Below are 57,530 nucleotides of genomic sequence, written 5' to 3'. Positions count from 1 at the left end.
GTCCGCCTCCCGGCCCTCGTTGGGCACGATGTCCAGGTCACAGGCCGGGTCCGGGACCTGATAGTTGATAGTGGCGGGGACAAACCCATCCTTCAGGGCCAACACACACAGGGCAGCCTCCACCGCGCCGCTGGCTCCCAGCAGGTGGCCGGTCATGGACTTAGTGGAGCTGACCATCAGCCGGTCCGCGTGGGCGCCGAACACCCGGCGGATGGCGGCGGTCTCCCCGCTGTCGTTGAGGGGGGTGGAGGTTCCGTGGGCGTTGATGTAGTCCACCGCCTCCGGGGCCAGGCCGGCATCGGCCAGGGCCTGCTCCATGCAGGCGGCGCTCCAGGCGCCCTCCGGGTCGGGGGCGGTGATGTGGTAGGCGTCGCAGGTGGCGCCGTAGCCGGTGATCTCGCCCAGGATCTGGGCCCCTCGGGCCCTGGCGTGCTCCAGCTCCTCCAGGATCAGCACCGCGGCCCCCTCGCCCATGACGAAGCCGCTGCGCTCCTTGTCAAAGGGGATGGAGGCACGGCTGGGATCGGAGGCGTCGGTCAGGGCGCTCATGGAGGTGAATCCGCCCATGGCCAGGGGCGTGATGGAGGCCTCGGCTCCGCCGGCCACCATCACCTCGGCGTAGCCGTCCCGGATGTGGCGGAAAGCGTCACCCACCGCATTGGCGCCGCCGGCGCAGGCCGCCACCGGGCAGATGCACATGCCGTGCAGTCCGAAGCGGATGGCGATATGGCCGGCCGCCAGGTTGGTGATCACCATGGGGATGAAGAAGGGGGAGACCCGGTCAAAGCCCCGGCTCTGCCCAGTCTCGCAGGAGGTCTGGAGGGTGCCGATGCCGCCGATGCCGCTGGACAGGGCGACGCCGATCCGGGCCCTGTCCTCCCGCTCCAGGTCCAGGCCGCTGTGGGCCATGGCCTCCGCGGCCGCCGTCACGGCAAACTGGGCGAAGCGGTCCATCCGCCGGATCTCCTTCTTCTCCAGCACGCCGGAGGGGTCGAACTCCTTCACCTCGCCGGCCAGGGACACCTTCTGGGCGGAGTGGTCATAGAGGGTGATGGGGGCGATACCGCACACACCCGCTTTGGCCGCCTCCCAGGTTTCCCGGGCGGTATGGCCCAGGGGGGTGACCGCGCCCAGGCCGGTGATAACTACTCGTCTTTTTTCCATAGCAGTTTCCTTTCTGCGGCTCAAACCGCCATTCCTCCGTCCACGCACAGCACCTGGCCCGTGACATAGCCGGCGCCCTCGCCAGCAAAGAAGGCCACCGCCCGGGCCACGTCCTCCGCCGCGCCCAGCCGCTTCATGGGGATAGTGGACAGCAGGGCCTCCCGCGCCCCCTCCGGCAGGGCATCGGTCATATCGGTGGTGATAAAGCCAGGGGCCACCACGTTGACGGTGACGTTCCGGGTGGCCAGCTCCTTGGCCAGGGACTTGGACAGACCAATGAGACCCGCCTTGCTGGCGGAGTAGTTGGTCTGGCCGGCGTTGCCCCGCAGGCCCACTACGCTGCTGATGTTGACTACCCGGCCGCTCTTCTGGCGCATCATGGTCTTATAGGCGGCCCGCATACAGTGGAAGGCCCCCTTTAGGTTGGTGTCCAGCACCGCGTCCCAGTCTGCCTCGGGCATCCGCAGCATCAGGCCGTCCCGGGTGATGCCTGCGTTGTTCACCAGGATGTCCAGCCGGCCCAGCTGCTCCAGCACCTGAGCCACCATTGCGTCGCAGGCCGCAGCGTCAGCCACATCGGCCCGGAGGACCACTGCCCGCACGCCCAGCTCCCGGCACGCCTGGGCCGTCTCCTGGGCCGCAGCCTCGTTCCCGGCGTAGTTCACCGCCACGTCCGCCCCCTGGCGGGCCAGCTCCAGACAGACCGCCCGGCCGATCCCCCGGCTCCCGCCGGTGACCAGGGCCACTTTTCCCTTCAAGCTCATGCCTGCTCTCCTTTCAGCGCCTCACACAGCTTCTCGATGTCCTCCACCGTCTCCACCGCGTAGGTCTTGATGCCCTTTTCCGTCTTTTTCACAAATGCGGACAGAGCCTTGCCCGGCCCGATCTCCACGATGGTGTCCACGCCCATCCCCGCCATGGCGCGGATGGTGTCCTCCAGATAGACGCTGCTCTGAACCTGGCGCACCAGCAGCTCCGGGATGGTCTCTCCCGCCTCCATGGGACCGCCCTTGCAGTTGAACAGCACCGGGAAGCTCATCTCCCCAAAGGCGACGCTGCGGAACTTTTCCGCCAAAGCCTCCCCCGCGGGCGCCATCAGGGAGGTGTGGAAGGGGCCGCTCACCTTCAGCGGCACCACCCGCTTGGCCCCCGCCTGGAGGGCCAGCTCACCCGCCTTCTCCACGGCGGCGGCGTCCCCGGCGATGACCAGCTGGGTGGGGCAGTTGTAGTTGGCGATCTCCACCACACCGGCCTCCCCGGCCTGACGGCAGCACTCCGCCAGCTGCTCCCGGCCCAGCATCAGCACCGCGGCCATGCCGCAGGGCCGGTCCTGCACCGCCTGGGCCATGGCTTTCCCTCGGAAGGCAACCAGCTCCACCGCCGTCTTGGAGTCGAACACCCCGGCGGCCTGGAGGGCGGAGTACTCGCCCAGGCTCAGGCCGGCGGCCACCTCCGGGATGATCCCCTTCTCCCGCAGCACCGCCGTCACCCCGGCGGCAAAGGCCACCATGCAGGGCTGGGTGTACTGGGTCTGGGACAGTTTCTCCTCCGGTCCCTCGAAGCACAGCTCTTTCAGGTCAAAGTCCAGCTGGGCGCTGTCCAGCACCTGCCGGAAGGCGGGATAAGTCTCGTACAGGTCCTGCCCCATTCCCGGGTGCTGGGTGCCCTGCCCCGCATATAAAAAGGCCAATTTCATGCCAATGCCCTCCATTCTCTTGTCAGCTCCTCCATCAGCTCCCGGACGGAGCACATCCGGTCAAGCAGGCCCACGCTGGCCCCGCTGAAAAACAGCCCCTCCTCCCGGTTGCCCTTCACCGCCTGGATCAGCGCGTGGGTAATACAGAAGGGGATCTCCGAGGGCCGGCAGCCCTGCATACACTGGGCGCACCACTGGGGCACCAGCCGTTCCCCCGCCTCCAGCCGGCGGATCAGCGGGGTGCGCACCGCGCGCCCCGGCATCCCCACCGGGCTGTGGATGATGGCCAGGTCCTCCTCCCGGGCCTCCAGCAGCACGTCCTTATAGCCCTGGGAGGCGTCGCACTCCCAGGTGGCGATGAAGCGGGTGGCCAGCTGGACCCCCGCCGCCCCCAGCCGGGTGAGCCGGGCCATGTCCGCCCCGCTCCAGATCCCGCCTGCGGGAAAGACCGGGATGGGGTGCCCGTATTTTTCCGCGTAGGGGGCCGTCTCCGCCAGCACACCGGGGAGCAGGTCCTCCAAGGAGGGACAAGTCCCCTCCTTCAGTGCCTCCTCCCCAAAGCCCAGGTGCCCCCCCGCCCTGCTCCCCTCCAGCACCAGGAAGTCGGCGGTGGTCTGGTACTTTCTGTCCCAGGTCTTAAGGAGCAGCCGGGCTGCCCGGGGGCTGGACACGATGGGGGCGATGGCTGTCTTCCCCTGGGTCAGCGCGGGCAGCTCCAGGGGCAGGCCCGCACCGCAGACTACCGCGTCCACCCCGGCGGCCACTGCGGTGCGGACCGCATCGGCAAACTGCCGGGTGGCCACCATGGCATTGACCGCCACCATCCCAGCCCCCCGGGCCAGCTCCTTCGCTCTGCCGATCTCCCGGCGCAGGGCCCGCAGGTTGGCACCGGCGGGGTCGGTGGGGAAGTCCGGCTCCTGATAGCCCGCGTCCGCGGTGCTGATGGTGCCCATGCCGCCGCAGGCGGCCACCGCGCCCGCCAGGCCGCCCAGGGAGACGCCCACCCCCATGCCGCCCTGGAGAACGGGAATGGAGAGGTGATGTCCTCGTATTTCCATTCTTATCCTCTCAACTCCGCCAGGCGGCGGTCGCAGCCCGCGGAGAGCTCCTCGAAGATCTGCCGCAGGGGCTTGATCTCGTGGAGCATCCCGGCCACCTGTCCGGCCATCAGGCTTCCCGTTTTGGTGTCCCCGTCAAAGACAGCCCGGCGCAGGCTGCCCAGGGTGTACTGCTCGAGCTCCATCATGGTGGCGCCGGCCCGCTCTTTGGAGACATAGGTGCGGGCCATCTGATTCTTCAGGATGCGTACCGGGGTGCCGGCGATCCGGCCGGTGACGATGGTGCCGCTGTCCTTGGCCTTCAGGATGGCCTGCTTATAGTTTTCATGAATGGGGCACTCCTGGCTGACCAGCAGGCAGGTGCCCACTTGGGCGCCGCAGGCCCCCAGGGCATAGGCGGCCAGCAGCTGCCGGCCGTCGGCGATGCCGCCGGCGGCCACTACGGGCAGATCCACGGCGTCGCACACCTGGGGAACCAAGGCCATGGTGGTCAGCTCACCCACGTGTCCGCCGGACTCGGTGCCCTCGGCGATGACCGCGTCTGCGCCGGCCCGCTCTGCCACCTTAGCCACCGCCACCGCGGGGACCACGGGGAGCACTTTGGCGCCGTACTCCTTCCAGACAGGGATATAGGCGCCGGGGTTGCCCGCGCCGGTGGTGACCACCATCACCCGCTCCTCCGCCACCACCCGGACCATCTCTTCCACCTGGGGGTGCATCAGCATCACATTGACGCCGAAGGGCCTGTCGGTCAGTTCTCGGCACCGGCGGATGTTCTCCCGCAGGCTGTCCGGTGTCATGCCGCCCGCGCCGATCAGGCCCAGGGCCCCAGCGTTGGAGACGGCGGCGGCAAATTCACCGGTGGCAATGTTGGCCATGCCGCCCTGGATAAAGGGGAACTCCGTCCCCAAAAGCTCATTCAATTTCATGGTTTCCTCCCGCATCCGCCCCTCGAGGCAGTTTGTTTGTCATCCCCACGTCCCCAGCGGAAAGAGCGCCCGGCGCTCCTCACCACCGGAACATTGCTCCGCCCCAGGTCAGCCCGGCGCCGAAGCCCAGGCACATGATCCACTGTCCCGGCCGCAGCAGCTCCTGCTCCGCCATCTCGTCCAGCGCAATGGGGATGGTGGCGGCCGAGGTGTTGCCGTACCGGCCGATGTTCTCATAGAACCGCTCCATGGGGACCTTCATCCGCTTAGCCACCCCCTCCAGGATGCGGTGGTTGGCCTGGTGGAGCACATACCAGTCGATCTGGTCCCTGTCCATCCCGGCCTTGTCCAGCAGGGACCGGGCCAGCTCCGGGACAGTCTTGAGGGCAAATTGAAAGACTTCCTGGCCGTTCATGTGGAGGTAGGCCGGGTGGTTGCCCGGGCCCGCCGCCCACAGGGCCTCCCGGTTGCCCCGGGTGCCCAGCAGGGCGTGCCAGGGGGCCCCCTCCGTGCTTTTGACCACTGCGGCACCCGCTCCGTCTCCGAAGAGGATGCAGGTGGAGCGGTCATCCATATCGGTAATGCGGCTGAGCAGCTCGCCGCCCACCAGCAGAGCGCAGGGCCGGGCCATCCGGGGCAGCATGGCCGCCGCGGTCTCCATGGCGTAGAGGAAGCCGGTGCAGCCGGCGCTCAGGTCAAAAGCGGGACAGTCCTCCGGCAGGCCCAGCTCCTGGTGGAGCAGGCACGCCTGGGAGGGGGTGATCCAGTCCGGCGTGACAGTGGCCATCAGGCACAGACCGATGTCCTGGGGGCCGACCCCCGCCCGCTCCATGGCCCGCCGGGCGGCGGCTACGGCCAGTTGGGTCAGGGTCTCCCCCTGGGCGAAGCGCCGCTCCCGGATGCCGGTGCGGCTGACGATCCAGTCGTTGCTGGTCTCCACCCGCCGGGCCAGGTCGTCGTTGGTCACGATATGGTCGGGCAGGCAGCGGCCAGTGCCCAAAATGCTCAGTCCGTTCATGGATTCTCCTTCCAGGGGGCGGCGCTCCCCATTCTGCGAAATTTCTCCTGCCGGCGGGCGGCAAAGCTGCCCTCTTTGACCACCCGGGCCAGGGCGGCGGACAGGCTGCGGTCCACCGCCTCAAACACCTCCTGGGGGTCACTGTGGGCCCCGCCCTCCGGCTCGGGGATCACCTCATCCGCCACCCCCAGCTCCAGCAGGTCGGCGGCAGTCATGCGCATCAGTTCCGCCGCCTCCCCGCTGCGGCCGGCGTCCTTCCACAGGATGGAGGCGAACCCCTCGGGGGAGAGGATGGAGTACACCGCGTTCTCCAGCATCAGCACCCGGTTGGCCACGGCCAGCGCCAGCGCGCCGCCGCTGCCCCCCTCGCCGATGACCACAGTGACCACCGGGACGGTGAGGCAGCTCATCCGGGCGATGGTGGAGGCGATGGCCTCGCCCTGCCCCCGGGCCTCGGCCTCCAGCCCCGGATAAGCCCCCGGCGTGTCCACAAAGGTGATGACCGGGCGCTTGAATTTCTCCGCCTGGTCCATCAGCCTCTGGGCCTTGCGGTATCCCTCCGGCCCCGGCATACCGAAGTTGTAGGCCACATTTTCCTCCAGAGTCTTGCCCTTCCGGTGTCCGATCACCGTCACAGGGTGCCCCTTGTAGAGGGCGATGCCCCCCAGGATGCTGGGGTCCTCCCGGTTCTGCCGGTCCCCTTTCTGCTCAAAAAAGTCGGTAAACAGGGCAGCAATAAAGTCCGCCGTCCCGGGCCGGGCAATATGCCGGGCCAGCACCACCCGCTGGGCTGCGGTCAGGATCTCAGCCACGGAACGTCCCTCCTTTCTCGTGCAGGCGCAGCAGTTTGGAGATGGTGGCCCGCATCTCGCCCCGGGGGACGATCCGGTCTACAAAGCCGTGCTCCTCCAGGTACTCCGAGCGCTGGAACCCCTCCGGCAGAGTCTGTCCGATGGTCTGCTCGATGACCCGAGGGCCGGCAAAGCCGATGAGGGCCCCCGGCTCCGCCAGGGTGATGTCCCCCAGGGAGGCGAAGGAAGCGGTGACCCCGCCGGTGGTGGGGTGGGTCAGAAAGGAGATGTACAGCCCGCCCGCCTCCCGGAAGCGCTGGATGGCGGCGGAGGTCTTGGCCATCTGCATCAGGGAGAGGATCCCCTCCTGCATCCGGGCCCCGCCGCTGGCGGAGAAAATGATGAGGGGCAGCCTGTTCCGCTGGGCATATTCCACGCAGCGTGTCACCTTCTCCCCCACGGCCGCTCCCATGCTGCCCATAAAGAAGCGGCTGTCCAGGGCGGCGGCGGCCACGCTGCGGCCCTCCACCCGGCCCCGGGCGGTGACCACCGCCTCCATCAGGCCAGTCTTATCCCGCTGGCGCTCCAGCTTCTCCTCATATCCGGGGAAACCCAGCACATTGGGGGCCACCAGGTCCTGGTCCAGCTCCCGGAAGCTCTTGGAGTCCAGCAGCATGGCCAGCCGCAGGTAGGCCCCGATGGTGTGGTGGTATCCGCACTTCGTACAGACATACAGGCTGTGGGACAGTTCCGTCTTGGGCACCACCGCCCCGCAGCTGGGGCACTTATCGAACACAGGCCGGGCCGCCAGCCTTTTGGGCTCGCCGTCCTCCCCCTTCCGCCGGGCCCGCAGCTCCATCAGCCGGGCCTTCCGGCGGGCAAAGATCTCTTCCATAGCGCTCCTTCCATCGCACAGGCCGGAGCGGAGGGACCTCTCCCTCCGCTCCGCGCCGTTCAACCGGGTCCTCCGGCTGAAAAGGTTCCTATCTCACCATCCGGCGGGGACGGGACTCACCCCTCCGTCCCGCAGTCCCAGGCCATCAGGGTCTCCAGATTTTCTTCCAAGAATCCCGTGTGGTACTGCCCCTTTACAAAGTCGGGCTGATAGAGGATCAGATGGCACAGTTCTGCGGTGGTCACCATCCCCTGGATCATCAGCTCCTCCAGCGCCCGGCGCATCCGGCGCACCGCCTCCAGCCGGGTGGGGGCCCACACCACCACCTTGGCGCACAGGGAGTCATAGTAGGGCGGCATCTGGTAGCCGCTGAACAGGGCGGTGTCCACCCGCACCCCGGGCCCGCCGGGGAGATGAAGAAATTCCACCCGTCCCGGGCTGGGCCGAAAGCCCTCCCTGGGGTCCTCCGCGTTGATGCGGCACTCCATGGCACAGCCGGACAGCCGGACCTCCTCCTGCCCCACGCTCAGGGGCAGGCCCGCCGCGATGCGCAGCTGTTCCCGCACCAGGTCCAGCCCCGTGACGAACTCGGTCACCGGGTGCTCCACCTGGATGCGGGTGTTCATCTCAATAAAGTAGAACCGCCCGTCCTCATCCAGCACGAATTCGATGGTACCCGCGCTCTCGTAATGGGCGGCCCGGGCCGCCCGGACGGCGGCCTGGCCCATCTCCTCCCGCAGCTGGGGGGTGAGGGCCCGGGAGGGGGACTCCTCGATCAGCTTCTGATTCTTCCGCTGGATGGAGCAGTCCCGCTCCCCCAGATGGATCACATTGCCCTGGGAGTCGGCCAGGATCTGAAACTCGATGTGGCGGGGGTGGAGGATCAGCTTCTCCACATACAGCTCCCCGTTGCCGAAGCAGGCCACTGCCTCAGACTGGGCGGCCTGGAACAGGGCCGGCAGGTCCTCCGGCCGGTCCACCCGGCGCATCCCGCGGCCTCCGCCGCCGGCAGAGGCCTTCACCAGCACGGGGTAGCCCACCTCGTCCGCCACCCGGCGGGCCTCCTCCAGGTCCACAGCCCCCTCGGAGCCCGGGACCACGGGCACGCCGGAGCGGCGCATCAGCGCCTTGGCCGCCGCCTTGCTCCCCATCTGCCGGATCACGTCGCCGGAGGGACCGATAAACTTCAGCCCGCACTTGGCGCACAGGTCGGCAAAGTCCGGATTTTCAGAGAGGAAGCCGTATCCGGGATGGACAGCGTCACAGCCTGTCTCTACCGCCGCCGTCAGGATGGCGGCCTGGTTCAGATAGCTTTCCGCTGCCCGGGCCGGACCGATGCACACCGCCCGGGTGGCCAGCTGGACATGGAGGGCGTCCCGGTCGGCGGCGGAGTACACCGCCACTGTCTCGATCTCCAGCTCCCGGCAGGCCCGGATGATCCGCACCGCGATCTCGCCCCGGTTGGCGATCAAAACCCGCCGGAACATTTCAGACCTCCCGGATGCGGAACATGGGGGCGTCAAAGCCCACCAGCTCTCCGTCCTTCACCAGCACTTCCTCAATGATGCAGTCCACCGGAGCGGGGACCTCGCTCATCATCTTCATGGCTTCCAGCACACAGACGGTCTGTCCCTTCCGCACCTGGTCGCCCGCTTTGACAAAGGGGGCCTCCCCCGGGGCGGGGGCGGCGTAGAAGGTGCCCACCAGGGGGGCGTTCAGGGTCTGCCCCTCCTCCACCGGAGCGGGCTGGGGCGCAGCCGCTCCAGGGGCCGCCGGGGCGGCCTGGATTTCCGGGGCAGCCGAAACGGGGGCGGTCCCCTTCTCCAGGCGCAGGCGCAGGTTGCCCTCCTCCAGCTCCAGCACGGTACAGGCGGAGGTGTCGAACCGGTCCATCAGAGCCTTGATCTCATTCAGATCCATGGCTTACTGATGCTCCTCCAGCAGACGGACGATATCGCCCACAGTGACGATGCTCTTCAGCTCCTCGTCGGTGAGGGAGAAGCCCAGCACGTCGTTCAGCGCCAGATTCAGCTCCACGGCGTCCAGAGAATCGGCCTCCAGGTCGTCCACCAGGCTGGCTTCCATGGTAATCTGCTCGGGCTCACAGCTCAGGGTATCCAGAATGACCTCTTTGACCTTCTCAAACATAATAAAAACACTCCTTGTCGAATTTTAGTTCAAATTATTTAATTAAAATAATTTAGTGATATTCTAACAAGCCTTGGAAAAAAGTCAATTGTGAGTTTTCACAATTGTGTCCTCTCCGCCCGCTTTTCTTCTTTTTTAATTTTCATTTTCCTCTCCCTTTTTCCTGCAAAGGCAGAAAAAACCGCCCGGGATACAGCTCCCGGGCGGTCTCAAATATCATATACACCGGTCCAGCCCCGGTTGTGCCTCCCCCTGCTCCGGGGACGCCCGGCCGGTCCCGCCTTCTGCTTTGGCGGGGCGGTCACCTCTTCCTGCCGCTCCCGGGCCCGCTCCGCTCCTTCGCCGCGGCCCGCTCCAGCGCCTCCTTCACCGGCCGGGAACGCTCCCCCCGGTTGTGCCGGGCCAGGATGGCGGAGATCTCCCCCTCCGCCTCCTCCACCTCCCGGAGGAAGGAGGCAGCTGGAAGGCGCAGGGCCCCGTGGCCCAGGATGATGAGCTGCTCCGCCCCGTCGGAGGTGACCACCCGCACCCGGTGCTCCCGGGCGATCTCATAGGTGGTCTTCTCGATATAGGCGTCCGCTGTCTCTGCCTCCTTGGTGTACACCACGTAGATCCCGTTCCGCCGCTCCACCGAGCCCGGGTTCCCCTTTACCTTGTAGGCGTCAAAGACCAGGATGACCACGCACCTGCGGAAGCCCTGATAGTTGGAGAGGATATCCTCCAGGGCCCCCCGGGCGGCGGCCACATCCTGGCGGGCCAGCCGCTCCAGCTCCTCCCATGCAAAGATCACATTGTATCCATCCACCAGAAGGTACTCCGGCCCCTGCTTCTGTGTCCGGATGCTGTACTTCTCCCCATCCAGGCTGGTGCGGGCGGGCTTCTTCTGGGGCTGGAAGGCCCTCTGCTCCACCTTGCCGTAGGTGCGCTCGAAGATGGCCATCAGCTCCTTATCCTGCTCCAGTGAGCCCGCCGGCCCCCGTTCCGCCGGACGGACAGGCGTCTCTGGAGGAGGCGCCTCCTCCCCGCCCAGGCGCAGGCCGCTGTCCACATGCATGTGGGCGCGCACCTGGTCCCACTTCACTGTAACGCCGGCGCCGTGGGAACAGAACACCGAGTCCGCAGGGTTGTCCGTGTCCCGCTCCGGGTCATAGCCCAGGGCGGATACCACGCCCGCCTGATCTCCGCAGGGTCGGTAGCCCCCAGGGGTGCAGAACAGCCGGCCCTGGCCCCTGGTATAGGCGGCCACCTGAGTCCCGTAGTCCCGCAGCCCCTCCACCGGGGCCCCGCCGGTGAGCACTGCCTCCTCCCCCTGGCTCTCTGGGGCCGCCGCCTCGCCCCCCATCCGCTGGATGTCGGACAGGGCCCGCCCCAGGCAGGAGGCGGGCAGCTCCAGCCGGAAGTCGTACCAAGGCTCCAGCAGGATGCTCTCCGCCTGCATCAGCCCCTGCCGCACCGCCCGGTAGGTGGCCTGGCGGAAGTCGCCCCCCTCGGTATGCTTCTCGTGGGCCCGGCCGGCCACCAGTGTGATCCTCAGATCTGTGATGGGGGAGCCAGTGAGCACCCCCAGGTGCTCACGCTCCAGCAGGTGGGTGAGGATCAACCGCTGCCAGTTCAGGTCCAGCTGGTCGGTGGAGCAGGCGGTCCCTACCCGCAGGCCGCTGCCACGCTCCCCGGGCTCCAGCAGCAGGTGGACCTCGGCGTAGTGGCGCAGGGGCTCAAAGTGGCCCACTCCCTCCACCGGCGCGGCGATGGTCTCCCGGTAGACGATGCTCCCCGCGCCGAAGGAGACCTCCACGCCGAACCGCTGGGCGATGACCTGGCGGAGGATCTCCAGCTGCACCTCCCCCATGAGCTGGATATGGATCTCCCGCAGGCGCTCGTCCCACAGGATGTGGAGCTGGGGGTCCTCCTCCTCCAGCTCCCGCAGCTGCCGGAGAGCCGCGTGGGGATCGCACCCCTCCGGCAGCTCCAGCCGGTAGGTGAGCACCGGCTCCAGCACCGGGGGCTGTCCCGCCGCCTCAAAGCCCAGCCCCTCTCCCGGCCTGGTGCGGCTCAGCCCTGTTACAGCGCAGACGGTCCCCGCCTCCGCCTCCTCCACGGCCCGGTATTTGGCCCCGGAGTAGATCCGGATCTGGTCCGCTTTTTCTTCCCAGCGCATCTCCCCCTCCCCGCCGGTCAGGGGCGTTTTCACCCGCAGGCTGCCCCCGGTGATCTTCAGGTAGGTCAGCCGGACCCCTTGGGCGTCCCGGGCGACCTTGTACACCCGGGCCCCGAACTGCGGGGGACAGCACTTCCGGGGGGCATACTGCTCCACCCCCTCCAGGAACTCCGCCACCCCCTCCAGCTTCAGGGCGGAGCCGAACCAGCAGGGAAACAGCCTGCGCCCCTCCACCAGGGCCCGGATCTCCTCCGGCTCCACCTGCCCCCGCTCCAGATATCGCTCCAGCGTTCCCTCGTCGCACATGGCCACGCTCTCCTGGAGCCCGGGTCCCTCCTGGCCGAAGTCCACGCAGCCGCTGTCCAGCCTCTGGAGCTCTGCCATCAGAACCGCCCGGTCCGCCCCCGCCAGGTCCATCTTGTTGACAAAGAGGAGGGTGGGGATGTGATAGCGCTCCAGCAGCCGCCACAGGGTCCGGGTGTGCCCCTGCACCCCGTCCGTCCCGCTGATGACCAGGATGGCACAGTCCAGCACCTGGAGGGTACGCTCCATCTCGCTGGAGAAGTCCACATGGCCCGGGGTGTCCAGCAGGGTGACCTCTACACTGGGCAGCGGCAGCACCGCCTGCTTGGAAAAAATGGTGATGCCCCGCTCCCGCTCCAGCGCCTCCGTGTCCAGAAAGGCGTCCTGGTGGTCCACCCGCCCCAGCCGCTTCAGTGTGCCGCAGGTGTACAGCATCCCCTCGGATAAGGTGGTCTTCCCCGCATCCACATGGGCTAAAATTCCAATGACCAGCTTTCTCATGGTTCCCCTTCCGGTCCCAAAAACAGCGGGGCGTCACTGCCCCGCCGGACCGCTGTGTTCTGTATATTCCCATTTTAGAGGATTCAGCCCCTCAAATCAAGGCCAAAAACCGATGCGGCCTTCGCTTTCCCTCATTTCATCCGGATTGTGCCTGAACGCACCTCCTCAGACCTCCCCGCTTTCAGGTCTGTTTGGCCAAAGCGCGCCTGATTTTCAGCAGATGCTCCAAAAATGGTTTTATATTTTCATTTCTTTTTCTATATTGAAAATATATTTTCATTTTGTTATAATGCAGTTACTGAATCTGAAAACGGAGGGATCCCTATGCGCCCTGACCCTGATCTCCGCCCTGACTCCCTGATGCAGAAGATCCGCAGCGTCAGACAGTCTGACGCCTCCTTCCGCCGGGCGCACCGCACCGTACAGATCATCATGGCCTCCTGGGCGGTCATCGTAGTGCTGGACCGCCTGATCGGGCTGGTCTCCCACTCCTATACAGGGAGCTCCCTCCCCTTTGCGCTGGCCGGCGGGGCCGTCCTGGTGGGCATCGCCTTTTTGGGCGCCCGTGGACACATCCAGGGTGCCCTGATGGTCATGCAGATCAACATGGCCGTCTTTCTGGTCCAGTTTGCCGCCACCTGTTTTCTGTACAGGGAGCACACCGCCCTCTGGTCCACCCTGTTCTACGGGGTGTCCGCCGGTGTGCTGATCGCCGGCTCCCTGATGCTCTTTCTCCGCCGGGATCTGGAAGACTACCGCGCCGCAGTGCGCCGCTTCAAGGGGAAGCAGGACCGCGCTCCCCGTTTCTGCCGCACCAACAGCCGGCTCATCCGCATCAAAAAATAAGATTGCCTATCTGAGTACCAAAATGTTGAAAAACAGTTTCCTTTCTGGCGGTTTCCTCCTATAATGGTTCTGTCGGGGCTGTGCTTTTCCGCCCCAAGTCCGCCATTTTATGATCGTAAAGAGGGAAACTGTACTATGGAACAGACAAAAGATGTTGTCACCCAGATCCGCACCCACTACGATTCTTTTTCCAAAAGCCACCGGAGGCTGGCTGATTTTATTCTGGAAAATCTCCACGAGGTGGCCTTTCTCTCCATCAATGAGCTCAGCCAGCGGACCGGGATCAGTCCGGCCACCATCACCCGCTTTGCCCGCAGGCTGGATTTTCAGGGCTATCCGGACCTTCAGCGCGGGCTCTATGAGCACCAGAAGCAGTGGGCCCCCTTCGGCCAGCTGAAATCCCTGCTCCGCCGGGAGACCCCTGCCGAGGACGCCGGACCGGATTCCCTTCAGTGGACCATCCAGAACAACATCGGCCTGCTGGAGGCCCTGTACACCCCCCAGCTGCGGGATTCCTTTGCCCGCGCCCAGGAGATCCTGCATCAGGCCCGGACCATCTATATCGCCGGGATGCGTTCCTCCTATGCCACGGCCTACTATCTGGCCTTCATGCTCCAGCAGATGTGTGACAACGTCCATCTGCTCACCACCTCCACCAGCGACCTGCCCACTGCGCTCAGTGATGTCCGTCCGGAGGACTGCCTGCTGGTCATCTCCTATGCCCGGTACACCAGCTCCTCCTATGACATCGTATCCCACTTCCACCGGGCGGGCTGCAAGATCGTCGCTTTGACCGACTCGCTCACCTCCCCCATCGCGCTGAAAGCCACCGAGGTGCTGATCGCCCCCAACGGCGGGAACTTCTCCCCCGTGGGAGCCATCACCCTGTGCAACTGCTTTATCACCTCCCTGGGCCGTCTGAACGCCCAGCAGACCCTGGAGCGGATGGAGCTGCAGGACAAAATTGCCCTGGAGCACCACATCTACCTCTGACCATCTGATTCCGCTCCTTTTTCTTCCGGTATTTTTGCGCCCTCCGGCAGAAGCCGGCCTCCGGAAGGTGCAGGAATATAATATGCCTGTCCCAACGGAAACCGCGAATGAAAAAAAGGAGATGGAAACTATGATCTTTGGGCTGCATCCCCTCTTCGGCTTCCTGCCCTTGCTGCTCTACATCGTTTTGATGATGATGGGCAAGGACATGAACGTCTCTGTCCTTCTGTGCGTGATTCTGGGCGCGATCCTCACCGGAGAATCCATTACCGGCTTCGCCGACACGCTCTACGCCTCCCTGGGCTCCTTCTGTGCCCTCATCGGCTTCATCATCGTCCTGGGCTCTGGTCTGGCGGAAGTCCTGTCCCAGACAAAAGTGGCACATAACCTGGTGTACATGGTGGTCAACCGCTTCAAGCTGAAAAGCAAGAAGATGGCCATTCTGATCTCCATGATCACCTCCACCCTGCTGGTCTCCCTGCTGGGCACCCTGGCCGGCTCCAACGCCATCATCGCCCCTATCCTGATCCCCATTGTGGCCAGCGTGGGGCTCACCCCCTCCACCCTGGGCGTCATTCTCCACGGCGCCGGGGCCACCGGCCTGTATGTAGGCCCCTTCGTCCCCCCGGTGGTCACCATCACCGGCCTGACTGGGCTCTCTTACGGACAGTACCTCATCACCGCCGGCATCCCTCTGGCCGTCATCGTCTGGGGCTCCACCTTCTTCATGGCCTGCCGCACCCAGCGGAAGACCGAGGCGCTGGAGGCCTATGAGGAGTCGGGGGACGACGCTTCCGCCTTTGTCCCGGATGCCCGCTGCAAGCGCGCCACCCTGGCCTTCCTGCTGGTGATGGCCGTTATGCTGGGCTACGGCCTGGTGGTGGGCGCCGGCGCCAGCTACGCCATCCTGGTCATGATGACGGCCTCTATCGTGGTAGGCCTGGTGGGCGGCCTGTCCTTCCAGTCCTCCCTCACGGCTATGATCCAGGGCGGCTCCAAAATGTTCTGGATGTTCTTCATGTTCGTCCTGTTCGAGCCCTTCCTCAACTATGTCAGCGCCTCCGGCGCCTTCGATGCGGTCTGCCAGCTCATGCAGCCCCTGATCGATGTGGGCGGCGAGGTCGCCTTCCTCATGCTCAGCGCCGCAGTGGGCATCTTTGGCATCTCCGGCACCGGCGTGGCTCAGGCGCAGATCATCCACGAGCTGTTCCTCCCCATGGTACAGTCCCTCAATATCGCCATGCCTATCTGGGGCATGGTGGTCCTGGTGGGCTGCCAGGTCACCTTCTTCGTCACCCCCACCGTTGATATGGTGGGACAGATGGGCCTGGCCCGCTCCAAGAACATCAAGGCCATGCTGGCCAACGGCTGGGTCATCACTGTCATCACCTTCGCCTATGTCCTCATCCGCGCCATTTTGTACACCATGTGAACGGCATTTGATCAGATTGGAGATGTTTGTATGACGAACTTTGCACTGCTTCAGACCAACATCGCGTTCTGCGATCCCGAGGCCAATTTCAAGCGGGTCCGGGAGCTGTTTGCCCAGGCTATGGCCAAGGACCCCCGTCCCGACGTGGTCGTCCTGCCTGAGGACTGGTCCGCCGGTTTCTCTGATGAGATGTTCCACCACATGGAGGACTTCGTGGAGCCGGAAAACGGTCCCTCTGTCACGGTGCTGCGGGAGCTGGCCCGGCAGTACCAGGTCTGGGTGGTGGGCGGCTCCATCGCCACCCTCCACGCCGACGGCAAGATGCGCAACACCACCTTCCTCATCGACCGGCGGGGGGAGATCGTGGGTGATTACAGCAAAATGCATCTGTACAGCGACATGGACGAGCATGTCCCCTTCGCCAACGGCGACAAGACCGAGGTCTATGACACCGAGCTGGGCCGCCTGGGCATGATGATCTGTTATGACATCCGCTTCTGCGAACTGGCCCGCACCTACGCCCTGAAAAAGGCGGATGTGCTGGTGGTCACCTCCGACTTTCCCAATCCCAGGGTGAACCACTGGCGCACCCTTCTGACCGCCCGCGCCATCGAGAACCAGATGTTCGTGGTGGCCTGCAACCGGGTGGGCCCCAGCCCTATGGGGACCTACTGCGGCCACTCCATCATCATCGACCCCTGGGGCGACATCATCGCGGAGGGCGGCGGTGAGGAGGAGATCATCACCGGCTCCATCGACTACACCAAGACCCGGGAGGTCCGGGACCTGATCCATATGTTCCGGGACCGGCAGCCCACTCTCTACGGGGACACGCTGCTCCGCCCCGTGGACTGAGCCTCCCAAAAGGGGCCTGCCCCAGCATCTTTTTCAGGAAGAAGGTTGTGTATGAAAGCTGATCCTTCCCGCTATCTGGAGTTCCGCCGGGATATCCACCGGCATCCGGAGCTGAGCAACCAGGAGGTGGAGACCACCCGCCGCATCCGGGAATTTCTGGCCCGGGACGGACTGGAGCTGTGCCCCATCGGCGCGCTGAACGGCGGCTTTGTCCGCATCAACGCAGGAAAAGCCAGGACCCTGTGCATGCGGGCGGATATCGACGCCCTGCCGCTGACCGAGCATACCGGCGCTCCGTTCTCCTCCGTCCACGAGGGAGTCATGCACGCCTGCGGCCACGATATGCACACCGCCATCGCCGCTGGGATCGCCTGTGAGCTGAACCGGGTGAAGGATCGGCTGAACTGCAACATTCTGGTCCTGTTTCAGCCCGCCGAGGAGGCAAACCCGGTGGGCGGCGCCCGCCCTGTCACTGAGGCCGGTTTTCTCACCGACCAGCACATCGACGAGATGTACGGTCTGCATATGTGGCCCTCTCTGCCGGTGGGGGACATCGAGCTGCGGCCCGGCCCCATTATGGCGGCCTCCGACCGCTTCCGCATCGAGGTGCTGGGCACTGCCGCCCATGCGGCGGAGCCCCACCTGGGGGTGGACGCCATTGTCATCGGCTCCGAGATCGACTGTGCCCTGGTCCAGAAGCTCCGGCGGGAGGTCAATCCCTTCGAGCCCGTCTCCGTCTCTATCGGCTCCTTCCAGACCTTTGGGCGCTACAATGTGGTCTGTGACCGGGCCGTCCTGGACGGAACGGTCCGGACCACCAGTGAGGAGAGCCGAAACTACCTCCACCGCCGCATTCGGGAGATCCCCCAGCAGATCGCCTCCCTGTACGGCGGGCAGGCCAAGGTGGACATCCAGGCTGGATACGGCGTCCTCCGCAACTCACCGGAGCTGTTCCAGCGCTTTTCCACCCATGCGGCCCGGCTCTTGGGACAGGAACACGTCCACACGGACATCCACCCCAGCCTGATCGGAGAGGATTTCTACTACTTCAGCCATCAGGTCCCCTCTCTGTATTTCCACATTGGCTGCCAGGCCGAGCACCCTTTGCACAACGACGCTTTTCTTCCCCGGGAGGAGGTGCTGGGCGTGGCCATTGATCTGATGACCGACTACTTCCTCGCCCAGGCCTGATCTTTTTCTGAAAATCTGTCTTATGCCGCGCCCGGAAGTGACCCCGGGCGCGGCATTTCTAGTGCGATCTCCTCTCTCATTTATTTATTTGCTTCTTTCCCTTCCATTTTCTCACTTTTGACGTTCATAACAAAATTGTTGTTCAGTTTCTGTTAAAATCGTACACCTTCTCGGTGCAAATCACTGGACTTTCTTTTTTGTTTGTGGTAGTATCCATACGCTGACGGAGACGGTTGCTCTTTCTTTGATCCCAGCGGCCGGACGTCTGGGGGCATTGATGTCTTCTCTTAATTCCCCATAGGGCGTCCGCCGCAGCCGCCACAGTTACGCATCATTTCGTCTGCAAGAAGGTAATCTGCCATGGAATCATATCATTTTATTTTTGATGTGGCCCTGATCCTGCTGGTCACAAAGTGCTTTGCCATGCTTACCAAACGGGTGGATATGCCCCAGGTGGTAGGCTCTCTGCTGGCCGGCCTGCTGCTGGGGCCCAGCATCCTCAACCTGGTCCAGCCCAGTGACTTCCTCGCTATGCTCTCCGAGCTGGGCGTGGTGGTGCTCATGTTCGGCGCCGGACTCCAGACCGACATCCAGGAGCTGAAAAAATCCGGCAAAGCCGCCTTTTTCATCGCCCTGATCGGCGTGCTGGTCCCCCTGGCGGGCGGCTATGTCCTGGCTGAGGTCTTCAACCACGGGGGTTCCTTCCTGGAGAACATGTTCGTGGGCACCGTATTCACCGCCACCTCCGTCTCCATCAGTGTAGAGACCCTGAAGGAGATGGGCAAGCTGTCCACCCGTTCCGGCAACGCCATCTTGGGTGCCGCCCTGATCGATGATATTCTGGGGCTGATCCTGCTGACCCTGATCACCAGTGCCTCTGACAGCAGCATCAGCCTTGGCATCGTGATGATCAAGATCGTGGCTTTCTTTGTTGTCACCGGCGTAGCTGGCTACTTCCTCCACGGGCTGATCCAGCGGTGGATGAACTCTGCCTCCTGGAACCGGAAGCGCTTCGCCGTCATCTCCCTGGCTTTCTGCTTCTTCTATGCCTATGTGGCGGAGGAGGTCTTCGGCGTGGCGGATATCATCGGCGCCTTCTTCGCCGGCCTGATGATCGCCAACACCACCCGGGCCGTCTATGTCAACTCCCAGTGTGAGACCCTCTCCTACATGCTCCTCTCCCCCGTCTTTTTTGCCAGCGTGGGCCTGAAAGTCACCCTCTCCTCCATGGATGGGACCGTCATCCTGCTCACCGTCATCGCCATCGCGCTGGCCATCGTCACCAAGGTCATCGGCTGCGGCCTGGGGGCCAAGCTGTTCGGCTACACCAACGCCGAGTCCCTGCGCATCGGTGTTGGCATGGTATCCCGGGGCGAGGTAGCCCTGATCGTTACCAACAAGGGGATCGCCACTGGAATGATGAACCCCATCTTCCTGGCCCCCATGGTCATCATGGTGGCTGCCACCACCATCGTCACCCCCATCATGCTCCGCGCCGTCTACCCAAAGAAGAAGGCCGAAGAGGATTACAGCGACCTGGTACAGAGCGACTTGGTGGACAACTACGAGGAGGTCAGCGACTTCGATTTGGCCGCCCAGACCATGCTGGACATGCACAACCAGCTCCAGGGCAAGGGCCGGGACGGCCGCTCCAAGGGCAGTGGGAAGCCTCCCCGCACCCCTGAGCAGGGCTGACCGTATCTCATTTTCAACAGCGGGCCTCCGGAATCGTTCCGGAGGCCCGCTGTTTCTCCTTTAACTCCCGCTTGCTTTCTCCAGTCCCTGTGATACAATATCACCGATCTCTTGTCTTGCAGTCCCCTGCCGGTCTGCCGTCCCCGAAAGGAGGGGTCCCCTTGTCTGAATCGATCTCCGCCTTCCAGGCCTTTCCCCAACTCCTGGGCACCTGGCTGACAGAGCACGCCCAAGCCGTCTGGTGGTACACCGCCCTGGTCCGCTTCCTCTTCCCCATCCTCGCCCTGCTGGTGCTGGTGCGGGCCATCCGCGGCCTGCTGCGGGTCCCCCACACCCCGGAGCAGTGGGGACAGCTCAGCCTGCCCGGCGGCGGCTCCCTCCCCATCGACCACTGGGAAAATATCCTGGGCCGCTCCTCCTCCGCAGATATCCGCCTCAATTTTTCCACCGTCTCCCGCCAGCACGCCGCCCTTCTCCGGGACGAGTCCGGTTCCTGGTGGGTCACGGACCTGGGCTCTAAGGGCGGCACCCAGGTCAACGGCGTCCAGGTCTCCCAGCGCACCCCCATCCGGGTGGGGGACACCCTCACCGTGGGGGGCGTGGACCTGCTCTTCCTCCCCCTGTCCCGGGAGGAGGGGGAACAGCTCTCCCGCCGGCGGCAGGAGGAGGCCCCTCTGCCCATGTGGCCCTCCCTGCTGTGGCTGACTTTGTTCCAGCTGCTGGCTGCCCTCCAGCTGGCCGTCAGTGCGGGGGCGTCGGTCTCCCCCAGCCTGTTTCTCCTCTTCCCCGGCCTCCCCACCGTCATGTGGACCTACTATCTGGCTTTGCGCCGCTGCGGCGCCCGGGGGTTCGAGATGGAGACCATCGCCTTCTTTCTCTCCACCCTCTCCCTGGCCGTCACCGCCTCCTCCGCCCCCGGCTCTGTGCTGAAGCAGTTCATCGCCATCCTGCTGGGGCTGACCGCCCTTGTGGTGCTGGGGGTGTGGCTGCGGGACACCAGCCGCACCCAGCGGCTGCGCTGGCTGATGGCTGCGGCTGCCATCGCCCTGCTGTCCGTCACCTTGGTGCTGGGACAGACCCGCTTTGGGGCGGCCAACTGGATCATCCTGGGCCCCCTCTCCTTTCAGCCCTCTGAGGTGGCCAAGATCTTCTACATCTTTGCCGGCTCCGCCACTCTGGAGCGGCTGTTCCACAGGCGCAACCTGGGGCTGTTCATGGTGCTCACCGGGGTATGTCTGCTCTGTCTGGCGCTGATGAGCGACTTCGGCACCGCCCTCATCTTCTTCGCCACCTTCCTGGTGATCGCCTACCTCCGCTCCGGCGACTTCGCCACCCTGTCCCTGATCTGCGGCGGGGCCCTGTTTGCCGGCCTGCTGGTCCTCAACTTCAAGCCCTACATCTTCCGCCGCTTCGCCTCCTGGGGCCACGCCTGGGAGTTCGCCTCCACCACCGGCTATCAGCAGACCCGGGCCATGTCGGCCGCTGCCTCCGGCGGCCTGGTGGGGGTGGGGGCCGGAGAGGGCTGGCTGCACACCGTGCCGGCGGCGGACACCGACCTTGTATTCGGCATGCTGTGCGAGGAGTGGGGCCTGCTCATCGCCCTGCTGGCGGTGGTCTCTATCGTCACCCTGGCCCTCTTTGCCGCCCGGGCCTGCCGGGTGGGCCGCTCCGCTTTCTATACCATCGCCGCCTGCGCCGCGGGCTCACTCATGGTGGTGCAGACCGCCCTGAACATCTTCGGGGCCATGGACCTGCTCCCCCTCACCGGCGTCACCCTCCCCTTTGTCTCCAACGGCGGCTCCGCCATGCTGGCCTCCTGGGGCCTGCTGGCCTTCCTGAAGGCCTCTGACACCCGGGAAAAGTCCAGCTTTGCCATCCGCTCTCCCGCCGGAAAGGAGGTACCTGTCCCGTGAAAAAGATCGAACGCCGGGCCGTGCTCTGCCTGGTGCTGGCCGGCCTGCTGCTGGCCGGCCTGGCCCTCTTCCTCTTCCGCTTCTTCTCCGACGGGGGGCACTGGGCCTCCTCCCCCTTCAACCGCCACCTGTACAACAGCGCCGGACAGCTCATCAGCGGCACCCTGCTGGACCGGGACGGTGAAGTGCTCTCTGCCGTGGACCAGTCGGGCAGCCGCACCTATCCCGATGGGGAGACCCGCCGCAAGTCCATCCTTCACGTGGTAGGCGACCCCTACGGCAGCATCGGCACCGGGGCCCTCACCGCTTTTGCCGACCGCCTCACCGGCTTTGACCTGCTCAACGGCGCCTTCGGGGCCCAGCGGGGCAATCAGGTATACCTCACCATCGATGCGGACCTGAATGAGACCGCCTACCGGGCCCTCAACGGCCGGAAGGGCACAGTGGCCGTCTACAACTACCAGACGGGGGAGATCCTGTGCCTGGTGTCCTCCCCCTCCTTCGATCCCCGGAACATCCCCTCCGGCTTGGAGACCGATCCCAGCTATGATGGTGTCTATCTCAACCGCTTTCTCTCCTCCACCTTCCCGCCCGGCTCCATCTTCAAGACGGTGACCCTGGCGGCAGCGCTGGAGGAGCTGCCCGGCCTGGAGGAGCGCACATGGGTCTGTGAGGGCTCGGCCCAGATCGGGGACGGGACGGTCACCTGCACCGCCGCCCACGGGGAGCAGGACATCCGAGAGGCCCTGGCCAACTCCTGCAATGTGGTGTTCGGCCAGCTGGCGGTGGAGCTGGGCGGCTCCACCCTGGAGCGCTATGCCGGGAAGGCGGGCCTGACCAGCCGCTACTCTGTCAACGGCATCCCCACTGCCGCCGGCAGCTTTTCCCTCACCGGAATTTCGGACAACGACCTGGCCTGGGCAGGCGTGGGCCAGTACCACGACGCGGTGAACCCCTGCTCCATGCTGGTCTACATGGGGGCCATCGCCAATGGTGGAAGGGCCGCCGTCCCCTGCCTGCTCCTTCAGGTGGACACGCCGGGCCTGCCCGATCTGCCCCAGTTCACCCGCCGCACCGGCCGCCTCATTGCCCGGGACACCGCCGAGACCCTGGCCGACATGATGGCCTACAACGTCACCGCCGCCTACGGGACCAGCCGCTTTCCCAATATGGACCTGTGCGCCAAGTCGGGGACAGCGGAGGTGGGGGGCGGCCAGGCCCCCCACGCCTGGTTCACCGGATTCCTCCGGGATGAGGACCACCCCTACGCCTTTCTCGTGCTGGTGGAGAACGGCGGGAGCGGCTCCTCCGCGGCCGGAGATGTGGCCTCCCGGGTGCTCAACGCTCTGGTGTCCCCCTGATTTCCCCCGTCCGGCAGAGGCCCTTCCCTGCCGGGCGGATTTTCTTCCCCCTTCCCGTTGCATTTGTTATGCCGATATGGTACAGTTGACTTATGTAACAGCCGCGGTGTAGAAAGGCAGGTGAGCGGCTTGGCGCCCAGCAAGGAAAAGCTCCTCCGTCTGGCCCATGTGGCCCGGCGCTACTATCTGGAGGACTGGAAGCAGATCGACATTGCCCGGGAACTGGGGGTGTCCCGTCCCCTGGTGAGCCGGATGCTGGGGGAGGCCCGGGAGCTGGGCGTGGTGCAGATCACCGTCTACGAACCAGGGGAAGAGAGCGCTGTCCTGCTGGACCGGCTGCGGCTGTCCACCTCCCTCCAGGGAGGCGTGCTGGTGGAGGACGGCCGGGACGACGACGCCACCAATCAGCTGCTCTCCCAGGGGGCCGTGGACCTGCTGCGGCAGATCGGCGCCCGCCGCCTGGGGGTAGGCTGGGGCCACCTGATCGGCCAGCTGGTGACCTGGCTGGAGGAAAATCCCCAGCCCAGCAGCACCGTCACTGATATCTTCCCCCTGGTGGGAAATGCCAGCATCCCTGCCCGCAACTACCAGTCCAACGAAAACGTCCGCCTCATGGCCCAGCAGCTGGGCGCCGCCCCCCACTTCCTCTATCTCCCCGCCCTGCCGGAGAGCCTGGAGGAGAAGCAGCTGCTGTGCTCCACCGAGGTCTACCGCCAGATCCAGGACCAGTGGGTTCAGATGGACACCGCCCTGGTCAACATCGGCAACTACCCCTCCAGCCCCGACTTTGCCTCCCTGGTCCGGTACGGCAGCCTGCTCCAGCAGCAGCACACCTGTGGACGGCTGCTGGTCTACTACTTCAACGAGGCAGGCACGGTGATCCAGTCGGATCAGGACTTCGCCATCCAGATCCCTCTGGAGCTGCTGAAGCAGTGCCCTCATATCGTGGGCGTCTGCTCCGCCAACACCAGTGAGAAAGCCCTGCGGGGCGCCCTGCGGTCCGGGATCTTCACCCACATCGCAGCCCGGGCGGAGCTGGTCAAGTCCCTGCTGGGCCAATAAGTAACATATGTAACTCCCTGCGGAGGATCGTCCCTCCACAGGGAGTTCTATTTTTGTCTGTTTTGCATAAATTTCAATATATCATTACGTAAATGACAGAGAAAAAAAGATCTATCTATTGATTTTTGTTACCTTTTATAGTAGTATCTACGCACAGAAGTAACACAGCCCAGCAGGAGCTTTCCTAAGTTTTGTCCAGGAGGGAGGTGACACCATATGACCAAGCAGGAATTTGCATCCCGGCTTCAGAACGCCTGTGCGGCAGTGACCGCCGCAGAGCAGGAGCTGACGGAGATCGACTCCCGGTTCGGCGACGCCGACCACGGCCTGACCATGAGCAAGATAGCCAAAGCCATCTCCGCCGCAGCAGGGGAGTCAGAGGGCGGCATCCAAGCCATGCTGGACGATGCGGCCATGGCTGTCATGGTCCTGAACGGCGGCAGTGCCGTCCCCCTGTGGAACACCTGGCTGGATGGTCTCCAGGAGGAGGCCCCCGAGGGGAATGAGATCGATACGGCGGGCATCCAGGCCATCTTCGCCAAAGCGCTGAAGGCCCTCAGCGACATGTCCGGCGCCAAGGTGGGGGACAAGACCATGATGGACGCCCTGATCCCCGCCAGTCAGGCCATCGCTGCCTACTCCGGCAGCGATGAGGCCGGGCTGTTCGACGCCGCCGCCCAGGCCGCGCTCCAGGGGGCCGAGGCCAGCAAGCAGTTCGTCTCCAAGTTCGGCCGTGCCAAGAGCTACGGCGAGCAGACCATCGGGACCCCGGATGCCGGGGCCGCCTCCATGGCCTATTTCTTCCAGGGGCTGGCACGGCCCTGAGCGCATCTCCATTGATTTTGAACGGGAGGTACTCCATATATGAAAATGAAGAAGTTTATCAACTCCCCCGAGACCATCACCGACGAGGAGCTGGTGGGTCTTGGCCTGGCCTACCCCGACATTCTGGAGGTGGACGGCCATCTAGTCATCAGCAAGGACCTGGCCGACGCAGACCGGGTGACCATCGTCACCTACGGCGGCTCCGGCCACGAGCCCGCCCAGGCGGGTTTTGTGGGCAAGGGAATGCTGGACGTGCAGGCGGTGGGCGATATCTTCGCCGCCCCCAACGGCAAGCTGGTCTTTGACGCCATGAAGCTGGCCGACAAGGGCCACGGCGTTCTGCTGCTCACTCTGAACTACGCCGGCGACCAGCTGGCGGGCAAGCAGGCCATCAAGCTGGCCCAGAAGGCTGGGCTGAACTTCCGCCAGGTGGTCACCGGCGAGGAGATCCAGTACGACCCCAGCGGGGAGGACAACAAGCGGGGCCTGGCCGGTGCGGTGGCCCTGTATCACATTGCGGCCGCCGCCGCCCGGGAGGGCAAGAGCCTGGACGAGGTGGCCGAGATCGCCCAGCGGTACGCCGACAGCATGGCCTCTGTCACCGTCAAGTCCACCGACGCCACCCACCCCCAGAACGGCATGTCTTTCGGCGACCTGGGTGAGACCGACCTGATGGAGATCGGTGCCGGCCAGCACGGCGAGGGCGGCGGCGTCCGGGTGCCCATGATGTCCTCCAAGGATACCGTGGCCACTGTGGCCGAGGCCCTGTCCAAGAAGCTGGAGCTGAAGGCGGGCGACAAGGCCTTCGTGATGATCAACGGCTGCGGCGCCACCACCATGATGGAGATGCTGGTGCTGTTCAAGGACACCGTGGAGTTCCTGAAAGCCAAGGGCGTGGAAGTGGTGGCCAGCATGGTGGGAGAGATCCTCACCGTACAGGAGGCCGCCGGCTTCCAGATGAACATCGCCAAGTGGGACGACGAGTTCATCCGCCTGTGGAACACCCCCTGCCACACCCCTGCGTACAGCAAGGAGTAAGACATGGCTGACAACATCGGAAACAAGGCCGCCCACGACTATCACCTGGACATCGCCCCGGTCCAGGAGGGCTTCTATGTGAAGGGGGCCGCCCACTGCGACTGGGGCATGAAAAACCGTCTGTCCCGCCTCTTTGATCCCAAGTCGGGCAACACGGTGATGCTGGCCTTTGACCACGGCTACATCATGGGCCCCACTGCCGGGCTGGAGCGCATCGACGTGGTGATCCCTCCCCTGATCCCCTATGTGAACGTGCTCATGGGCACCAAGGGCATCCTCCGCTCCTGCATTTCCCCCGCCGCCCCGGTGGCCAAGTGCGTCCGGGTGACCTATGACACCACCGTCCTCTTCGATGAGATGTCCAACGGCGGCGGCTTCGCCTGCGACATCGAGAACGCGGTCCGGATGAACGCGGACTGTATGGCCGTCCAGACCTTCATCGGCGCCCCCGGCGAGTCCCGCTCCCTGGAGCTGCTGTGCCGCACCGCCGATGCCGGCGCCCGGTACGGTATCCCCACTCTGGGTGTAGTGGCGGTGGGCAAACAGATGGAGCGCACCGAAAAGTTCTTCCAGCTGGCCACCCGTGTGCTGGCGGAGAACGGGGCCAACGTGGTCAAGAGCTATTACTGCGACGGCTTCGAGCGGGTGGCCGCCGCCTGCCCGGTGCCCATCGTCATCGCCGGCGGCAAGAAGCTGCCTGAGCTGGAGGCCCTGGAGATGGCCTACCGGGCCATCGCGGAGGGGGCCCGCGGGGTGGACATGGGCCGGAACATCTTCCAGTCCGACTGCCCCGCCGGCATGGCCCAGGCCATCGGCAAGGTGGTCCACGGGGGCTACACCGCCCAGCAGGCCTTTGAGGTCTACCAGGAAATCAAAAACGCTTGATCAGGAGGGAACTTTCATGTCCGCTGAGTATATGCACATTGGTATCCCCATCACCAACAAGAAGCCCGGCATGACCTACAACGAGGGGGCCAAGTTCTGGGTGAGCAACGTGGACGACTACGACTACAAGATCGAGTATCTGAAATTTGAGGAGGGCACCCCCTTCCCCGAGGTGCTTCACCGCTGCCCCCACGTGGCCTACAAGGTGGACAGCCTGGAGAAGTACATTGCCGACGCGGACAGCGTCATCTGCGGCCCCATGCAGGCCAACGACCAGGGCGATCAGCTGGCCTTCGTGTGGAAGGACGGGGCCATCCTGGAGCTGTATCAGCCCAAGTAGAACCATACTCTCACCCACACGCCAAGAGCGGGGCGCTCCCGAAGGAGCGCCCCGCTCTGCTGTCTGCCCCTCCGGGGAACTTCGCCAGCCGTCCCCGTCCGGCTTGCTGAGGATGGCTCCCGCCCCCTGACAGGGCAGATATTTCAGAAAGCGGCGCACCGCCATGCGGGCGCTCTTCCGGCTCCGGAAGGCCCGGGCACTGTCCGCCCAGCCTTTCGGGGCGGGGTCGGGCACTTCTTTACAAATTGGGGATAGAATTCCCAAAAAATCGTGGTAAAATGGAGCTTATCTGTAAAACCGGCGAGAGCCGGCACAAGGAGGAGCTCCCTATGGATATCGCTCAGCTGGCAGACCGCCTGACTGCGGAAACCGCCAAGATCATCTACGGCAAGGAGACGCAGATCCGCCTGATCGTCATGGCACTGCTCTCCCAGGGCCACGTGCTTCTGGAGGACCTGCCCGGCGTAGGCAAGACCACCCTGATCAAGACCCTGGCCGCCGTGTCCGGCTGCCGATCCAAGCGCATCCAGTTCGTCCCCGACCTGCTGCCCGCCGACATCCTGGGCATGAACATCTATGACCGGAACCGGGGGGAGTTCCGCCGCCTGCCCGGCCCCGTGTTCACCAATCTGCTGCTGGCCGACGAGATCAACCGGGCGGTCCCCCGCACTCAGTCCGCCCTGCTGGAGGCCATGGAAGAGCGGCAGGTCACCATCGACGGCGAGGCCCTTCCCCTCCCCACCCCCTTTGTGGTGATGGCCACCCAGAACCCGGTAGAGTCGGAGAGCACCTTCCGCCTCCCCGTCGCCCAGATGGACCGCTTTCTCATCCGCCTCTCCATGGGCTACCCCGCCCCTGAGGAGGAGCGGCGGATGCTCTTCTCCCTGGGAGACAGCATCCCGCTGGACGGTCTGGAGACTGTCACCTCCCCGGAGGAGCTGGTGGCCGCCCAGGACTCCCTCTCCCAGATCCGGGTATCCCCGGAGGTGGCCGGCTACTTGGTTTCCTTGGTGGGGGCCACCCGCAGCCACCCCATGGTCCGGATGGGGGCCAGCCCCCGGGCCTCCCGGGCCCTGTTCCGGGCCGCCCGGGCCTGGGCCGCCATGGCGGGCCGCTCCTTCGTTACCCCGGACGACATCCAGGCCCTGATCCACCCCGTGCTGGCCCACCGGCTGCTGCTCACCAACGAGGCCCGGCTCTCCGGTGTCACCGCTGACGGGGTGCTGGACCAGATCGCCGCCCAGCTCCCCGTCCCCCCGGCGGCGGGAGATGAGTTCCATGGAGCGTAAGGCCCTGTTCGGCCGGGGCTCCAGCCTGCTGATCTCCTCCCCCGCCCTGGTGCTGTTCGGGGCCGGGGTCCTGCTGGCCCTGCGCCTGGGCAGCGGCGGGGTGGCGGGGGTATGCCTGTTCTTCCTCCTGCTGGGGCTGGCCGCCCGGTGGTGGGGGAGCAGAGCCATACGCGGCGTCTCCATCCAGGTGGAGTGCCCCCGCCCCCGGCTCTTTCCCGGGCAGCAGACCCAGCTCATCTACCATCTGGAGAACGGGAAGGCTCTGCCGCTGATCTGGCTGGAGCTGTCCCAAAACGCCCCGGAGGAGGGGTGCCTCACCCCGGACGATGCCTTTGAGTCCTATCTGCAGCCCGCCCCGGATCAGGAAGGGGGGGCCCCGGTCCCCGCCCTGCGCCAGTCCTTCTCCTTTGTGGGGAGCTGGCAGACCATCCAGGTTGAGAGCACCTGGACTGCCCAGCGGCGGGGACTGTACCGGGTCCACCGACTGGTGGCCCGCTCCGGGGACGGCTTCGGGCTGGTCCAGGGGGAACAGCCCCTCCCCGCCGGGCAGATCCCGGCCATCGCCGTCTATCCCCGGCCGGTGGAGGTGGACCTCTCCCTCTTTCTCCGCCCCCAGTGGGACTGCGCCGCCGGCCGTCAGGGGTGGATGGAGGACAACACCGTGCTCCGGGGCTGCCGGGAGTACCAGCCCGGAGACAGCTGGAAGCATATCAACTGGCGCATGGCCGCCCGGGAGCAGGGCACGCCGGTGAACCTGTACCAGACCATCCAGCCCAGAGGGCTGCGCTTTCTGCTGGATGGGGAGTCCTTCTGCGGTCTCTCCCAGGACTGGAGGGAGCTGGAGGGGGCCCTGGAGGTACTGGCCTCCGTCCTTTCCGGCCTGTCTGGCGCAGGGGTGGACTGCTCCCTCTCCCTCCCCCACTCCCGCCTCTTCGGTCCCATGACCGTCTCCTCCGGGGAGGGCGGCGGGGACGACCTGCTCTTCTATCTGGCGGGCTACCGCTGCCTGGCCCAGCGGGTCCCAGAGGAGAGTCGCTCCCCCCAGGGGCCGGCCTTTCTCCCCTCCCGCTTCGCCGCCGACGCGGCCCCCCAGTCCGGCACCGCCTATCTGATCACCTGCTCCGGCAGCCGCCTCCCCGCCGCCCTGATGGAGCGGCTGGACCCAGGGCAGCTGTGGGTGCTGTGCGCCCAGGACTGGGAGGTCCCCGCCCGGGCCGGGTTCCGGTCCCTCTCCTTGGACTCCCTGCGGAAAGGGGGGAGCCACCCGTGAACCAGAGCCGTTCCTGCCTTGTCGATTTGGCCGGCCTGCTGTCCAATGTGACTGCCCTGCACACCCTGTTCTCCATCTTCGCCTTCCGTCAGACCGGCCGGTCTGATCCGGCCGGCCTGCTCATCTGGTGCGTCTGCCTCTCCCTGACCTGTGGGGGTCTGGCCCTGTTTCTCCGGCGCCCCCGGACCCAGCGCTCCATCCTGCTTCTGGCGCTGGCCGCTCTGGCCCTCCAGGGGGCCGTCGTCTGGCTGTGGGGGGTGCGCTATCCCTCCCTGCTGTCCTGGCTGTGCCTGCTTGCCATGTGGGGCTTCTCCTACTTCCGCTGCTATGAGCTGCTGATCCGCCCCACGCCCGCGGAGCAGCTGATGGTCTCCTTCGAGACCGCCTCCCTGGTCCTGCTGGCCGCCGCCCTGTGCACCGCCGCCGGGGTCCTCCCTCTGGACACAGCCCTGGCCCCCGCCGCCGGCACTCTGCTGGCCCTGGCAGCCCTGGCCGGACAGAGAGCCTCCAACAGCCGTCCCGGCGGACAGACCGCCGGCTCCCTCCGGGGGCGTCTGCTCCTTCTCCTTCTGCTGGCCGCCCTGGGCGGGGGCACAGCCCTGTGCGTGCTGCTGTTCACCGGCACCGCCGCCCAGGCCCTCACCGCCCTCACCGGCTGGCTGCGTGAGCTGGCCTCTGGGGCGCTGGCCCTTCTGGACCGGTTCTTCCGCTGGCTCTTCTCCCTCTTCCCTGCCCCGGAGACCGGCTCCCTAAACCTGCCCGATCCCATCTCCGCCGCAGGCGGCCCGGCCGGCGAGGCCGTCCAGAGCAGCGATGCGGTCCTCTATGTGCTGGCCGGCCTGGTCCTGCTGGCCGGCGTCGGCGCGATCCTTTGGGCCCTCCGCCGGGGCGGAAGCCGCACCCGGTCCCACCCTCCGGTCCGCAGGGGCCGCGTCGTGGACCGCCGCAGCCCACGGGACACCCTGGCAATGCTGTGGTCCCGGCTGGCGGACCGCGTCCGCTTCCAGCTCACCTACCTGGCCCGGCGGAATACCCCCGCCGGCGTGCTGGTGTGGCTGGACCGCCGCCTGAAGCGCCGCCGCAGGGGCCGCCGGCCGGGGGAGACCTGCCGCGCCTTCCTGGACCGGGCGGCGGCGGAGCTGCCCGGCTGTGCCCAAGAGCTGGGGGAGCTGGCCCGCTGTCTGGACCAGCTCTACTTCGGCGGCGGAGCCCCCGCCTTCTCCCCAGCCCGAGCCTCAGAGCTCCGCCGAGCCCTGCGCCTGGCCTCCCGTCCGCCGGAGAGGCCCGCACGGCACTGACTCCCCCTCCGCGCCCCGAGATCTCCCAGTGGAGAGTCCTGGGGCGCTTTTTCTCCCTTTCCGCTGTCCTGTTGGTCAAAAAAACAGCTGTAAACGAAAAAATGCCCCCAATTTTCCGGAAAATACTCTATCCTTTTCCTCCTGTTTGTGATAAGATAGTAACCTCAGTGTGCAGAGGACCGCACGGCGTTTCGGGGCGGGCAGACCGCGGGCGTGCCGCCCTTTGTGCACTGAGCGGACGCAAACTGTTTTTACCATGGAGTGTAAGGAGCGAGACGACTATGATCACCGTCACCGATCTGGGGCTGCAGTACGGCGGACAGCCCCTGTTTTCTCACGTGGACCTGCAATTCACCCGGGGCAACTGCTACGGCATCATCGGCGCCAACGGGGCTGGCAAGTCCACCTTTTTGAAGATCCTGTCCGGGGACCTGGAATCCACCAGCGGCACCGTGTCCATCCTGCCCAACGTGCGCATGTCGGTACTGAAGCAGGACCAGAACGCCTATGATGCCTACAACGTCATGGACACCGTCATCATGGGCAACCAGCGCCTGTATGAGGTGGGCAGGGAGAAAGAGGCCATCTACGCCAAGGAGGAGATGACCGACGAGGACGGAATGCGGGCCTGTGAGCTGGAGGAGGAGTACGCCGAACTGGGCGGCTGGGAGGCGGAGAGTGACGCCAGCCGCATTCTCCAGGGGCTGGGCATCGGCACGGAGTATCACACCAGCGACATGGCCACCCTGGATGCCCGTCTGAAGGTGAAAGTGCTGCTGGCCCAGGCCCTGTTCGGCAATCCGGACATTCTGATGATGGACGAGCCCACCAACAACCTGGACATCGACGCCATCAACTGGCTGGAGGACTTCCTGCTGGACTTTGAGGGCACCGTCATCGTGGTCAGCCACGACCGCCATTTCCTCAATACCATCTGCACCCACATCGTGGATATCGACTACAACAAGATCAAGATGTACGTGGGCAATTACGACTTCTGGTATGAGTCCTCTCAGCTGGTGCAGCAGCTCATCAAGAATCAGAACAAGAAGAACGAGGAGAAGATCAAGGAGCTCCAGGACTTCATCTCCCGTTTCTCCGCCAACAAGTCCAAGAGCAAGCAGGCCACTGCCCGGCGCAAGCTGCTGGACAAGCTCACCGTGGAGGAGATGCCTGCCTCCTCCCGCCGCTACCCCTGGGTGGGCTTTTCCCCCGACCGGGAGGTGGGCAAGGACATCCTCTTTGTCACCGATGTATCCAAGACCATCGACGGGGTGAAGGTGCTGGACAAGGTCTCCTTCATTGTGGAGCACGGGGACAAGATCGCCTTTGTGGGCGACAATGAGAACGCTCACACCGCCCTGTTCAAGATCCTCGCCGGCGAGATGGAGCCCGACGAGGGCACTGTGAAGTGGGGGCAGACCGCCACCTTCTCCTACTTCCCCAAGGACAACACCGAATATTTCAAGGACTGCGACGACAATCTGGTACAGTGGCTGCGCCAGTTCTCCCCTGATCCCCAGGAGCAGTATCTCCGTGGCTTCCTGGGCCGGATGCTCTTCTCCGGCGACGAGGTGTATAAGCCCGTGAAGGTCCTCTCCGGCGGTGAGAAGGTGCGGTGCATGCTCTCCCGGATGATGCTGTCCGGGGCCAACGTGCTCATGCTGGACCAGCCCACCAACCACCTGGATCTGGAGTCCATCGCCGCCCTGAACAACGGCCTGGAGGCGGTCAAGTGCAATGTGCTGGTCTCCTCCCACGATCACCAGCTCATCCAGACGGTGTGCAACCGGGTCTTCGACTTCACTGAGGACGGCAGGCTCATCGACCGGAAGCTGACCTATGACGAGTATTTGGAGCGGCAGAAGGAGCAGCAGGGCTGAGCGCCGCCTGCCCCCCCATCCCACTGACTCAGGAGTGAAGCTCATGTCTCAATATGAATCTGAAATCAAGCGCAGAAGGACCTTTGCCATCATCTCCCATCCCGATGCGGGCAAGACCACACTGACGGAGAAGTTCCTGCTCTACGGCGGGGCCATCGCCCAGGCCGGCCAGGTGAAGGGCAAGAAGAACACCCGGGCGGCCACCTCCGACTGGATGGAGATCGAGAAGCAGCGCGGCATCTCGGTGACCTCCTCGGTGATGCAGTTCCAGTATGAAGGCTTCTGCATCAACATCCTGGACACCCCGGGACACCAGGACTTTTCTGAGGACACCTACCGCACCCTGATGGCCGCCGACTCCGCCGTCATGGTCATCGACGCGGCCAAGGGCGTGGAGGCCCAGACCCGGAAGCTGTTCAGGGTGTGCGCCATGCGGGACATCCCCATCTTCACCTTCATCAATAAGATGGACCGGGAGGCCCGGGACCCCTTTGAGCTGTGCGAGGAGCTGGAAAAGGAGCTGGGCATCGACACCTACGCCATGAACTGGCCCATCGGCTGCGGCAAGGAGTTCCAGGGCGTCTACGACCGCCAGAACCGCCAGATCATCCATTTCACCTCCAACACCAACGCCAGGGCCGCCACTGCCACCCAGATCGAGCTGGACGACCCGGCTCTGGCCGGGCTCATCGGCCAGGCCAAAAAGGACCAGCTCACCGACGAGATCGAGCTGCTGGACGGGGCCTCCTGCGACTTCGACATGGACCGGGTGCGCCACGGGAAGCTGTCTCCGGTGTTCTTCGGCTCCGCCCTCACCAACTTCGGCGTGGAGCCCTTTCTGGAGGAATTTCTCCGCATGACCACGCCTCCCCTGCCCCGGAAGGCGGGAGAGGATATCATCGACTCCTTTGATGACGATTTCTCCGCCTTTGTCTTCAAGATCCAGGCCAACATGAACAAGGCCCACCGGGACCGCATCGCCTTTATGCGGGTGGTGTCCGGCCGTTTTGATGCGGATAAGGAGGTCTACCACCTCCAGGGCGGGAAGAAGATCCGTCTTTCCCGCCCCCAGCAGCTGATGGCGGCAGAACGGGAGATCATCGAGGAGGCCTACGCCGGGGACATCATCGGCGTGTTCGACCCGGGCATCTTCTCCATCGGGGACACCCTGTGCGCCCCAGGGAAAAAGTTCCAGTTCGACCCCATCCCCACCTTCGCCCCGGAGCACTTTGAGCGTATCCGCTCGGTGGACACCATGAAGCGCAAGCAGTTTCTCAAGGGGGTGGAGCAGATCGCCCAGGAGGGCGCCATTCAGATCTTCAAGACCCCCTACACCGGCATGGAGGAGGTCATCGTAGGCGTGGTGGGCACCCTTCAGTTCGACGTGCTGGAGTACCGCCTGCGCAGCGAGTACAACGTGGAGCTGTACAAGGAGGGCCTGCCCTTCGAGTACCTGCGCTGGATCGTGAAGGAGGACGAGGACACCCCCCCGCTGAAGGAGGAGGACCTGCTGCTCCCCAACGACGCCAAGCTGGTGGAGGACTACAAGGGCAATCAGCTGCTGCTGTTCGCCTCCCAGTGGTCCATCCAGTGGGTCCAGGACCGGAACAAGGGCCTTCAGCTGGCAGAGTTCGGCGGCGCAAAATTTTAAAAACATCAAATCAGCGGCTCCGTGGAAGCTCTCTTCCGCGGAGCCGCTGTTCTTTCATTCAAGCTTGGTCCAGCTCTGCCGGGCCATCCGACGGCAGGCCAGGGCTGTGGCCAGGAAGTAGCCTCCGTAGACCAGGATCAGCACAGCGGCTGTGGCCAGGCTGCTCCCCACCGAGTCCACCTCGCCCGCCGTGGCAATGATGTCGTTGGCCGCCTTCATCCCCACCATGGAGTGGATCAGGGCCAGCCCCAGGGGCATCAGGAAGGCCAGAGCCACCTGCTGGGAGGCCGAGCGGGCGATGAGGCCGTCGTCCGCCCCCAGCCGGCGGAGCATGGCGTACCGCTTCTGGTTGTCCGCCGCCTGGCTCAGCTGCTGGAGGGCCAGCACCGCGGCCGCCGCCAGCAGGAAGGTGAAGCCCAGATACAGCCCCAGAAACAGGGCCAGGATCTTGGAGCCCATGATGCTCTGATAGGCGTCCAGGCGGCTGGAGAAGTGGAGGGCGTAGTCCAGGTCCAGGGGGCGGATCAGCTGGATCAACTCGGCCTCCGTCCGCTCCTCGTCCCCTCCGGCGTAGTCCACAAACCACACCTGCCGCCGCACCTCCAGCTGTCCAGCCAGCTCGTCTGGGACCACTGCGTAGCTCAGGGACAGCCCGCCGGTGACCGCCCGGCGCTCTGGGTCGTCAGGCACCATGGGCACCTCCTCATGACAGCTCCCCCGCCCGCCGTGGGCCAGCAGGGCGTTATAGTCGGAGAGCCGGATAGCCGCCGACACCTCCTCCACCCCGGTGACCGCTGGGTCATTGTAGTAAAACAGTACGTCCAGCTGCTCTCCCAGACGGTCCAGGTCAAAGCCGCCCTCCGCCAGCACGGCCGGGAAGTCCACAAGGCCCGCGCTGTCGGCGGACTGATTCTGTACCGTCAGATCAAAGGGAGCCTCTTCATCGGCCGCCGCCTCCAAGGTGGAGTTGAGTCCGATGGAGCTGGCGGTGATGCCGACGGCCAGCAGCAGCAGGATGCAGATGACCGTCATGGACAGGTAGGTGGAGTGGACCCTGCTCAGCCACTGGCGCAGGGTGAATAGGTTCAGCCCCCGGAAGTAGAGCCCGGGCCGGCTCTGGACCAGCTTCACCACAAAGCCGGACAGGGACTTAAAGATCAGCAGAGTGCCCAGGGTGCCCAGGAACAGCATGGCCGCACAGATGGGCAGGACCGCCACAGCGATGGCCATGCCAAAGGTCAGCAGGATGGCATAGGCGGCCGCCAGGCAGACCGCCCCCAGCACGAACTGGACCACCGCCAGCCCCAGGGGCCTCTCCCGCAGCTCCTCATTTTTCCGCTCCCCCTGCATTAGGTCGATGAGCCGGGCCCGGGACACCTGGATGCCGCTGAACACCATCACGAGCAGAAAGATCAGGCCGAAATAGCCCACTGTGCGCACCGCTGCCCGAGGGGAGAAGGCCAGGGCGAAGGCGTCTACCCGGATGGAGAACATGGACAGAGTGAGGGCAGACAGGCCCTGGGAGGCCGCTAGGCCCAACAGCAGCCCCGCCGCCAGAGAGATCAGGCCGATGACCAGCGTCTCCAGCACCAGCAGTCCTGACACCTGCCGCTGGCTCAGGCCCAGCAGCAGATAGGTCCCCAGCTCCCGCTTGCGTCGGCGGATGAGGAACGTGTTGGCATACAGGATCAAACAGGCCAGCACCACCGCCACAAAGACGGAGAAAATATCCAGAATGGTCTGGATCAGCTGGGCCATGGGGTTTTGGCTCTGAGCCAGATAGACCATTACCCCCTGCCCGTCGATGGAATTAAAGGTATAAAACAGACACACGCCAAAGGTGAGGGTGAGCAGATACACCCCGTAGTCCCGAAAGGAGCGGCGGACGTTCCGCAGGGCCAGCTTAGAGAACATCTTCCATCTCTCCTCCCAGTTGGGACACTACCCGGATGATCTGGGCGAAGAACGCCCGCCGGTCCATCCCGCCCCGGCTCAGTTCCAGGAAGATCTGCCCGTCCCGCAGGAAGATCACCCGGTGGCAGCAGCTGGCGGTGAAGGCGTCGTGGGTCACCATCAGAATGGTGGTCTGCCGGATCTGGTTCAGCTCCTCCAGCCGCTCCAGCAGCATCCGGGCGGATCTGGAGTCCAGCGCGCCGGTGGGCTCGTCGGCCAGCACCAGGGCGGGTCGGGTGACTATGGCCCGGGCCGCAGCGCAGCGCTGCTGCTGCCCGCCGGACATCTGGTAGGGGTATTTGTCCAGACAGTCCTGGATGCCCAGCAGCCGGGCGTTCTCCTCCACCTGTTCCCGGATCTCTCCCGCCGGCGTCCTGACGATGGACAGGGCCAGGGCGATATTCTCAAAGGCCGTCAGGGTGTCCAGCAGGTTGCAGTCCTGAAAGATAAAGCCCAGCCGTTCCCGGCGGAAGCGGGCCAGTTCCTTTCCCCTCAGGTCGGACAATTCCTTCCCATCTACCAAGATGGAGCCGGAGGTGGGCCGGTCGATGGTGGAGACACAGTTGAGCAGAGTGGTCTTGCCCGAGCCGGAGGCCCCCATGATGCCCACATATTCTCCGCCTCTCAGGGAAAAGCTGACCCCGTTCAGGGCCGTCGTAGCGGCCCCCCGCTTTCCATAGACCTTTTTTAGGTCTGTGACCTTCAAGATTTCTTCCATATTCATGCGCTCCTTGCCGCAGGCGGCTCCGCCGCCCCAAAATGGTTTATTGAAACTGTATGAATGATACCATACAGTTGCTTCAAATGCTCTAAAGGAGCTCTTAGGGTTTTCTTAAGAAATCATAAAGCCAGGGACAAAAAAGCGCGCCCCGGATGGGGCGCGCCAGAAAGCAGGAGGAACAAACAGGAGAAACGCACTGTCACCGCAGGTCAGACAGTCAACTGGTATCGGGACATCCATTCGTTGATCTGAATGAGGTAGGCCAGCATCTGGGGCCCGGCCATCAGCTGCCCGAACCAGGGCTTTCCATAGTCCCCTGCGTCGGACAACAGCCCTGCGCGCAGGGCTTTCTCGTCCACCAGGCTGTGGATGGGGGCGTCCCGGTCGTCCAGGATGGTGAGCAGCCTGGCCCGGACCAGCTGCTCATACAGGGGGTCGTGGGTCTTGGGGTAGGGGCTCTTGGGCCGGCGGAGCAGCTCCTCCGGGAGCAGGCCTTCGGCCGCGTCCCTCAGCACCTGCTTGCGCTGCCCGTTCATAGCCTTCATTGCCCAGGGGATGTTCCACACATACTCCACCAGATGGTGGTCACAGAAGGGGACCCGCACCTCCAGCCCGGCGGCCATACTCATGCGGTCCTTCCGGTCCAGCAGGGTGGACATGAACCAGTTCAGGGACAGCCAGCCGACCTCCCGGCGGCGGCGTTCCCACAGGGCCTCCCCCGGCAGGTCCGGCATCTCCGCCAGGGACTGCTGGTAGCGGGCCTGGACATAGTCCTCCACCTGGAGGCTCTCCCACAGCTCTGGCTTCACCACCGCCCTTCGGAACTCCAGGTCTGGACACCAGGGGAAGGTGTCCGCCTCCAGCAGCTCCGACCGCTCAAACCAGGGGTAGCCGCCAAACACCTCGTCAGCGCACTCCCCGGAGAGGGCCACCGTGTGCCGCTCCGCCACCTTCCGGCAGAAATACAGCAGGGAGGAGTCCACATCCGCCATCCCCGGCAGGTCCTTGGCCTCCACGGCCTCAGGGAGCAGCTGGAGCAGGGAGGGGATGTCGCACCGCAGCACCCGGTGTCGGGTACCCAGTGCCCGGACCGCCTTCTTTACCCAGGGAGCGTCGGCGTCCGGCTGGAAAGCGGACGCCTTGAAATGCTTCCGGTTGCCCACATAGTCAAAGGAGTAGGTCTCCAGGGGCTCCCGCCCCTGCTCCTGATAGGCCCGGGCGGCCACCGCGGTAATGATGGAGGAGTCCAGCCCGCCAGACAGGAAGGTGCACAGGGGCACGTCGCTGACCAGCTGCCGCCGGATCGCTCCCTCCAGGAGATGGCGCACCTTCTCCACCGTCTCCTCGTAGCCGTCCTCGTGGGGGCGGCTCTCCAGTGCCCAGTACCGACGGATCTGGAGGCCCTCCGGGCCGGCCGTCAGCTGACAGCCCCCCTTCAGTTCCCGGACCCCCTCGAATACACCTGCCCCCGCTGTACGGGCGGGGCCGATGCCCAGCACCTCGCACAGCCCCTGCCGGCCCAGCCGTGGCTCTAGGCCCGGATATTGGAACAGTGCCTTCAGCTCGGATGCAAACACCAGTGCCCCGTCCTTCCAGGCATAGAAGAATGGCTTGACGCCGAACCGGTCCCTGCAGCACATCAGCCGCCTCCGCCCCCCATCCCAGAAAGCAAAGGCGAAGATGCCCTCCAGCCGTTGGGCCGCCCCATCCCCCCAGGCGATGCAGGCGTTGAGCAGCACCTCGGTGTCCGACTCCGTCTCAAAGGAGAAGCCCAGCTTCCGAAGCTCCCGGCGCAGCTCATCGGTGTTATAGAGCTCGCCGTTGTAGATCAACACATATTCCACGCCGTCCCGCACCCGGGCCATAGGCTGCTGCCCCCGCTCCGGGTCGATGACCGCCAGGCGTCGGTGGACCAGGACGCAGTCCGCTCCCTGCCAGAGTCCCTTTCCATCCGGCCCCCGGTGGGCAAGGGTCTCCCCCATCCGCTCTCCCGCTTCCCGCCAGACCGGGCCCGCGTTGTCCCGGGTAAAATCACAAAATCCGCAGATACCGCACATAAGTAAGCTCCTTTATCAGCCTTGGACCGGGAGCCCGGGCAGACGGGTCCGCCGCCGCCCGGTCCACATCCCATTGTATGCATGCGCCTCAGGTCTGTTACAGCAGAAACAGACCCAGCCCCCAGGCCAGCGAGGCCAGGACCGCCCCCGCAGCTCCCCAGGCCGGTCCGGGAAGCTGCCTGCCCCGGGCGTTCCATGCCCGGCTGCGGCGGAGATAGCCGTCCGCCGCCTGTCTGGCCTCCCGGATGACCTGGTCCGCGCTGACCCCCTCTCTGGCCAATGCCTCTTCTTTCACGATGAAAATGGCCTCCTCGAAGAGCTTGGGGTCCGGGGATTTCACCAGGATGACCTGGCGTGTGATGCCTTTGACCATGAGATACCTCCTCCGTTTCCGGGGCCCCTGCCGTGAGCCCCCTGTGTACACAGTTATTCTTGCCCAATTTTACCGGGTATATTCCGGCCCGGCCCGCCGTACACTGGATCTTGCCAAGAGATCTGAAGGAGGGGCGGAGATGGACGATGAATCCAAGGAGCAGCTGCTGTCCCTGGCGCTGGTATGTGCGGTCAATCTGGCCGTGATCCTTCTCATCCCGGTGCTCCAGGGGCGGCTTTGATCCCGTAGGAAAATGCCCCTGGCGGCCGCATCCATACGGCCGCCAGGGGCATTTGCTGCCAGGCAAAGGGTCCGCGCACTTGACCTCTACGTTCTCCGCGCGATCCGCACCACCAAGGCGGTGCGGTCATCGGTGGCTCCCTCCGGGCTGTCGGTGATCAGACTCCGGGCCAGCTCCTTGGGGCTCTCCCCATCGAATTTAGCCAGCCGCTCCCGGACCCAGGCGTCGTCCCCAGTTCCGGCGATGCCGTCGCTGACCATAAGGACGCAGTCCCCCGCCTCCAGCCGCAGCCGGGTATGGTCGGGCACCGCGTGCTCCGAAGGGGCCAGCCCAGCGGGCAGGGAGCTGCCTGCGATCCGCCGCACCGAGCTCCCTCTCCGCACATAGGTGGGGGCAGCTCCCAGCTTGTACACCGCCCCCTCCCCTGTGAACAGGTCCACCTGGAGCAGGTCCACTGTGGTGAACCCCCCCTCCTCCTCTCCCCGAAGGGCCAGGGCAGAATTCAGTGTGGCCAGGGCGTGGCCCGTCTCCACCCCCGCCATCAGGAACTGCTCCAGCAGGCGGACAGCCAGGGAGCTCTCCCGGCCCGCCCCGGGCCCGCTCCCCATGCCGTCGCACAGCAGCACATAGAGGGTGCCGTCCTCCCGCTTGAAGTAGGTCCCGGCGTCCCCGCTCACCGTCTCCCCGTCCTTCTTCCGGGCTGCCACGCCCGCTACCGCCATCAGCGGCTCCAGCTGGATCAGAGTCAGGCTCTCCTCCCCCGCCTCCGCCCGGGTAGGCACACCCAGCAGATCCGATAGGGCGGCCAACTCCTCCGGTGTGTCCAGAGTCTGGCATCCCTCCCCCTTCAGCTCCGCCCGCAGACGGCCGTACTCGTCCCGGTACACCGCCGTCTCCATCTCCAGTCCCAGCAGAGCCAGGTGCCGCCTCAGCTTCTGATTGCCTGCCGGGTCCGGGATCAGCTCCCGGCTCAGCTCTGCCGCCGCCGTCCCCAGAAGGGCGGACAGCTCCCCATACTGCCGGCACACCGCCGCCCGGCTCTCCCGGATGCGGCTGTTGTACTGCCGGCGGTAGAGCAGGGCGGTGAGCTCCTGGTTCACCGCCTCCACAAAGGCGGGGAAGTGGAGGCAGCGGTCGGCGAAGTAGCGGGGGTAGTCGCTGGCCACTCCCCGCCCCCGCTCCAGCATGGGGGCCGTGGCGTCGTTGAGAGCGTTGAAGGTGGTCACATAGTCCCGCTCCCAGCAGCTGGACCGGAGGGAGCAGGTCCGGCACACCCGACAGGCCGCCCGGTCAAAGACCGCCGCCACATCGTTGTCGTTCTCCGGCACCCGGAAGGAGCCCCGCAGGGACTCGTACAAGGTACGGAAGGCGGCGGCGGTGGCCTCCAGCTTTTTCTGCACATAGCCCTGGGCCCTGCCATCCGGGGGCGCCGTCGGGGCTGGGGCCAGCAGGCCTCCCAAGCGCTTCCACTGGCGCTCCGGCACCATGAAAAAAGCCACCGAACCCAGAAACACCTCATACAGGATGGCCAGGGTCAGCCCCCGGTCCCAGGTCCACAGGACGGCGGCCCCGTCCGCCGCCGCGAAGGCCGCCGCCGCCCACACCCGTTTCTTGCCCCGGAAGGCCCCTGCTGCCAGAGCGGCCAGCCCCCAGGCCATGGCGTAGAGTGGGACGCCCGAGCCCGCCAGATCCATGGACAAGCCGATGGTCACCCCAAGTACGGCTCCTGCCGCCAGTCCGCCCTGCCAGGCCCCCGCCAGCACCAGACAGGCTCCCAGCGTCCGGCCGAAGGAGACATCCTTCCATAGATACAGGTTGGAGAGGGAGATCAAGGTGGTACACACCAGGACCAGGGCCCCGGTCCGCCGGGCTGCGGAGCATACCCCCTCCCCGCTCCCCCGCCGTATAGGCAGCAGCAGCACCCGGTAGCACCAGGCCGCGGCCACCGTCAGGGCGATCTCACTAAGGAAGTAGATCACGTCCACTGTTCGCCAGCCCCCCTGGGACAGGTAGATGAAGCCGGTGCAGCCGTTCATCAGGCCTGCCACCCCGGGCATGGTCCAGGGCCTCTGGAAGAGCTTCATGTCGTAAAAGGCAAAGCCCACCGCGAAGGTCAGGATGGCAGCGGACAGATAGCGCAGCGCATCAGAGAAGCCCAGCAGGGTCAGATAGCCGAATCCCGCCCCCAGCAGGGCCGCCCCGCCGCACAGTCCGGTGCCTGATGCCCCCACCATGGCCACGCCGAAGGGGGCGAAGCCGCCGAACACCTCCGCCCCTGCCAGCACCGCCGCCAGCATTAGATGGATGCCCACCTCTGCCGTCCGCAGCACCGCCGGGCCGCTCAGCCCTGTCCGCCCCAGCCGGGCCGTCTGCCCCCGCAGCCTCGTCAGCCGCATTTTCAGATCCTCTCTGGCCGCCATCTCGTCTCCTCCTATGTAGCTTCCGGCTTGTCCGGAACGTTGTGCCCCACATTATAATCCATTATTTGGAAAAACATGGTCGGAATCAGGAGACGATTTCCTCCGGCGGCCTTTTTCCCTCCGGTTGCTTTTTGCCAGGCAATATGATATTATAACAATAGACCTATTGGGTGAGCACCTACCATCAGTCAGGCTGTTTCAGTCTGGCTTTTTTTATGGAAACAGAGAAAAGGAGGTCAACAGAAATGATGTTAAAAGTATTGGGGATGGCGCATGAGCAGGCCGTCAAAGGACTGATCCGGGATGCCTTTTCGGCGGAACCCTGGTGTGACCGCTGGGAGGATGAGGATGTGTTTCATTCCTATATTCTGGACGTGATGGGCAATCAGAATTCTTTGGCCCTGGGACTTTTTTCGGAAGATGTCCTGATTGGGATCTCTCTGGGCCGTCTGCGGCACTGGTACAATGGCATTGAATACTGCATTGACGACCTGTGCATTGCCTCAGAACATCAGGGACAAGGGTTCGGGTCCCTGTGGATCCAGCTGATCCGAAATTATGCCTGTCAGCACGGCTTTCGGAACATCTCGCTCCAGACCAAAAGAAACGCGCCCGCTTACCACTTTTATCAAAAAACCGGCTTTGAAGAGCAGGAGGACCGGGTCTGCTTTTCTCTGGATTGCCTTCCATGATCTGAGGGCAGTCCCCCGCCGTGCTCATCGCGCGGTCGATTTTTGCTCAGAGGGCAGAAGTTCCATAAAATTTTTTCTCTGGAATGTATAACCATCCCCGGGCCTGTCCACAATAGGCTTCGGAGGTGGTTCCATGAAACGAACCGTATTTCAGAAACTGGGCGACTTCGTACTGGGAAAGGGCTTCTACATAGTCCTTTTCCTCTGTGTCGCCACCATTGGAATTTCGGGCTATTACCTTGTTCGCACCGTCAGCAGCACCCCCGGAGAGGCGGAACCGGTCACCGGCAGCCCCACCGTGGTCCTTCCCGACAGCAGCCAGAATGCGGCTCCCCCCCATACCACTCCCTCTGTCACCACACCCACCACGCCTACTGTGACCGAGCCAGAGGACAGCGGGAGCCAGGAGGCTTCCCTCCCCCAGACCGTGGAGGAGGAGCCGGCCGAGACGGTCCAGCCGGTGGAGGAGGACCCTGTTCCTGCTGTCTTCACCTGGCCGGTAAAGGGGGAGATCCTCTCCGGCTTCAGCCTGGAGGTGCTGGCCTATGATGAGACCATGGGCGACTGGCGCACCCACAGCGGCGTGGACATCGCCGCCAGCGTGGGCACCAACGTGCTGGCCATCAGCGCGGGCACGGTCCAGGGAGTCTACGATGACGACCTGATGGGCACCTGCGTGGTAGTGGACCACGGGGACGGCCTGACCAGCACCTACTGCAACCTCAGCGCCAAGCCAACTGTTTCGGAGGGCGACACCGTCAGCACCGGCACCGTGCTGGGCGTGGTGGGTGAGACCGCCATCGCCGAGAGCAGCCGCCCCTCCCATCTCCATCTGGAGATGGCCCAGGACGGCAAGGCGGTGGACCCTGTGAGCTACCTGCCCCAGCGCTGAAGGATCAAAAGAGCTCCACGCCCTTGATGGGTGTGGAGCCCTTTGCTGTCTGCGGAATAATCTTCTCCCCCGCCCCGCCATGCCTTTCACCGAGGGAGAAGGGCCCTCTTCAAGCCCGCCGGGCCAGGACTTCCAGCATATGGTCCGCGAACCGGTCCAACCGATCCCGGACTCCGGGCAGCCCCATGGCCTCCCCTGGGTCATTGGCTGTCTCCAGCAGGGCAAAGCGTCCTGGCACATAGAAGGACTTGTTCATGTTCATGGCCGAGATCAGCTGCCGGGCCACCAAGTCGCTGCCCGAATAGCCAGAGACCACCAGGGCGAACAGGGCCTTGTCATAGAAGCGGGTCTGGCGGAACAGGGCGGTGAGGCGGTTGATGAAGGCAGTGAGATTGGCGGAGAGTGCGTCGTTGTAGTTGGGGCACAGCATGACCACCCCGTCGGCCCGGCGCACCGCGGGATAGACCTCCCGGGACATGACTCCGCCATAGAAGCACTCCCCCTTCTCCCCGAAGTGGATACACATGGTGTAGGGACAGCCGGAGCAGTCGTCCAGTGTCCCGTTGCGCAGGCCGATCTCCTGGACACTGCACACCTCCCCCAGCCGCTCCCGCACCCCTGCCCACAGGGCCATGGTGTTGGATGTGTGGTGGCTGGAGGCGTGGAGGACCAGCAGCTCAGGCCGCTCCTTTTGGGGGAAAGTGAAGGTGTCCAGACGCTGGACCAGCTCCTGTGCCGCCGCCAGATAGGCCCCCATCAGGTCGGTGCCCAGGTTTTTGGCCTGGACGCGGAAGTTGGCCAGGGAGCCCGTCCCCTCCACCAGCGGCCGCCCGATGAGGGCGCATCCCGCCATATCTGCGGCCAGGGCCAGCTCTCCGGCGGTGGATTTGGTGTACAGCTCTCCGGGGCCATCCACGATCAGCGCGGCGGTGCATCCCTCCAGCAGGTCCGGCTCCCGCCGCAGCCGGGAGAGCATGCGGTAATACTCCAAATTCTGTCCCGCCCCGTCCAGGGCCAGGGCAAACAGGACCCGGTCTCCCGGCCTCAGGTCCAGCTCCTCCGCGGTGCGGATGGTCCTCCCCTCCCGGTCCGCCAGGGCGTGGGAGAGGATACCGGACAGGCGGACGTCCGCCTCCGGCCGGCCCGGGTATGGATGGATCAAAATGATGGACATGAGATCACCTTCTTCAAAAGTTGATGTGCGGAGAGACCGGAAAGTTCAGTCTTTTCCCAGGGGTGGCCGCCGACCGTCCACAAAGGACAGGGACCCCAGGGCGGTGATCACCGCAGCGACAGAGAGGTGGAGCGCCACATTGGGGGGCGTAAAGTTGCAGGTATTGGACACCTCACCAAACTCCATCAAAAACCGGCAGGCCAGCCCCAAAAGCGTCATACCGAGGGCAAGGGCAGCTGATCTCCACACCTTGTTCCGGCTATACAGCACACCCAGGAGCTGTCCGATTTCAAAGTAACCGATACAGAGCATTAGCATAAAATACCAGCTGCCAAGCTGCCGCCCTGTGGTGAAATTATAGATGGGGAAGCCAGAACAGCCGAAAAGCACCAGAAATGTACAGAGACCGATAAGCCAGCGGATGCGGTGGGCCAAAATTTTTTCTCTCATGGGACACCCCCTTTGTCATGCAGGGCAAGTTATTCCATTCGGATGCAGGGGCACAACAAATCGCGTCCTTACCGGTTTTCCCTCTATAATACCGACTTTAAATGCTCCGCCGCCTCCCGGATATGGCCGAACAGGGGGTCCGGGATACGGGGCAGCAGCTCGGTCTCCACCCCGGCAGGGGTATAGCGGTTCTTGACCCCCATAAAGACCCCGTCCAGGAAGACGGAGCCGCAGTGCCACGCCCCCCGCAGGGTAAGCAGGATGGACAGGGCTCCGGAGGACAGCGCAGGGGCTACATAGGGCTTAAAGCCGATCTCCCGCATGACCAGATTGGCGGTGACCGTCCTGTGGGTCAGCTCCCGGGAGACCTCCTCGTCGTAGTGGTCGATGGAGTTGGCGATGAACAGTCCCGTGCCGTGGGGGCCGAAAGAGCGCCCCTCCGTCAGGAAGGAGGCCAGCCTGGGGTCCCGCTTTGCAAAGTAGGCCGCCCGGGCGTTCATCACCCCCAGGCCGAAGCCCTGGATCTGCTCTGGCCGCAGGCCCTTTCCATCCCATACGCCGTTCTCGTCCCGGTTGCTCTCCAGATAGGCGGTCTTGGCCAGGGGGTCCACCGGGTCGGACACCGCGCACCACAGCCCCTGGAAGTCGGCCGCCCGTGCCATGCGGGCGTACTGCTTCACAATGGCGGCGTTGTTTTCGAACTGGGCCATGCGCACGTCCTTCACCTGGGAGCCCACCGGCGGGATGCCCCGGGAGGCCACAAAGACGAACACATCGCAGTCAAACAGCTTTTCCAGGGAAATGACCTCCACTTCCGGAAATGCCCCGTAGTCCCAGGGCAGGCTGATCTGCCCCATCTCGAACTCCCACCGGGCGGTGATCTGGTCGGAGAGATCGCAGATGCCGATGGATGAGATCACATCCCCGCCCAGCAGCTTCAGCCCGGTGAGCAGAGTGGAGCCCACGTCCCCGATGGCCAGGATATTGACCCGCTTTTTCTCCGTCCCGGCCCTCTGGGACAACACCTGCTCCCACCCCGCCCGGCCGGTATTGACGGCGGTGAGCAGCCCCTCCTCCAGGGCGGCGGACAGGGGCGCGTCCAGGGGAAAGTCCGGCAGGCGGGAGGCGTCCAGCACCTCCAGGCCGTGGGGGGCCCTCAGCTGGCCCGGACAGTTCACCTTGAAGGAGCCCCGGCCCAGCACCGGGTCCCCCTCCACCAGATAGCAGATCGGAGTCCCCGGGGCGGGCTCCGCCTTGAGATAGGGGAGGTCCCTCCGCTCAGAGGCCAGGAGCTTTCCAGCCTTTTCATAATAATAGAACATAATATTACACCTCGTAATGGTTTCCCGCAGATCATTTCCAGCAGTCGGCGGAGGTCAGCCCCGGGGGTGGGTCCTCAGCAGCTGCTCCAGGTCGTTCTCCAGATAGACCGACGCGGCCAAGTTGGGGTCATAACCCAGGCAGGTGCCCTTGTCGGGACACAGGGGCAGGATGACCGCCTCAGCCAGCCGGCCCAGAGTCAGATTCCGGCCGTAGAGTGCCCGGTACTCCCGCTCCAGGGTGCCGATCACATCCCGGGCGGACTCCAGGCAGCAGCGGGAGAGTTGGAAGACGGCCTCCTCCCCGCACTCTTTGGCGAAGGGAGGGACGGCATAGGGCAGGATGTGGTTGATTCCCGGCAGCAGGCCGGGGACTGGGGGCCGGGAGCGGCGCACTGTGTTGCCCCCGATGAAGGGGTACAGGGTGGCCTCCACGAACCACTGCCGCAGAGAGGGCAGGAAGTACACGCTGTCTACCGGCCGCTTCTGCTGACTCATCAGGTCCCGGCCGTAGCCGGAGAGGATGCCCACCAGGACAAGCTGGATGTCCACCCCCTCCTGGCGCAGGACGGGGTCCAGGGCCTTGATGCGCACCCCGGGGTGCATCAGGTCATCCACCAGGATGACGGGCCGGTCAAAGGATTTGATGGTGCGCACCTGGCAGGGGATGGAGGCGTAGTTGGGAAATGCCTCGATGGTGCTCTCGCTGAGATCAGGGGAGTACACCCGGTCGGTGTGGATAGTCTTGGTGACCGTGTTGGGCACAGTCTTGCCCCGGAGCAGCTTACCGAAGGGGACGCACATATATTTCCCCAGCTTCCGTGGGGTGGTGGGCTCCTGGGGCACCTGGTTGAACTGGGTGATCATCCGCAGCAGCCGGTGGTGGATCACGTCGGCAGACAGGGTGAGGACCAGGTTGCCTGGATACAGGCCGGTGAGGGCGGTCTGGAGCCGCTGGTGTCCCCGCCGGATGGCGGCGAGCACCCTGGGGTTGCGGCTCAGGGGCTCCTGAATGGTGGTCTCCAAATTCTGGAGCAGCACCACCGGGGCCCGCAGATCGGCCTCCAGCGGCCCCCCATCCCGGCGGATGAAGCCCTGCCGCCGGAAGAGCTCCTCTGTCTCCGGGGGGCACAGCCCCTCGTGGGGGTGGAAGACAGCGTAGACGCACTCCGCCTCCAGGGCGTGGGAGAGCACCTCGCTGACCAGCAGCTGGGCATAGTCCTTCTCCTGCTCCTCTTCGGCGGCCAGGCCGGTGATGAACAAAGTCTTACCTCCCGCCCGCAGGCGCACCTGGTCCGCCAGATCGGCGTTTTGAAACGCGGAGTAGAGGTCGGCTGTAGACAGATAGCGGAAGCTGAGCCAACCCAGCATGGGCTCCCCGCCCTCCCGACGGTGGCGCAGCACCAGCAGCTGGTCCCCGTCCCGGAGGATAGCGGTCCGCAGGCTCTCCCGCTCCCGGTGCCCAGCAGTGACATCGGCCACCAGCAGGGGGTCCGGCCGCTCCACCCACTGGAAGGACAGGTCCCGGGCGTTGAGCAGGGGCTTGTCCTGGGTGTCGCGGAGGTACAGGCCGTTCTGATAGATGAAGTCCTGGATCACCGGGTCGATGAAGGTGGAGATGTCCCGGTTCATGTCCACGTTCTCCCGGATACGGGTAGAGCTGATGTCCTCCAGGTGGGGGGGCAGCTGGAGCTGGATCACTTTTCCGGTGATGCCCAGCTCCTTTCCCTCCGGCAGGGGGGGCTGGCCCGCCCTGCGGAAGATGATGTGGTCCATGGAGTGGACCGACCAGTCTACAGGGGCGGCCTGATAGGCGCTGGCGTGGCCCACCACATCGCTGCCCACCACCAGATAGACCTCCTGGCCGGGGAAGAGCTCCCGCAGGCGGCGCAGGTCCCTGGGGTTGGACAGGTTCACCGGGATATCGTTGGGAAACAGGTGGATGTGGAAGTCCCCGGCGATGGACAGGTTGACGATCTGCCGGCGGATCATGTGGGGCTGGGGCTTTTTGGACCAGGAGAACTCGTCCACCGCCAGATACACCTCGAAGCCCATCTCCCGAATGGCGTGGGCGATGCCCTTGTGGGACAGGGTGAAGGGGTCAAAGGTGCCGGGGAAAAAGGCGATCTTCCGGGGCTGGGAGAAGGCGAAGGGCCCCTTGTCCAACCGCCGCAGGGCGATGAAGCGGTTGATGTGGGCCAGGGCGGAAGCCCGGTAGAAGAAGGTCAGCGGGTCCTGACGGGGGCCCGCCTGGATGAGGAAGAGGAGCTTGCGGTAGCACAGGGAGAACAGGCGGGACTTCTCCTCCATGGAGAGCACCGGGCTGTCGAAGAGCATGGTCCCGGTGACCAGAAGGGCCTCCTGCCGCACCTCCTCCCGGTAGTGGGCCAGCCCCTGGAGCAGCAGGCCCAGTAGCTCCTGGCGGCGGGCCTCATAGGCCCGCTCCGGCTCAGGGAAGCGCCCCCGGTAGGCGGGGTAGTGCTGGAGCAGCACCCCCACGGTATTCAGCGCCCCGGACACGGCGATGTTGGTGGGGGAGCCCAGCAGGTTCTTCAGCCACAGCACCTGCTCGTCCAGCTCGCTGGGGTGGAGGAGCAGGGCAGCCCGGCCCAGATACTCCGGGATATACTTGGAGATCTGGTACTGGCCCATCTCCAGGCCCTTGCCCAGCTCCACCACCACCTCGTTGCGCTGCTCCCGGCGCAGCAGGGGGATCAGGCGGACCAGGGCCTCGCCGGCGGCGTGGCGGACGCCCACCCGCTCGGACACCTTCACCAGGTTGGAGAAGTGGGTGGCGATGTGGAGCATGTGCTCCCGCAGGCCGTGCTCCACCTGGTCCTGGAGCAGCTCGATGCCCACCACCTTGATGATCCAGTGTGTGGCGCTCTTCAGGTTGTCCAGGAAGATCTCACTGGTCACGTCCTGCTCATACAGGGCCGCCTGATAGTCGGACACGTCCTCCCCCGCCCGCTGGAGGACCTTATACCGCAGGAAGAGCAGCGGCAGGCTCCCGCCGGCGGCAGACCGGGCGGCCGCCGCGATCTGAGCCATCTGGGGGTGATCCTGGGGCAGGGAGCGCTGGGCCTCCCGCAGGAACCGGAGGGCCGCCGCCTGGAGGCGCAGGTTGCCGGAGGCGGCGAACCAGGCCGCAAAGCGGATGAGGCGGCCCCGGGTCTCCTGGTCATATTGCTGGGCGGGCAGATAGCGGATGGCGTCCAGCAGGGTGAAGGCGGTATCCTCGTCCTTCTCCTCCGGCCGGTCATAGTAGCGCAGCAGCGCCCCGATGAAGCGGGGCATGGTCTCGCTCCGGCCGTACTCCAGCAGGGCGTCCACCACCAGCTTCAGGGTATAGCCGATCTGGCCCCGCTGCTGGGGGGTGGTCTTGTGGTCGGGGTAGATGAGCTTGTCCAGATACTCCTCCCACAGGGTGAAGGGCACCTCCTCCGCCGGGTCAGTGCGGGCGTCGGCAGGCACCTCCTTGCGGTAGACCAGGTGGAATTTGGCGATGATCTTTCCGATGAGGCTGGCTGCCTGGCGCCGGATATCCCCCTCCCGGTGGATCAGCAGCTCATAGAGGAAGGCCAGGGCCTGGGTCTTCTGCCGCACGGACAGATAGGTGCAGTACTCGTCGAACACATCCAGATAGGCCCGCAGCTGCTGCCAGCTCTTGGCCGAGCGGGCGGCCTCGATGATGTTGCCGAACTTCCGCTCGCTGCTCAGCTGGTGCATCAGCTTCAGGTTGTGCTCTACCGACAGCAGGATCAGGCTGTCCACCGTCTCGTCCGGGGGCATCAGGGCCGGGTCCTTGGGGGGCTTCCGCGCCCCCGGCTGCCCGGTCAGGTCTACGTCCACCCCCAGAGAGCGCATGTAGTCCTCGAAGTCGTGGAGCTTGCCGTAGACGAACTCATACCGGCGGCGCTTTGCCTGGTCCACATTCTCCAGCTTCCTCAGGATGATGTGGAAGGACTCCTCCAGGGGATAGAGGATGGTGGTCTCCCGCCCCTGCTCATCCCGTCCCTGCTTGCTGCGGAAGTCGGCGTAGATCAGACACAGGGACTCCATGGAGAGGGTGTCCAGCTCCAGGTCCCAGGTGGAGTGGTTGGCAGCGATGTGGCTGACGGCGGGCATCCCCCGCCCCAGCAGCCACTGGTCGGTGTAGTAGTAGTGGAGGAGCGGGACACGCTCCCCGGGCCGGCAGCCGAACTTGCCCAGGTCGTGGGCGGCGGCGGCGGCGGACACCAGCGCCAGGTCTACGTTCTCCCCCGCCTCCCGGATGCCCCGGGCCACGGTCATGGCGATGTAATGCACCCCCGCGATGTGCCCCAGGGTGCGGAAGGGGGTGGTCTCCTCGCTCAGCCGCATCATCTCATAGACGTACTCCTCCCGGAAGGCGGCCAGGAAGCGGCGGTACTCCTCCCCGCACTCATATTCCCCCATTTCCTCTGAGGAGAGGAACTGGAAGTCCTTCAGGGGGTCGAAGGGCACCGCCCTCCGCTCCCGGTCCAGCATCACCTGGAGGACGGTGAGGAAAAACAGGGCCCCCGCCTCATACTCCTCCCGATCAGGGGCGAAGCCTTGACCGGGGTACATCCGCTCCCGGGCGTACTGGGTGCAGAAGGCCAGCCACCCCTCCTCCGGCCGGGGGGCAAGCCGGGGCAGTACACAGGAGCACAGCTCCAGCACATGGGCGCACTCCAGCCGCCCCCGGATGGGCAGCATCTGCTCCAGCCCCTCCGTCCATCCCGGCACCTTCAGCAGGGCCAGCGCCGCCTTCCGGCTGGGGGCAAAGGGCAGCTTCCGCGCCAGCAGCGCGTCGGCGATCTCCCCGTTGATCTCTCGGATCAGCTTCTCATGCATAGGCTCCGCCTCTCTTCTCCTCCGAGGCCGGCCTGTCCGCGCTCAGGGCCGCCTCCGGGTTATTTTTTTATTGTATCACGCGGAGCACGCCCGGTAAAGAATCTTTCGCCTGGGAGACTCCCATTTTTTCCCGCTTTTGCCCGATCTCTCCCGTGTTTTCGATTCTCATTGCAAATCCTGGCCCGGCGCGGTACAATGGGAGCATATGGGAAAGGGCTCAAGATACCCAAAGGAGGAGATACGTGTGAAAGTCCTGCTCATCAACGGTAGCCCCCACAAAGAGGGCTGCACCTACACCGCCCTGTCCGAGGTGGCGGCTCAGCTCCAGAAGCATGAGATCGAGACCGAGATCTTCTGGATCGGCAATCAGCCCATCCGAGGGTGTATCGACTGCAGATCCTGCTGGGGCAAGGGCCGCTGTGTTTTCGACGATGACAGCGTCAATCAGTGCATCCAGAAGATCATCCAGGCCGACGGCCTGGTGGTGGGCTCCCCAGTCTATTTCGGCGGCATCGCGGGGGGGCTGAAGTGCCTGCTGGACCGGGTGTTCTACGACGCCAAGCGGCTGTTCTTCTACAAACCTGCCGCCGCCGTGGTCACCTGCCGCCGTGGCGGGGCCGGCAACACCTTTGACCAGCTCAACAAGTACTTCACCATCTCCTCCATGCCGGTGGTGTCCTCCCAGTATTGGAACGGCGTCCATGGGGACCGGCCGGAGGAGGTCCGGGCGGATCTGGAGGGGATGCAGACCCTGCGCCTGGTGGGGGACAATATGGCCTGGCTGCTTCGCTCCATGACCGCCGCCCGCGAGGCCGGCGTGGTCCCCTATGAGCGGGAGGTCCGTGTGAAGACCAACTTCTACAAGCCGGAGGCCGACCCCAATGTCCAGGGGGAGGGCTGAGCTCCTCATCCCCTCTTCTTTTACATCCTGCATGGAATATCTAAAAAACATCGGGAGCAGCCTAAGGCTGCTCCCGATGTTTTTGCACTTATTCGGCGGAGATCATGTAATAATACACAGGCTGTCCGCCGGGCAGCAGGTTGATCTCGGCGGAGGGACACGCCTCCGTGAAGATATCCGCGGCCTTTTGGGCCTGCTCCTCCGTCACATCCTCGCCATAGAAGATGGTGATGAAGCCGGCATCTTGGTGCTCCGGGGCCTGGGCCAGCCGGGTGAGCAGGGTGTCCAGGTCCTGATCCGTACCGAACAGCTGGTGCTCCTCCAGGGCCAGATAGTCCCCCTGTTTGATGGTGAAACCGCCAAAGTCGGAGTCCCGGGCGGCATAGGTGACCTCCGCGGTGTGGACATTCTGAAGCGCCTCAGTCATGGCCTGGGTGTTGTCCTCCTCCTGGGCATCCAAGTCCACCGCCAGCATGGCGGAGATGCCCTGGGGCACCGTTTTGCTGGGCAGGACCACCACCCTCTTGTCCTCGCACAGCCGCACGCACTGCTCCGCGGCCATGATGATGTTCTTGTTATTGGGCAGCACATAGACGATCTCTGCGGGAGTCTTATCCACCTCCCGCAGGATGTCCTCGGTGGAGGGGTTCATGGTCTGTCCGCCGGAGATGACTCCGTCCACCCCCAGGTCACGGAACACAGCCTCCAGCCCCTGTCCGGCACAGACGGCTACAAAGCCATACTTCTTCTCCGGGGCGGCCTTCACCGGCGCCCCGCCGTCGGCGCCGGCCTCCAGTTCGGCCTCCACCGCCTCCAGGTCGTCGGTGCTCTGCACGTGCTTGCCCGCCGCCAGGTCATCGGCCTGGGTGCGCATGTTCTCGATCTTGGCCAGCTCCAGGGTGCCGTACTTCTGGGACTCGGTAAGGGCGGCGCCGGGGGTGTTGGTATGGACGTGGACCTTGAAGGCCGTGTCGTCCTCTCCGATGACCAGGCTGTCCCCGATGCTGTTCAGATAGGTGCGGAAGGGCTCCAGATCCACCTCCTCAGTGTGCTTGCGCACGATGAATACGGTGTCAAAGGCGAAGGTGATGTCCTCGGCGGCCATGGCCACGAAGTCGGCCTTGTCCGCCGGGGCGGACTCCTCCTCCACCTGAGGCATGGGCTCTCCCCGCAGGCTGTCCAGCATCCCCTGGAGGATCACCAGGAAGCCCTTGCCCCCCGCGTCCACCACGCCGGCCTTCTTCAGCACCGGGTTCTGGTTGATGGTGTCGGCCAGGGCTTCCTGCCCCTCCCGAATGGCGGCCTCCAGCACGGACTCCGCCGCGTTCTCCTCCCGGGCGGCGGCGGCGGCCTGAGCGGCAGCCAGGCGGGACACGGTGAGGATGGTGCCCTCCGCGGGCTTCATCACCGCTTTATAGGCGGCGGCCACGCCGAAGTCCAGGGCGATGGCCAGATCCCGGCCGTCGATGGTCTCCCGGTCCTTGAGGGACTTTGCAATGCCGCGGAACAGCAGGGAGAGGATGACGCCGGAGTTCCCCCGGGCCCCCCGAAGCAGGGCGCTGGCCGCTGTCTGGGCCGCTTCTCCCACGGTGGCACACTGCTTTTTCTTCAGCTCCGCGGCGGCAGCGCTGATGGTCAGGCTCATATTGGTCCCGGTATCCCCGTCGGGGACTGGGAATACGTTCAGGTCGTTGATGTGCTGCTTCTGGGCACTGATGGCGGCGGCGGCATGGATGACCATCTGCTGAAAGGCCGCTGCGTCAATGGTCTGTGTCATATCGGCGATGTTCCTTTCTACAAATGGTTAAAACCGCATGGAGTCCACAAAGACGTCCACGGATCTCACTTCCACGCCGGTGGTCTTGCTCACCACATAGCGCACCTCGCTCATGATGGAGCGGCAGACGGCGACCAGATTGACGCCGTTTTCCACGATGATGTGCAGCTCGATGGAGACGGTCCCGTCCTCGTTGTAATATACTTTGACTCCCTTGGCCATGGATTCCCGCTTGAGCAGATGGACCAGGCCGTCGGTCTTGGAGCGGACCGCCATGCCCTTCACGCCATAGCAGTTGGTGGCGGCGCTGCCGGTAATGGCAGTAAACACATCGCTGCTGATGCGGATCTCGCCCAGATCGTTTTCCAGTTTCATGGTTGCATCCTTCCTTTCACCAGGGCGGCCGGGGCCGCGGCGGACGGCGGGCCCTGAGGCGGGCTCTCCCGCGGCGCGCCCTCTGGATGGGCTTTCATACTGATACTGGTCATATTTTATTCTATTTCCCGTAAAAATACAAGTACAAGATGGGTCTCTTCCGCCCCGGGCACAGAGAAAAACGGAGGCCGGAGCACGGGGTCCCCGCGTCCGGCCTTGGCCCGCTCCAGGAAAACCGGTGCTCACCGCACCAGAAGCTTCTTCATAGCCTCCTCCAGCCCCTCCACTGTCAGGGGGAACATGGGGAACTCCCGGCCGATGGTATCATAGGTCCGGGTCCAGTACTCCCCCCAAGTGGGCCGGTCGCCGGGATTGAGCCACACGATATGGGGATATTTCCCCTTGAGCATCTGGAGCCACTCCAAGCCGCAGCGCTTGTGCTCCTCCCCATCCGGAGTTCGGTAGCGGAACTGGGTCACCAGCTCGTGGGGAGCCATCTGGGCGTCCCCCACCAGGATGACCTTGTACTCGCTGGACAGGTTGCTCAGCACCCATTCGGTGGGCACCGTGTTGCTGGGACGGAGGGTGGGCTCGGTGTACAGGCGGGAGTAGACGCAGTTGTGGAAATAGTACACCTTCAGATCCTTGAAATGGCCCGACTTGCTCACCGCCTGGAACAGAGCGGAGCACAGGCGGCTGTAATACTCCATGGACCCGCCGGAGTCCATGAGCAGCAGCACCTTCACTGTGTTCTGCCGGGGCTTTTTATAGCGCACCTTCAGGGAGCCGGCGTTGTTGGCGGTGTCCTTGATGGTGTTGTCCACATCGAACTCAGTGGCAGGCAGGTCCACCAGGCCGGAGAACTGCCGCAGATGGCGCAGGGCCACCTGGAACTGGCGGGTGTCCAGGGTGTTGTCCCCCCGGAAATCCCGGAAGCGGCGCTCGCCCGCCACCCGGAAGGCCCGCTTGCCCTGGCCCTCGCCCCCCACCCGGATGCCGTTGGGGCTCATGCCCGAGTTGCCGAAGACGGACATGCCGTGGGTGCCTACCCAGTAGTTGCCGCAGTTGTGCTGCTCCCGCTGCTCGTTCATCCGCTCTCGGAACATCTCTTCGATCTCTGTGTTGGACAGCAGCTCATTGAGCTCGGCCTGCTGCTCGTCATACCGGCCCATCAGAGCATCGGGGCGGTCCAGCCAGTCCAGCAGCTCCTGGGACACCTCCTGCTCGAAGGGCACGTCCTTGAAGTACTCCAGGAAAGCCCGGTCAAAGCGGTCGAAGTCGGCCTCCGTCTTCACCAGCAGTGCCCGGCACAGGTAGTAAAAGCCAGTGAGGCTGGCCCCCTCCAGCCCCTTGTCCAGGGCTTCCATCAGAGCCATCCACTCGGTGAGGGAGATCTTCAGGCCGCTGCGGCGCAGCAGATAGAGAAAATCACCGAACATACCATCACCGCCAGCTCTTGCGCAGGGCGTCGATGTCCTCGTTCTTCTTCAGCAGCACGCCCAGATAGGGCACCTCGGCCACGACGCGGTCGGGGTCATAGCCCCCGTGGATCAGGGCCTGTATCCAGTCGATGATCTCGCTGGTGGAGGGCTTTTTCTTGATCTGGGGCAGGCTGCGGATGCGGTAGAAGGCCTCCAGCACCTGGTCCAGCAGATGCTGGTCCAGATCTTGGAAGTGCACGTTGACGATCTCTGCCATCAGCTCCCGGTCTGGGAACTCGATGTAGTGGAATACGCAGCGGCGCAGGAAGGCGTCGGGCAGCTCCTTCTCCGCATTGGAGGTGATAATGACGATGGGGCGGTGCTTGGCGGTGACGGTGCGTCCCGTCTCCGGGATGTGGAACTCCATCCGGTCCAGCTCCCACAGCAGGTCGTTGGGGAACTCCAGATCGGCCTTGTCGATCTCGTCGATGAGCAGGATCACCTGGTCGTCGGCGGTGAATGCCTCCCCCAGCTTGCCCAGTTTGACATACTTCTCGATGTCGTCCACGCCCTCGCCGCCGAATTGGCTGTCATACAGCCGCTGGACCACGTCGTAGACATACAGACCGTCCTGGGCCTTGGTGGTGGACTTGATATTCCAGATGATCAGCTCTTTGCCCAGGGATTTGGCGATGGCCTCAGCCAGCACCGTCTTTCCCGTGCCCGGCTCCCCTTTGATCAGCAGGGGCTTCTGGAGCACCATAGCGATATTCACCGCCCGCATCAGTTCCTCGGAAGCGACATAGTCCTGGCTTCCCTGAAATGTCTCACTCATAGCAGTATCCTTTCCCGGCCCGGGGGCCATTTCATCATTTGACATAGATATTTGGAATTTTATCGTTTTTTCCCCGCAAATGCAAGCCCTTCCCGCCCAAAATCCAAAATTTCAAAGTCTTTTGCAGGAGCGGGGCCGGGCCAGCCCTCCAAAAACGGCCTGGAATAAAAAAATTTAAAAAATAAATCGGCCTTGCTCCAATATTTTAATTGTGCTACCGTTCTTTTGAGAGGCGGCGCCGCGCTCTTTACTCTGAGATCTGAACAGAAAAGGAGCGTTTTTATGCTTCACACACAACTGCACGGCACACACTGGCAGATCGGCTTCCAGCTGGGAGCCGGTCTGGCCCGGGACGGCCATTTTATCCTGGACGCTGTTCCCTTTCCCATCACCCCGGCGCGGCTGGAGTTTGCCCGGACCTGCCTGCCCTTCTGCCGCCGGTGGTTCCCCGCCGCCCTGGAGGAGCTGCGGGGGCTGGCCCAGGGGCAGGGGTGTGCCCCGGACGAACTGGCCGGGGTCCTCTTCTCCATGTACGCCATGCCGCCCGGCCCCTGCTGCTCCTGCTTTGCCCTGCGCAGGGGGAG

The 57,530-nt window shown here is 64.6% G+C and carries 47 protein-coding genes (2 of these 47 only partly in view); 22 read left to right on the top strand and 25 right to left on the bottom strand.

Annotated features, from left to right (window positions below; all coding sequences use genetic code 11):
- The 12 genes from fabF to L9O85_RS01005 all read right to left on the bottom strand — a co-directional run.
- Positions 1 to 1,164: the 5' portion of a beta-ketoacyl-ACP synthase II gene (fabF, locus tag L9O85_RS01060; RefSeq protein ID WP_050622961.1), read on the bottom strand. It extends 78 nt beyond the left edge of the window; 1,164 of the gene's 1,242 nt are visible here — the first part of the coding sequence; the start codon lies at positions 1,162 to 1,164; the stop codon falls past the left edge of the window.
- Between the two features lie 20 nt (positions 1,165 to 1,184).
- On the bottom strand, positions 1,185 to 1,928 hold the full coding sequence (gene fabG / locus L9O85_RS01055) for a 3-oxoacyl-[acyl-carrier-protein] reductase (RefSeq protein ID WP_108980043.1): 744 nt from the start codon (positions 1,926 to 1,928) through the stop codon (positions 1,185 to 1,187).
- Entirely contained in the window at positions 1,925 to 2,860 is a 936-nt protein-coding gene (gene fabD / locus L9O85_RS01050; protein WP_108981527.1) for an ACP S-malonyltransferase, read from the bottom strand. Before fabD ends, fabG begins: the two co-directional genes overlap by 4 nt.
- A complete protein-coding gene (locus L9O85_RS01045; RefSeq protein WP_301579242.1) occupies positions 2,857 to 3,918 on the bottom strand; it encodes an NAD(P)H-dependent flavin oxidoreductase in 1,062 nt (353 codons plus the stop codon). Before L9O85_RS01045 ends, fabD begins: the two co-directional genes overlap by 4 nt.
- Positions 3,919 to 3,920: 2 nt before the next feature.
- Positions 3,921 to 4,847 carry a nitronate monooxygenase gene (locus L9O85_RS01040; RefSeq protein ID WP_050622964.1) on the bottom strand — a complete coding sequence of 309 codons (927 nt, stop codon included), beginning with the start codon at positions 4,845 to 4,847 and terminating at the stop codon, positions 3,921 to 3,923.
- Between the two features lie 79 nt (positions 4,848 to 4,926).
- The gene (locus tag L9O85_RS01035; protein ID WP_050622965.1) at positions 4,927 to 5,865 is read right to left on the bottom strand and encodes a beta-ketoacyl-ACP synthase III; all 939 of its coding nucleotides are present in this window, start codon (positions 5,863 to 5,865) and stop codon (positions 4,927 to 4,929) included.
- Positions 5,862 to 6,677: an acetyl-CoA carboxylase carboxyltransferase subunit alpha gene (locus L9O85_RS01030; RefSeq protein ID WP_050622966.1), complete on the bottom strand. Its 816-nt coding sequence runs from the start codon at positions 6,675 to 6,677 to the stop codon at positions 5,862 to 5,864. Before L9O85_RS01030 ends, L9O85_RS01035 begins: the two co-directional genes overlap by 4 nt.
- Positions 6,670 to 7,551: an acetyl-CoA carboxylase, carboxyltransferase subunit beta gene (accD, locus tag L9O85_RS01025; RefSeq protein WP_050622967.1), complete on the bottom strand. Its 882-nt coding sequence runs from the start codon at positions 7,549 to 7,551 to the stop codon at positions 6,670 to 6,672. The genes L9O85_RS01030 and accD overlap by 8 nt, the downstream gene beginning before the upstream one ends.
- 116 nt (positions 7,552 to 7,667) lie before the next feature.
- Entirely contained in the window at positions 7,668 to 9,038 is a 1,371-nt protein-coding gene (gene accC / locus L9O85_RS01020) for an acetyl-CoA carboxylase biotin carboxylase subunit (protein ID WP_301579239.1), read from the bottom strand.
- Position 9,039: 1 nt separating this feature from the next.
- Entirely contained in the window at positions 9,040 to 9,471 is a 432-nt protein-coding gene (gene accB, locus L9O85_RS01015) for an acetyl-CoA carboxylase biotin carboxyl carrier protein (RefSeq protein WP_301579237.1), read from the bottom strand.
- A 3-nt stretch (positions 9,472 to 9,474) separates the two neighbouring features.
- The gene (locus L9O85_RS01010) at positions 9,475 to 9,699 is read right to left on the bottom strand and encodes an acyl carrier protein (protein WP_305147889.1); all 225 of its coding nucleotides are present in this window, start codon (positions 9,697 to 9,699) and stop codon (positions 9,475 to 9,477) included.
- Positions 9,700 to 10,000: 301 nt separating this feature from the next.
- Positions 10,001 to 12,661, bottom strand: a complete 2,661-nt coding sequence (locus L9O85_RS01005; protein WP_301579235.1) for a translation factor GTPase family protein — start codon at positions 12,659 to 12,661, stop codon at positions 10,001 to 10,003.
- A 324-nt stretch (positions 12,662 to 12,985) separates the two neighbouring features.
- Between L9O85_RS01005 and L9O85_RS01000 the strand changes: the two genes are divergently transcribed.
- The 18 genes from L9O85_RS01000 to L9O85_RS00915 all read left to right on the top strand — a co-directional run bounded on the left by L9O85_RS01000 (position 12,986) and on the right by L9O85_RS00915 (position 34,488).
- A complete protein-coding gene (locus tag L9O85_RS01000; RefSeq protein ID WP_301579233.1) occupies positions 12,986 to 13,507 on the top strand; it encodes a hypothetical protein in 522 nt (173 codons plus the stop codon).
- Positions 13,508 to 13,642: 135 nt separating this feature from the next.
- Positions 13,643 to 14,500, top strand: a complete 858-nt coding sequence (locus L9O85_RS00995) for a MurR/RpiR family transcriptional regulator (RefSeq protein WP_170116200.1) — start codon at positions 13,643 to 13,645, stop codon at positions 14,498 to 14,500.
- Positions 14,501 to 14,630: 130 nt separating this feature from the next.
- A complete protein-coding gene (locus L9O85_RS00990; RefSeq protein WP_256182994.1) occupies positions 14,631 to 15,932 on the top strand; it encodes a Na+/H+ antiporter NhaC family protein in 1,302 nt (433 codons plus the stop codon).
- Between the two features lie 30 nt (positions 15,933 to 15,962).
- Positions 15,963 to 16,787 carry a carbon-nitrogen family hydrolase gene (locus L9O85_RS00985; RefSeq protein ID WP_050622975.1) on the top strand — a complete coding sequence of 275 codons (825 nt, stop codon included), beginning with the start codon at positions 15,963 to 15,965 and terminating at the stop codon, positions 16,785 to 16,787.
- Between the two features lie 51 nt (positions 16,788 to 16,838).
- On the top strand, positions 16,839 to 17,978 hold the full coding sequence (locus L9O85_RS00980) for a M20 metallopeptidase family protein (RefSeq protein WP_050622976.1): 1,140 nt from the start codon (positions 16,839 to 16,841) through the stop codon (positions 17,976 to 17,978).
- Between the two features lie 360 nt (positions 17,979 to 18,338).
- Positions 18,339 to 19,673 (top strand): cation:proton antiporter, encoded by a 1,335-nt coding sequence (locus L9O85_RS00975; protein ID WP_082203483.1) that lies wholly within the window; start codon positions 18,339 to 18,341, stop codon positions 19,671 to 19,673.
- A 161-nt stretch (positions 19,674 to 19,834) separates the two neighbouring features.
- Positions 19,835 to 21,586 (top strand): FtsW/RodA/SpoVE family cell cycle protein, encoded by a 1,752-nt coding sequence (locus L9O85_RS00970; protein ID WP_256182992.1) that lies wholly within the window; start codon positions 19,835 to 19,837, stop codon positions 21,584 to 21,586.
- Positions 21,583 to 22,947, top strand: coding sequence for a penicillin-binding transpeptidase domain-containing protein (locus L9O85_RS00965; protein ID WP_277102639.1), 1,365 nt, complete (start codon positions 21,583 to 21,585; stop codon positions 22,945 to 22,947). The genes L9O85_RS00970 and L9O85_RS00965 overlap by 4 nt, the downstream gene beginning before the upstream one ends.
- Before the next feature lie 129 nt (positions 22,948 to 23,076).
- Positions 23,077 to 24,009 (top strand): sugar-binding transcriptional regulator, encoded by a 933-nt coding sequence (locus L9O85_RS00960; protein WP_050622978.1) that lies wholly within the window; start codon positions 23,077 to 23,079, stop codon positions 24,007 to 24,009.
- 216 nt (positions 24,010 to 24,225) lie between these two features.
- Positions 24,226 to 24,834: a DAK2 domain-containing protein gene (locus tag L9O85_RS00955; RefSeq protein WP_050622979.1), complete on the top strand. Its 609-nt coding sequence runs from the start codon at positions 24,226 to 24,228 to the stop codon at positions 24,832 to 24,834.
- A gap of 39 nt (positions 24,835 to 24,873) precedes the next feature.
- Positions 24,874 to 25,872, top strand: coding sequence for a dihydroxyacetone kinase subunit DhaK (locus tag L9O85_RS00950; protein WP_050622980.1), 999 nt, complete (start codon positions 24,874 to 24,876; stop codon positions 25,870 to 25,872).
- A 3-nt stretch (positions 25,873 to 25,875) separates the two neighbouring features.
- Entirely contained in the window at positions 25,876 to 26,757 is an 882-nt protein-coding gene (gene lsrF / locus L9O85_RS00945) for a 3-hydroxy-5-phosphonooxypentane-2,4-dione thiolase (RefSeq protein ID WP_301579229.1), read from the top strand.
- Between the two features lie 16 nt (positions 26,758 to 26,773).
- Positions 26,774 to 27,097, top strand: coding sequence for a hypothetical protein (locus L9O85_RS00940; RefSeq protein WP_050622981.1), 324 nt, complete (start codon positions 26,774 to 26,776; stop codon positions 27,095 to 27,097).
- A 329-nt stretch (positions 27,098 to 27,426) separates the two neighbouring features.
- A complete protein-coding gene (locus L9O85_RS00935; protein ID WP_301579227.1) occupies positions 27,427 to 28,386 on the top strand; it encodes an AAA family ATPase in 960 nt (319 codons plus the stop codon).
- The gene (locus L9O85_RS00930; protein WP_301579225.1) at positions 28,376 to 29,656 is read left to right on the top strand and encodes a DUF58 domain-containing protein; all 1,281 of its coding nucleotides are present in this window, start codon (positions 28,376 to 28,378) and stop codon (positions 29,654 to 29,656) included. Before L9O85_RS00935 ends, L9O85_RS00930 begins: the two co-directional genes overlap by 11 nt.
- Positions 29,653 to 30,954 carry a DUF4129 domain-containing protein gene (locus L9O85_RS00925; RefSeq protein ID WP_301579223.1) on the top strand — a complete coding sequence of 434 codons (1,302 nt, stop codon included), beginning with the start codon at positions 29,653 to 29,655 and terminating at the stop codon, positions 30,952 to 30,954. Before L9O85_RS00930 ends, L9O85_RS00925 begins: the two co-directional genes overlap by 4 nt.
- A gap of 281 nt (positions 30,955 to 31,235) precedes the next feature.
- Positions 31,236 to 32,837 carry an ABC-F family ATP-binding cassette domain-containing protein gene (locus L9O85_RS00920; protein ID WP_050622985.1) on the top strand — a complete coding sequence of 534 codons (1,602 nt, stop codon included), beginning with the start codon at positions 31,236 to 31,238 and terminating at the stop codon, positions 32,835 to 32,837.
- 43 nt (positions 32,838 to 32,880) lie between these two features.
- The gene (locus L9O85_RS00915; RefSeq protein WP_276756390.1) at positions 32,881 to 34,488 is read left to right on the top strand and encodes a peptide chain release factor 3; all 1,608 of its coding nucleotides are present in this window, start codon (positions 32,881 to 32,883) and stop codon (positions 34,486 to 34,488) included.
- Positions 34,489 to 34,542: 54 nt separating this feature from the next.
- On the opposite strand, the gene L9O85_RS00910 is transcribed toward L9O85_RS00915, so the two are convergent.
- From L9O85_RS00910 to L9O85_RS00890, 5 genes are all read right to left on the bottom strand, one after another.
- Positions 34,543 to 36,402 carry an ABC transporter permease gene (locus L9O85_RS00910; RefSeq protein ID WP_108980058.1) on the bottom strand — a complete coding sequence of 620 codons (1,860 nt, stop codon included), beginning with the start codon at positions 36,400 to 36,402 and terminating at the stop codon, positions 34,543 to 34,545.
- Entirely contained in the window at positions 36,392 to 37,159 is a 768-nt protein-coding gene (locus tag L9O85_RS00905) for an ABC transporter ATP-binding protein (RefSeq protein WP_050622988.1), read from the bottom strand. Before L9O85_RS00905 ends, L9O85_RS00910 begins: the two co-directional genes overlap by 11 nt.
- Positions 37,160 to 37,371: 212 nt before the next feature.
- The gene (gene asnB, locus L9O85_RS00900) at positions 37,372 to 39,219 is read right to left on the bottom strand and encodes an asparagine synthase (glutamine-hydrolyzing) (RefSeq protein WP_301579220.1); all 1,848 of its coding nucleotides are present in this window, start codon (positions 39,217 to 39,219) and stop codon (positions 37,372 to 37,374) included.
- Positions 39,220 to 39,316: 97 nt separating this feature from the next.
- Positions 39,317 to 39,592 carry a hypothetical protein gene (locus L9O85_RS00895; protein ID WP_050622990.1) on the bottom strand — a complete coding sequence of 92 codons (276 nt, stop codon included), beginning with the start codon at positions 39,590 to 39,592 and terminating at the stop codon, positions 39,317 to 39,319.
- A 327-nt stretch (positions 39,593 to 39,919) separates the two neighbouring features.
- Positions 39,920 to 42,253, bottom strand: a complete 2,334-nt coding sequence (locus tag L9O85_RS00890; protein WP_276756384.1) for a SpoIIE family protein phosphatase — start codon at positions 42,251 to 42,253, stop codon at positions 39,920 to 39,922.
- Positions 42,254 to 42,498: 245 nt separating this feature from the next.
- On the opposite strand from L9O85_RS00890, the gene L9O85_RS00885 reads away from it, so the two are divergent.
- On the top strand, positions 42,499 to 42,945 hold the full coding sequence (locus L9O85_RS00885; RefSeq protein ID WP_050622992.1) for a GNAT family N-acetyltransferase: 447 nt from the start codon (positions 42,499 to 42,501) through the stop codon (positions 42,943 to 42,945).
- A 133-nt stretch (positions 42,946 to 43,078) separates the two neighbouring features.
- Positions 43,079 to 43,837 (top strand): M23 family metallopeptidase, encoded by a 759-nt coding sequence (locus L9O85_RS00880; RefSeq protein WP_108980063.1) that lies wholly within the window; start codon positions 43,079 to 43,081, stop codon positions 43,835 to 43,837.
- 109 nt (positions 43,838 to 43,946) lie between these two features.
- Here L9O85_RS00880 and L9O85_RS00875 read toward each other — a convergent pair whose 3' ends face one another.
- The 4 genes from L9O85_RS00875 to L9O85_RS00860 all read right to left on the bottom strand — a co-directional run bounded on the left by L9O85_RS00875 (position 43,947) and on the right by L9O85_RS00860 (position 51,637).
- Positions 43,947 to 45,011 carry a flavodoxin family protein gene (locus tag L9O85_RS00875; RefSeq protein ID WP_301579216.1) on the bottom strand — a complete coding sequence of 355 codons (1,065 nt, stop codon included), beginning with the start codon at positions 45,009 to 45,011 and terminating at the stop codon, positions 43,947 to 43,949.
- Between the two features lie 45 nt (positions 45,012 to 45,056).
- Positions 45,057 to 45,461, bottom strand: a complete 405-nt coding sequence (locus L9O85_RS00870) for a hypothetical protein (RefSeq protein ID WP_256181785.1) — start codon at positions 45,459 to 45,461, stop codon at positions 45,057 to 45,059.
- Positions 45,462 to 45,544: 83 nt separating this feature from the next.
- Positions 45,545 to 46,783 carry a lactate dehydrogenase gene (locus L9O85_RS00865; RefSeq protein ID WP_108980066.1) on the bottom strand — a complete coding sequence of 413 codons (1,239 nt, stop codon included), beginning with the start codon at positions 46,781 to 46,783 and terminating at the stop codon, positions 45,545 to 45,547.
- A gap of 54 nt (positions 46,784 to 46,837) precedes the next feature.
- A complete protein-coding gene (locus L9O85_RS00860; RefSeq protein ID WP_301579212.1) occupies positions 46,838 to 51,637 on the bottom strand; it encodes a nicotinate-nicotinamide nucleotide adenylyltransferase in 4,800 nt (1,599 codons plus the stop codon).
- 244 nt (positions 51,638 to 51,881) lie between these two features.
- Here L9O85_RS00860 and L9O85_RS00855 point away from each other — a divergent pair, with 244 nt between their 5' ends.
- On the top strand, positions 51,882 to 52,538 hold the full coding sequence (locus L9O85_RS00855) for a flavodoxin family protein (RefSeq protein WP_108980068.1): 657 nt from the start codon (positions 51,882 to 51,884) through the stop codon (positions 52,536 to 52,538).
- An 88-nt stretch (positions 52,539 to 52,626) separates the two neighbouring features.
- On the opposite strand, the gene L9O85_RS00850 is transcribed toward L9O85_RS00855, so the two are convergent.
- From L9O85_RS00850 to L9O85_RS00835, 4 genes are all read right to left on the bottom strand, one after another.
- Positions 52,627 to 54,315 (bottom strand): DAK2 domain-containing protein, encoded by a 1,689-nt coding sequence (locus tag L9O85_RS00850; protein WP_256181789.1) that lies wholly within the window; start codon positions 54,313 to 54,315, stop codon positions 52,627 to 52,629.
- Positions 54,316 to 54,342: 27 nt separating this feature from the next.
- Positions 54,343 to 54,690, bottom strand: a complete 348-nt coding sequence (locus tag L9O85_RS00845; protein WP_050623000.1) for an Asp23/Gls24 family envelope stress response protein — start codon at positions 54,688 to 54,690, stop codon at positions 54,343 to 54,345.
- 242 nt (positions 54,691 to 54,932) lie between these two features.
- On the bottom strand, positions 54,933 to 56,129 hold the full coding sequence (locus L9O85_RS00840) for a vWA domain-containing protein (RefSeq protein ID WP_301579208.1): 1,197 nt from the start codon (positions 56,127 to 56,129) through the stop codon (positions 54,933 to 54,935).
- Positions 56,130 to 56,133: 4 nt separating this feature from the next.
- The gene (locus tag L9O85_RS00835; RefSeq protein ID WP_050623002.1) at positions 56,134 to 56,946 is read right to left on the bottom strand and encodes an AAA family ATPase; all 813 of its coding nucleotides are present in this window, start codon (positions 56,944 to 56,946) and stop codon (positions 56,134 to 56,136) included.
- A 282-nt stretch (positions 56,947 to 57,228) separates the two neighbouring features.
- Between L9O85_RS00835 and L9O85_RS00830 the strand changes: the two genes are divergently transcribed.
- A protein-coding gene (locus tag L9O85_RS00830; RefSeq protein ID WP_301579205.1) for a C45 family autoproteolytic acyltransferase/hydolase crosses the window boundary here: on the top strand, positions 57,229 to 57,530 show its beginning. 712 nt of this gene lie beyond the right edge of the window; the window shows 302 of its 1,014 coding nt (coding positions 1-302); its start codon is at positions 57,229 to 57,231; its stop codon lies off the right edge, out of view.

Origin of the sequence: Lawsonibacter asaccharolyticus, from assembly GCF_022453915.1 — a bacterium.
Lineage (GTDB): Bacteria > Bacillota > Clostridia > Oscillospirales > Oscillospiraceae > Lawsonibacter > Lawsonibacter asaccharolyticus.
This window is presented reverse-complemented; position numbering and strand designations above follow the sequence as displayed.

What these genes read in the sequence shown, in the direction of transcription:
- L9O85_RS00835 (WP_050623002.1), bottom strand. Translation starts at nt 56,946, where the DNA reads ATGAGTGAGACATTTCAGGGAAGCCAGGACTATGTCGCTTCCGAGGAA.
- L9O85_RS01045 (WP_301579242.1), bottom strand. Translation starts at nt 3,918, where the DNA reads ATGGAAATACGAGGACATCACCTCTCCATTCCCGTTCTCCAGGGCGGC.
- L9O85_RS00935 (WP_301579227.1), top strand. Translation starts at nt 27,427, where the DNA reads ATGGATATCGCTCAGCTGGCAGACCGCCTGACTGCGGAAACCGCCAAG.
- L9O85_RS01010 (WP_305147889.1), bottom strand. Translation starts at nt 9,699, where the DNA reads ATGTTTGAGAAGGTCAAAGAGGTCATTCTGGATACCCTGAGCTGTGAG.
- L9O85_RS00955 (WP_050622979.1), top strand. Translation starts at nt 24,226, where the DNA reads ATGACCAAGCAGGAATTTGCATCCCGGCTTCAGAACGCCTGTGCGGCA.
- L9O85_RS00930 (WP_301579225.1), top strand. Translation starts at nt 28,376, where the DNA reads ATGGAGCGTAAGGCCCTGTTCGGCCGGGGCTCCAGCCTGCTGATCTCC.
- L9O85_RS00885 (WP_050622992.1), top strand. Translation starts at nt 42,499, where the DNA reads ATGATGTTAAAAGTATTGGGGATGGCGCATGAGCAGGCCGTCAAAGGA.
- L9O85_RS00850 (WP_256181789.1), bottom strand. Translation starts at nt 54,315, where the DNA reads ATGACACAGACCATTGACGCAGCGGCCTTTCAGCAGATGGTCATCCAT.
- L9O85_RS00940 (WP_050622981.1), top strand. Translation starts at nt 26,774, where the DNA reads ATGTCCGCTGAGTATATGCACATTGGTATCCCCATCACCAACAAGAAG.
- L9O85_RS00985 (WP_050622975.1), top strand. Translation starts at nt 15,963, where the DNA reads ATGACGAACTTTGCACTGCTTCAGACCAACATCGCGTTCTGCGATCCC.
- L9O85_RS00950 (WP_050622980.1), top strand. Translation starts at nt 24,874, where the DNA reads ATGAAAATGAAGAAGTTTATCAACTCCCCCGAGACCATCACCGACGAG.
- L9O85_RS00995 (WP_170116200.1), top strand. Translation starts at nt 13,643, where the DNA reads ATGGAACAGACAAAAGATGTTGTCACCCAGATCCGCACCCACTACGAT.
- L9O85_RS00860 (WP_301579212.1), bottom strand. Translation starts at nt 51,637, where the DNA reads ATGCATGAGAAGCTGATCCGAGAGATCAACGGGGAGATCGCCGACGCG.
- L9O85_RS00990 (WP_256182994.1), top strand. Translation starts at nt 14,631, where the DNA reads ATGATCTTTGGGCTGCATCCCCTCTTCGGCTTCCTGCCCTTGCTGCTC.
- accD (WP_050622967.1), bottom strand. Translation starts at nt 7,551, where the DNA reads ATGGAAGAGATCTTTGCCCGCCGGAAGGCCCGGCTGATGGAGCTGCGG.
- L9O85_RS00875 (WP_301579216.1), bottom strand. Translation starts at nt 45,011, where the DNA reads ATGTCCATCATTTTGATCCATCCATACCCGGGCCGGCCGGAGGCGGAC.
- L9O85_RS01005 (WP_301579235.1), bottom strand. Translation starts at nt 12,661, where the DNA reads ATGAGAAAGCTGGTCATTGGAATTTTAGCCCATGTGGATGCGGGGAAG.
- L9O85_RS00920 (WP_050622985.1), top strand. Translation starts at nt 31,236, where the DNA reads ATGATCACCGTCACCGATCTGGGGCTGCAGTACGGCGGACAGCCCCTG.
- accC (WP_301579239.1), bottom strand. Translation starts at nt 9,038, where the DNA reads ATGTTCCGGCGGGTTTTGATCGCCAACCGGGGCGAGATCGCGGTGCGG.
- L9O85_RS00890 (WP_276756384.1), bottom strand. Translation starts at nt 42,253, where the DNA reads ATGGCGGCCAGAGAGGATCTGAAAATGCGGCTGACGAGGCTGCGGGGG.
- L9O85_RS00880 (WP_108980063.1), top strand. Translation starts at nt 43,079, where the DNA reads ATGAAACGAACCGTATTTCAGAAACTGGGCGACTTCGTACTGGGAAAG.
- L9O85_RS00895 (WP_050622990.1), bottom strand. Translation starts at nt 39,592, where the DNA reads ATGGTCAAAGGCATCACACGCCAGGTCATCCTGGTGAAATCCCCGGAC.
- L9O85_RS00980 (WP_050622976.1), top strand. Translation starts at nt 16,839, where the DNA reads ATGAAAGCTGATCCTTCCCGCTATCTGGAGTTCCGCCGGGATATCCAC.
- L9O85_RS01035 (WP_050622965.1), bottom strand. Translation starts at nt 5,865, where the DNA reads ATGAACGGACTGAGCATTTTGGGCACTGGCCGCTGCCTGCCCGACCAT.
- L9O85_RS00865 (WP_108980066.1), bottom strand. Translation starts at nt 46,783, where the DNA reads ATGTTCTATTATTATGAAAAGGCTGGAAAGCTCCTGGCCTCTGAGCGG.
- L9O85_RS00915 (WP_276756390.1), top strand. Translation starts at nt 32,881, where the DNA reads ATGTCTCAATATGAATCTGAAATCAAGCGCAGAAGGACCTTTGCCATC.
- asnB (WP_301579220.1), bottom strand. Translation starts at nt 39,219, where the DNA reads ATGTGCGGTATCTGCGGATTTTGTGATTTTACCCGGGACAACGCGGGC.
- accB (WP_301579237.1), bottom strand. Translation starts at nt 9,471, where the DNA reads ATGGATCTGAATGAGATCAAGGCTCTGATGGACCGGTTCGACACCTCC.
- L9O85_RS01040 (WP_050622964.1), bottom strand. Translation starts at nt 4,847, where the DNA reads ATGAAATTGAATGAGCTTTTGGGGACGGAGTTCCCCTTTATCCAGGGC.
- L9O85_RS00975 (WP_082203483.1), top strand. Translation starts at nt 18,339, where the DNA reads ATGGAATCATATCATTTTATTTTTGATGTGGCCCTGATCCTGCTGGTC.
- L9O85_RS00910 (WP_108980058.1), bottom strand. Translation starts at nt 36,402, where the DNA reads ATGTTCTCTAAGCTGGCCCTGCGGAACGTCCGCCGCTCCTTTCGGGAC.
- L9O85_RS00870 (WP_256181785.1), bottom strand. Translation starts at nt 45,461, where the DNA reads ATGAGAGAAAAAATTTTGGCCCACCGCATCCGCTGGCTTATCGGTCTC.
- L9O85_RS00905 (WP_050622988.1), bottom strand. Translation starts at nt 37,159, where the DNA reads ATGGAAGAAATCTTGAAGGTCACAGACCTAAAAAAGGTCTATGGAAAG.
- lsrF (WP_301579229.1), top strand. Translation starts at nt 25,876, where the DNA reads ATGGCTGACAACATCGGAAACAAGGCCGCCCACGACTATCACCTGGAC.
- L9O85_RS01000 (WP_301579233.1), top strand. Translation starts at nt 12,986, where the DNA reads ATGCGCCCTGACCCTGATCTCCGCCCTGACTCCCTGATGCAGAAGATC.
- L9O85_RS00840 (WP_301579208.1), bottom strand. Translation starts at nt 56,129, where the DNA reads ATGTTCGGTGATTTTCTCTATCTGCTGCGCCGCAGCGGCCTGAAGATC.
- fabD (WP_108981527.1), bottom strand. Translation starts at nt 2,860, where the DNA reads ATGAAATTGGCCTTTTTATATGCGGGGCAGGGCACCCAGCACCCGGGA.
- L9O85_RS00845 (WP_050623000.1), bottom strand. Translation starts at nt 54,690, where the DNA reads ATGAAACTGGAAAACGATCTGGGCGAGATCCGCATCAGCAGCGATGTG.
- fabG (WP_108980043.1), bottom strand. Translation starts at nt 1,928, where the DNA reads ATGAGCTTGAAGGGAAAAGTGGCCCTGGTCACCGGCGGGAGCCGGGGG.